This window comes from Deltaproteobacteria bacterium, from assembly GCA_016875225.1.
Classification (GTDB): Bacteria; Myxococcota_A; UBA9160; order SZUA-336; family SZUA-336; genus VGRW01.
Map to the genome: position 1 here is coordinate 1 of VGRW01000013.1, position 56,132 is coordinate 56,132.

Genomic DNA, 56,132 nt, shown 5'->3' on the forward strand with positions numbered 1-56,132 from the left:
TTTTCGAGCAGGATCTGCTGCTGCGACCCGGAAGCGGGACCTAGCGCGTGCCCGAGCGCCGCCGCAACACTCCGCTCTGGCTGCTGCTGTTCGTGCGCAGGCTGCGCAGCCCCGAGGGACGGCTCGCGCCGCTTGCGGTGATCGCGATCGCGGTCAGCGTGACTCTCGCCACGGGGCTCGAGATGAGCTCCCGGAGTGCCCAGAAGCACCTCGACACGACGGCGGAGTCGATCACGGGAGCCGCGAAGATCGAGATCGTTGCGGGTGACGTCGGCCTGGCGGAGGAGATCCTAGAGGTCGCGCGAGCCACGCCGGGTGTGCGCGCGGCATCGCCGCTCGTCTCGGTGAAGCTGCGGATCGCCGATCGCGACTTCGCGCTGAACGTGATCGGGGTGGATCTGCTCGCGGAAGAGGTCGTCCGAAAGACGGTGATCGAGAGACACGGGCTCGAGATACGAGATCCACTCAGGCTGCTGGCCGGCCCGAGCTCGGTCGTCGTGACCGAAGCGCTGCTCGATCGCCTCGATCTGGGAGACGACTATCGCGAGGGCCGAGCCGTCGAGATTCCCGTGCGCGCGAACGGCCGCGATGCAAGCCTCAGCGTGCAGGGTGTCCTTCGCCCGACCGGGATCGCGGCCGCGTTCAGCGGGCAGGTCGCGGTCATGGATGTGTACGCCGCGCAGATTCTCGGCGGCAGAGCGGGGATGCTCGACCGGATCGACATCGTTCCCGAGCCGGCGCAGGACGTCCCGGCCCTGATCTCGGCGCTCGGCGCGAAGCTGTCGGGGCGAGCGACGGTGCAGAGGTCATCCGCCCGGTCGCGTGTCGCCGAGGATCTGCTGGGCATGGTGAAGAAGGCGGCGCTGATTCTCTCGGGAGCAGCGGCGCTGGTCGCCTGCCTCCTCACCTATGCGACGACCGCGCAATGGGTGGAGCGGCAGAGGCGTCAGCTCGCGACGCTGCGCGCGGTGGGAATGGAGGCGCGGCGAGTCGAGCGGATGATCCTCGCCGAGGTCACTCTGCTCGCGGTGATCGGGACCGCGCTCGGGATCGCCGGCGGTGTCGCTGTCTCGCCGCCACTGCTCGCGACGCTCTCCGAGTTCCTCGAAGTCGTCGCGATCGAGAGGTTCGAGGGGGTATCGCTGGCGCCCACGACGCTGTGGATCGCGAGCTTCGTCGGGCTGGGCGCGGGAATCACGGGCGGCGCACTGCCCGCTCGCAGGGCCGCAAGCCGTTTCAGCCTCGATTCGCTGGATCGGGAACCCGCCCGAGGCCGTGGACGGTCCGTGCGCATCTGGGTGGCCATGCTGGCGCTCACCGCGTTCGCGCTGCTCTTCGCCTCGGGCAGCGGGATCGCCGCCGGCTCGGCGATGGTGCGCCTGGGCGCGCTGCTCTTCTCGGGCATCCTCGCGATCCTCGCGCTCGCTCCGCACGGACTCGGCTTGCTGCGCTTCGCGCTCCGGCCCCTCCAGCTCTACCGACCCGCCGTCGGGCACCTGACGACCCGCCTGTTCCGCATGCGGCCGTGGACGTTCGCGATCTCCCTCACCGCGATCGCCTCTCTGGTCGGCACCCTGCTCACCGTGTTCCTGCTCATCGCGACCGTCCGCTCGGCGTTCGAGCGCTGGGCCGAGTCCCGCTTTCCGGGCGATCCGATCCTGGTGCTTCCGTTCTCCCTGTCCGACCCGATCGGCGGCGACTTCCTCTCTTCCGAATCGATCGCGGCGATTCGGGCGACGCCCGGTGTCGTCGCGGTGAGCGAGCAGTACAAGGGTGACGCGACGATCCTGTTCCGGGGCCAGGAGGTGCCGCTGGTCGCTATGACGATGAGTGTCGTAGCCAGGCATGGACACATTCCCGGCATCGATCGCCGGTCTGCGGATCTGGCCGCGGACCTGAGCAACGGCGCGGTCGCGGTGTCCCCAGGATTCGTGAAAGCGTTCGGCCTCGGCACGGGGGACTCCATCGAGCTCGACACCTCACACGGGGTGCAACGGTTCGAGATTGCCGGGCTCTACGAAGACTTCGGGGAGACCACCGGATCCATCCTGCTGGACATCGCCGCGTTCGACCGCCATTGGAAGCGACCCGGTGCCTCGATCGCGGTCGCTTGGACCGATTCACCATCGGAGTCTGTCGTCGACGCGATCCGCCGCAGGGCAGCAGGCCTTCAGGATCTGTACTTCGCGAGCGGCCGCGACATCGTCGCGGTGAATCGCAGGTTGACGCAGGTGTTCTCCTCGACACTGCAGGCTCTCGGTGCGTTCATGGCGGCCCTCGGCGCGATCGGCGTGATGGTTCTGCTCACCGGGATCGTGAGCGAACGGCGTCGCGATCTCGCGGTTCTTCGCGCGGCTGGAGCCGAGCCGCGACAGCTCGTCGAGGTCGTCCTCGTAGACGCGTTCGCACTGGGCGCAGCCGGTGCGGGTCTCGGAGTCGCGTTGGGATTCGCCTGCGCGGAGCCGGCCGCTGACATCCTGCGCGAGTCGTTCGGCTGGATTCTCGAGCAGCGCTGGACCGCGGCCGAGCTTCCAGCACTGATTGCCGGCGCGGTCATCGCCTCGGTGCTCGGAGCGGCGCTTCCAGCGCTCTCTGCCTATCGGACGGCGTCTGACGAGGTCGTCGGTCCCGAGTGACGGCGTGCGCCGCCGGACGAACGCTCCCTCAGCTGAGAGTGGTTCGGCACGCTGCGAGCAGGAGTGCGGGCGCGGCGACGACGATGCGAAGCCACCGCTCCCCGAGCCAGCTCCTCAGCGCGGCGATCCGGTTCACGACGATCGCACTATACCTCGGCTTCGCGGAATCCGTTGACGCTCGAATCCGCTAGTCCTTCTGAACCAGGTGCTCCAATCCGTACTTGTGGATCCGGTGGCGGATGGTTCCGCGGGGCATCGTGAGCCGGCGCGAGGCCCGCGAGATGTTTCCCCCGGTCGCGCGCAGGGCCTCGGCGAGCCTGCGCGCGTCCGCGCGTTCGCTCGGCGTGAGGTCCGGCGGGGATGCAGCCGTCCGAAGCTCGGAGCCGGGCTCGGGAGCCGGCTCCAACGCGATCGGCGCCGCCAGCAGTCCCTCGAGCTCGTCCGCTTCCAGCGGCCCCGACCTGCCGCGCACGAGGATCCGCTCGACGACGTTGAAGAGCTCGCGAACGTTGCCGGGCCAATGGTGGTCGCGAAGAGGTGCCAGGAAGGAGTCGCCAATCTCCGCGGGTGCGATTCCAAGATTTTCGGAGACGCGATCGACCGCCGCTCGTGCCAGCCCCGGCAGATCGTCGAGGCGCTCGCGAAGTGGTGGCACCGGAATTTCGATCACGTTGAGGCGGAAGTAGAGATCGGGGCGGAACCTGCCCTGCGCGACAAGCCGGCCCAGGTCGTGACAGGTGGCCGCGATCACGCGCGCGGTCATCGGCAGTGACTGAGTCCCGCCGACGCGCTCGAAGACGCGGTCCTCGAGCACGCGCAGCAGCTTCGACTGCAGCGCCGCATCGAGGTCACCGATCTCGTCGAGAAAGATGGTTCCCACGCCGGCGGCCTCGAACCGACCGCGTCGCAGGTTTCCGGCTCCGGTAAACGAGTGCTTCTCGTGCCCGAAGAGCTCGCTCTCGATCAGCGTCGGGGACAGTGCCGCGCAGTCGACGTGGACGAACGGCTCGGCGCGCCGCGACGAGAGCTGGTGCACGAGCCTCGCGACGAGCCCCTTTCCAGTGCCGGTCTCTCCCTGCAGCAGGACCTTGGAGTCCACGGACGCGGCCTCGCGCACCCTCTGCCGCAGCTCCTGCATGCCCGCGCTGTCACCGATCAGCGCGGCCATGGCCGTCGGCTGCTGCGCGCGGCTCGTGTGGACGGAGAGCCTCGCGACGACGTCCAGGGCCCGCGCCGGAAGATCGATGACTTCGTAGATCCCGAGCCGGGCGAGGCGGAAGCCGAGCTCTCCGCCCATGCCCCGCGCGAGCACGACCGTGGGCACGCCGCGGTTCGCCTTCATGACCGTGCGAACGCGCTCATAGGCCGTCTCGAGATCCCCGGTCAGGCCGATCACCACGAGGCAGAGCTCGTGTCGATCCAGGACAGGCGCGGCCTCCACGCGCGATTCGACGACCGCGATCGAGCTGCGCGCGCACCACCCACCGATCGCCGCGGAGTACTCGATCTCGAGATCCAGAAGCAGCGCAATTCGCTTCGACACTCGTGCCTCCGTCGGCTCGCAGACATGACAGCCGAGTGAGCAAGCGAGTGTCAAGGAGATTTCAGTCACGGTGAGGCGCGGCCGGCGGAGGTCAGCTCGGATGCGATGGCCGGTGGCGATTCGCCGATTCTGGCGACCTTTACGCCACCGCCTCGCGACCCTGTGCCAAGTATAACCCCAGCCAGACGGCGGTCCGGAGGCTCATCGCCCCCAGGCTCTCGACGGCGACGGCCGCTCCTGCGGCGTGGAGCACGGCGATCGCGACGAGCACGAGCAGGTTCACTGCGAAGATCGCCCCCGCCGCGCGCCTGCCGAGCGCGGCGCTGCGCAGAGCGGCGACGCCCGCCGCCACGTAGGCGAAGCCCATCGCGAAGTTGAAGACGAGCAGCGGGCGGAACACGACGTAGCCGGGATCGGCGCCGGCCAGCACGCGGCCGCCCTGGACGACGGTGAGCAGGCCGAACGCGATCGCGACGAATGCGAGGATCCGGCGGCGGGTCATGGGCGGGGTTTGGGCGGATCTAGTGGCGGTGTGCGTCTGGCGGGGGAGTCACCGCCTGGAAGCGGTGTCGCGCGTACTGCGAGTGACACGAGACACAGCCGTCGGTGAGCTTGTAGGCGCGGAACGCGGCGAGCTCGCCGTTGCGGGCCCGGGCGGCGAACGCGAGCTGCTCGGCCTGGGCGTGGAACTGGCGGTCGAGCGCGAGGAACGGCTCGGGCAGCACGCGGTGCAGCTCGGCGAGCTGCTCGGGCGTGAGCTTCTGCTCCAGGATGAACGAGCCGCGGATCTCGCCTGCGATCTTCTCGAGCTGGGGCCAGTCGGCGCGGGCGAGCGCCGAGACGGCCGCCTGCAGGCCGTGGTCCAGGTGCTGCATCTCGGCGATGAAGGCCGCGCGAAGCTCCGGCGAGAGCGCCTGGGTGGGCGCGAGCGCGGGCTCGGCCGCGGTGAAGCGCGCTGCGGCCGTGACCGTGAAGACGAGCGCGAGCGCGAGAAGCGCGTTTCGGTTCATCGGCGTCCTCCTCCGTTCTGTGTCTGCGCGGCGGAAAGCCGCTCGCGGACCTCCGCGTCGGTGAGCCCCGAGACCTCGACGGTCTTTCGCGGCGACGACTGCCCCGCGACCACGCGCGCGGAGCCGCTCGGAAGCGATAGCGCTTCGTCGAGCAGCGCCTCGACCGCGGCGTTGGCCTTGCCGCGCTCGGGCGGCGCGGCGACGCGCAGCTTCAGCGTGTCGCCGAGCCAGCCCGCCAGGCAGCTCCGCGACGAGCCGGGAACGACCTTCACGGCGAGCCGCGTCTTCAGTCGGTCTTGCCCTCGGCCCAGGAGTCGAGCCGCTCCATGGTGTCGGCGTACTCCTGCGCCATCTCTTCGATCACGCGCCGCGCGGGGCGGATGTGCTTCATCTGACCCACGACCTGGCCCACGAAGTAGTTGATCAGCTGCTCGGCGCCGGGCGACTTGTGCGCGGTGCGCGCGATTCGCGCCTGCGCCTCGCGCACCAGCCGCGGCTGCAGCGGCATGGGCAGCGGCGGGGTCGGGTTCGCGGGGTCGTCCCAGGCGTCGGTCCAGGCGGTGCGGAGCTGCCGCGCGGGCTTGCCGGTGACGGAGCGCGAGCGGACCGTGTCGCGCGAGGACGCGCGCAGGAACTTCTCCTTCACGACCGGGTGCGTCTCGGCCTCTTCGGTGGTGAGCCAGACCGAGCCGGTCCAGACGCCCTGCGCGCCGAGCGCGAGCGCCGCGGTCACCTGCCGGCCGTTGGCGATGCCGCCCGCGGCGAGCACCGGCACCGGCGCGACCGCGTCGACGACCTCGGGCACCAGCACCATGGTCGAGATCTCGCCCGTGTGGCCGCCGGCCTCGTAGCCCTGCGCCACCACGATGTCGACGCCGGCCTCGACGTGCCGCGTCGCGTGCTCGACCGTGCCGGCGAGCGCCGCCACCTTCACGCCCTTGGCGCGCGCCTGCTCGATCATGTACTGCGGCGGCGGGCCGAGCGCGCTCGCGATCACACTGATGCGGCGCGAGAAGCACAGGTCGAGCACGTCGCGCTGCTTCTCGAAGCCGACGCCGAGCTCGCCGTGCACCGAATCGCCGGGCGGGAGCGGCGGCACGCCATACTTCTCGAGCAGCTGCTCCAGGAACGCGCGGTGCGCCGCGGGGATCAGCGCGTCCATGTTCTTGATGTCGAGCCCGCCCTTGTCGCTGCCGACGAACTTCACCGGCAGCAGCAGGTCGACGCCGTAGGGCTTGTCGCCGACGTGCTTCTCGATCCAGTCGAGCTCGATCGCGAGCTCGTCGATCGAGCGCCCGGCCACGCCCCCCACGCCCAGACCGCCGGCGTTGCTGACCGCCGCGACCACGTCGCGGCAGTGGGTGAAGGCAAAGATGGGGAACTCCAGTCCGAGCTCCGCGGCAAGCTTCGTTCTCATTTTCGTCTGGCTCCTTCTTGTGTCAGCGCCACGCGCGCGCTCCGGGCTTGGGGGGATCGGCGGGGCCGCCGGCGAAGCACTGCGCGATCGCCATCCAGCGCGCGGCCACGTCGCCCACCACCCCAAGCGCGGTGTCGGCGATGTTCCGGCCCTGCGTCACCACGTGGCAGAAGTCTACGGCGGTTCCGGTCACGCTGTCGCTCGCGTTCTCGGCGTTCCACTCCCAGATCGCCCCCGACGGCGCGACCAGCCGCACCCGCGGCGGCGCGCCGGGCACGGGCAGGCCGCGGTTGGCGAAGGTCCAGCCGAAGGTCTTCATGCCGATCTCGGCGATGTGCTTGATGCGGTCGTTGTACGTGCGCTGCACGTGCAGCAGGTCGTACACGTCCTGGCCGTGCGCCCAGGTCTCCATGAAGCGCGCGGTGGTGAACATGCGCACGCCCATGTCGGGGCCGAACCAGGGCAGCCGGCGCTTGGGGTCGGACTGGCCGAGCTCGCGCGCCATGGCGTGGCAGGTCTGGTGCCAGCGCGTGAGCAGCTCCTGCGGGGACAGGTCGCCCAGCGAGCGCCGCGTGTGCTCGGCGTTCGAGCCGCCGGCCTTCATCGACTCGATCAGCCGATTACGCTCCGTGGCGAACGCCTCCGGGTCGGTCAGCGCGAGCATCGAGACCTTGTCGAAGAAGTGCAGGTGCGCGACGACGTCCCACGGCGTCCAGCCCAGGAACGGCGTGGGGCGCGACCAGTCCGCTGGCGCGAGCGTACGCAGAAATGCGTGCAGCTCGTCGGCTTCGGCGATCAGGTCCAGGCTCTCTTGCAGCATCGCGGCTCCCTTCGATCCGTCGGTCTTCGGTGCAGCGGCCCAGCTCGGCGCGCGCTTCTCGCGGAACGCTTTCACACCCTCGGCGGCCTCGGCCCCGGCGAAGAGACCGGCCGAGAGCTTGGTGGCCCAGCGCATCGCCTCGGCGGCGTCGAGCTTGGGCACCTGGTAGACCAGACTTTTGGCGACGCCGATCGCTTCCGGCCCGCCGAGCCGCAGGTCTTCGAGCACCTCGCCGACGGCCGCGTCGAGCGACTCGCGCGGCACCGCGCGGTTGATCAGGCCGAGCTCCGCGGCGCGCGCGGCGGGGAAGCGGTTGCCGCGCATGAACGCCTCGAGCGCGTCGGCGCGGCGCATCTTGGGCAGGCAGACCACCGAGATGATCGCGGGGGCGACGCCGAGCCGGACCTCGGTGAAGCCGAACTTCACGTCTTCCGCCGCGATCGAGATGTCGAGCGCGGCGGCCAGGCCGTTTCCGCCGCCCATCACGTGCCCGGCGATGCGGCCGATGATCGGCCGCGGCGAGGTCTGGATCGCCGCGAGCAGATCGTCGAAGCCGCCGCCGCTCGCGCTCGCGGTGGCGCTCGCGCCGCGCTCCTTCAGGTTGGCGCCGGCGCAGAAGCTCGGGCCCTCGTTGGTGATCACGAGCGCGCGGAGCGCGGGGTCGGCGTTCACCGCGGCGATCGCGTCGAGCAGGCCGCGGATCAGCGCGCTGCCCAGCGCGTTTCGGGACTCCTGGTCGACCAGCGTCGCGGTCATGATGCCGCGATCGACCGTGATCCGAACCGGGTCCATCGACGATCCTCCTGGCGCGCCTAGCGGCCGCGGAATGTGGGCTTGCGCTTCTCGAGGAAGGCGCGCACGCCCTCCTTCGTGTCCTCGCTCACCAGGTTCACGCTCTGCGCGGCGGCCTCGGCGTCGAGCGCCTCCGAGAGCCCGATCCCGAACGAGTTCGAGAGCAGCCTCTTCGAGAGCTGCAGCGCGAGCGGCGCGCTGGCCGAGAGCCGCTCGGCCCAGTCCGCCACGAAGGCGTCGAGCTCGGCGTCGGGCACGACGCGGTTCACAAGGCCCATGCGCTCGGCCTCGCGCGCGGAGAGGATGTCGGCGAAGAACGCCAGCTCCTTCGCCTTGTGCATGCCGACCAGGCGCGGCAGGAGCCAGCTGCCGCCGAAGTCGAGCGAGAGCCCGCGGCGGGCGAAGATCTCGGAGAAGCGCGCGCTCTCGCCGGCCACGACCAGATCGCAGCCGAGCGCCAGGTTCATGCCCGCGCCGACCGCGTCGCCGTTCACCTTCGCGATCGTCGGCTTGCCGAGCTCGTGCAGCGCGATCGCGGCGGCGTTCACCGGGACCATCGCGTGAAGCGGGTGCGCCTGCGCGTTCGAAGCCGCCACCCCGCCCAGGTCCGCGCCCGCGCAGAACGCGCCGCCCGCGCCCGTGATCACCAGCACGCGATCGCTGGGGTTCGTCGAGACCTCGTGCAGCAGGCGCCGCAGCTCGTCCCACATTCCCGGCCCGAACGCGTTCTTCCGCTGCGGGCGATTCAGCGTCAGGGTGGCGACGCCGTTCGGACCGCGTTCGAGGAGGATGTCGCTCAACTGGGGGCACTCCCGCCGGCACGGGTAATTCGGATTGCCTCACGTTACCCCGCGTGTTAAGTGTTCGTCAATTCGCAACGAACCCGGAGCGACCATGCCGCTGCCCACCTTACTCGCGCCGCCCCTGCGATCGACCCTCGACCCGCGCTCGGAGTCCTACGCCGAGAACCGCGCCGCGATGCTCGCGAAGCTGGCTGAGATCGACCTCCTGCTCGACGAGGCCGAAGCCGGCGGCGGCGCGTACCACCACGAGCGTCTGGCCAAGCGCGGCAAGCTCCCGGTGCGCGAGCGCATAGCGCTTGCGCTCGATCCCGACAGCCCGTTCCTCGAGATCAGCCCGCTTGCCGCGTACAACTCCTCGTACACGATCGGCGGCGGCGCGGTGCTCGGGATCGGGATCATCGCGGGCGTGGAGTGCGTGATCTTCGCCAACGACCCGACCGTGCTCGGCGGCGCGCTCACGCCGTACGTCTCGAAGAAGTGGATGCGCGCGCTCGAGATCTCGCGCGAGAACCGCATGCCGTACGTGAGCTTCGTCGAGTCGGCCGGCGCCGACCTGCGCATGCAGAGCGCCACGCGCAGCAAGGACGACAGCGGCAGCACCGCGGCCGGCGCGCGCGTCGACCACTTCGCCGAGACCGGCCGCTTCTTCTACGAGATGATCGAGCTGTCCAAGCTCGAGATCCCGACGGTGTGCGTGGTGTTCGGATCGTCGACGGCGGGCGGCGCGTACCAGCCGGGAATGTCGGACTACAACATCGTGATCAAGGAGCAGTCGAAGATCTTCCTGGCCGGCCCGCCGCTGGTGAAGATGGCGACCGGCGAGGAGAGCGACGACGAGTCGCTGGGCGGCGCGCAGATGCACGCGGAGGTCTCCGGCCTGGCCGAGTACTTCGCCGAGGACGAGCGCGACGCGCTGCGGCTGTGTCGCGAGGTGGTGTCGCACCTGAACTGGCGCAAGCCCGGCCCGCCGCCAAGTCTTCGCGCCGACCCGCCGCTGCTCGACCCCGAGGAGCTGCTGGGCCTGGTGAGCCCGGACCTGCGAAGGCCGGTCGACGTGCGCGACCTGATCGGCCGCGTCGTCGACGGCTCGCGCTTCGAGGAGTTCAAGCCGCGCTACGGCAGCACGCTGGTCTGCGGCTGGGCGAGCGTGCACGGCTACCCGGTCGGAATCCTCGGCAACAACGGCGTGCTCGACCCGCAGTCCGCCGAGAAGGCCGCGCACTTCGTGCAGCTCTGCAATCAGATCGACACGCCGCTCTTGTTCCTGCAGAACCTGACCGGCTTCGTGGTCGGGCGCGACTTCGAGCGCGCGGGGATCATCAAGAAGGGCTCGCAGATGATCAACGCGGTCACCAACTCGACGGTGCCGCACATCACGCTGATCTTCGGCAACTCCTACGGCGCCGGCACCTACGCCATGTCGGGCCGCGCGTTCAACAACCGCTTCACGTTCATCTGGCCCAGCGCCAAGATCGCCGTGATGGGCGGCAAGCAGATCGCCGGCGTCATGTCGATCGTGCGCCGCGGCCAGGCCGCGCGCAAAGGCGAGCCCTTCGACGAAGAGGCCGACGCGAAGATCGTGGCCGCGGTCGAAGCCGCGCAGGATCGCGGCTCGGTCGCGCTCGAGGCGTCGGGCGCGATCAGCGACGACGGAATCATCGACCCGCGCGACACGCGCACGGTGCTCGGTATCTGCCTCTCGGCCGTTCGCAACGCGCCCGTCGAGGGCGCCGCCGGCTACGGAGTGTTCCGACTGTGAGCTTCACGACGCTTCTGATCGCGAATCGGGGCGAGATCGCGCGGCGCGTGATCCGCAGCGCGCACGACATGGGGATCCGCTGCGTCGCGGTGTACACCGCGGCCGACGCGGACGCGCCCTTCGTTCGAGAGGCCGACCTCGCCGTGCGGCTGCCGGGCTCGTACCTGGACGGCAAGGCGATCCTCGACGCCGCGCGCGCGAGCGGCGCGGGCGCGATCCACCCCGGCTACGGCTTCCTGTCCGAGAACGCGGGCTTCGCGGCGGACGTCGCCGCGGCGGGGCTGGTCTTCGTCGGGCCGTCGCCCGAGGCGATCCGGCGCATGGGCGACAAGCTCGCGGCGAAGGAGCTCGCCGAAGAGGTCGGCGTGCCGACGCTGCCGGGCTCGAAGGACGTGCGCGACGCCGCGCGCGTCGGCTACCCGCTGCTGGTGAAGGCGGCCGCGGGCGGCGGCGGCAAGGGCATGCGCGTGGTCGAGTCGCCGGAGAAGCTCGAGGAATCCGTCGCGGCCGCGAAGCGCGAGGCGAAGAGTGGCTTCGCCGACGACCGCGTGTTCCTCGAGCGCTACGTGCGGCGCGCGCGCCACGTCGAGATCCAGATCCTGGGTGACTCGCACGGAAACGTGGTGCACCTGGGCGAGCGCGAGTGCTCGATCCAGCGCCGGCACCAGAAGATCCTCGAGGAGTCGCCCTCGCCGCGCGTCGGCGCGGAGCTGCGCGAGCTGATGGGCCAGGCGGCGCTTCGCATCGCGGGCGCGCTGCACTACCAGTCGGCGGGCACGGTCGAGTTCCTGCTCGACGACGAGACCGGCGAGTTCTTCTTCCTGGAGGTGAACACGCGCCTGCAGGTGGAGCACCCGGTGACCGAGCTCGTGACCGGGCTCGACCTGGTGCGCGAGCAGCTGCGCATCGCGGCGGGCGAGCCGCTCGGCTACGCGCAGAGCTCGATCTCGTTCAACGGCGCCGCGATCGAGGCGCGCCTCTACGCCGAGAACCCCGCCAACGACTTCCTGCCCGAGACGGGCCGGCTTGTCGCGTTCGATCCCGCTCCGGCGCCGGTGGTGCGCTGGGACTCGGGCGTCGTGCGCGGCTCGGTGATCGGCACCGACTTCGACCCGATGCTCGCGAAGGTGATCGCGTTCGGACCGACCCGGACCGAGGCCGCAGGAAGGCTCGCGCTCGCGCTCGAACGCCTGCACATCGGCGGCGTCGTCACCAACCGCGACTTCCTGGTCGCCACGCTTCGCACGCCGGAGTTCCTGGCCGGCGACACGACCACCGACTTCATCGAGCGCGTCCGGCCCCCGCGGCGGCTCGAGCTTCCCGCCGACGAGCTCGCGCGCGCGGCGCAGTGCGCGGCGCTCTGGATCCAGGGCGAGAACCGCGCCAATGCGCCGGTGCTGGCGGGCATCCCGTCCGGCTGGCGCAACGCGCGAATGCCGCGGCAGAACGTCGTGTTCGGGAGCGGCGGCGCGGAGCTTCGCGTGGCGTACCGGTCGCTTCGCGACGGGAGCTTCGAGATCGAGGCGGGCGGCGAGCGCGGGCTCGCGCGGATCCACGCCTGGGAGCCGGATGCGATCGACGTCGAGATCGACGGCCGCCGTACACGTGCGCGTGTCACGCGCGCGGGCGAGCGGCTGGTGGTGCACGGGCCGCGCGGCGACATGGAGCTGCTGGTCGAGCCGCGCTTCGTGGTGCCGGGCCGCGCCGACGCGCAGGGCGGCTTCGCCGCGCGCATGCCCGGCCGTGTGATCGACGTGCGCGTGCGCGCGGGCGACGCGGTTCGCGCCGGCCAGACGCTGCTCGTGCTCGAGGCGATGAAGATGGAGCACCCGATGACGGCGACCGAGGACGGCGTCGTCGCCGAGGTGCGCGTCGCCGTCGGCGACCAGGTGGTGAGCGGCGCGGTGCTGCTCGTGGTCGAGCCGAATCGCGACGAACCGGGAGGCAAGTGATGGCAGAGCCGATCCGCATCGCGAACTGCTCGGGCTTCTTCGGCGACCGGCTGTCGGCCGCGCGCGAGATGGTCGAGGGCGGACCCATCCACGTGCTGACCGGCGACTGGCTCGCCGAGCTCACCATGCTGATCCTGGCGCGCACGCGCGCGAAGCGCCCCGGCGGCGGCTACGCGTACACGTTCGTGAAGCAGATGGAGCAGGTGATGGGCACCTGCCTCGACAAGGGAATCAAAGTGGTGTCGAACGCCGGCGGCCTCGATCCCGAGGGCTGCGCCGATGCGGTGGCCGAGGTCGCGAAGAAGCTGGGGCTTCACCCCAAGATCGCCTTCGTGCGCGGCGACGACCTGATGCCGCGCATCCAGGAGCTGATCGCCGCCGACCAGCTGCGCAATTTCGAGACCGGCGAGCCGATCAAGGAGGCGCGCTTCCTCACCGCCAACGCCTACTTCGGCTGCTGGGGCATCGTCGACGCGCTGCAGCGCGGCGCGGACATCGTGATCACCGGCCGCATCACCGACGCCGCGCTGGTCTGCGGGCCCGCGGCCTGGCACCACGGCTGGTCGCGCACCGACTGGGACGCGCTCGCCGGCGGCGTGGTGGCCGGCCACGTGATCGAGTGCAGCACGCAGGCGACCGGCGGCAACTACTCGTTCTTCACCGAGGTTCCGGGCCTGGAGCGCGCGGGCTTTCCCTGGGCAGAAGTGGCCGCCGACGGCTCGTCGCTGATCGGCAAGCACGACGGCACCGGCGGCGAGGTTTCGATCGGCACCGTGACCTCGCAGCTCCTGTACGAGATCGGCGGCCCGCGCTACCTGGGCCCCGACGTCACCACGCGCTTCGACACGATCCTGCTCGACCAGGTCGCGCGCGACCGCGTGCGCATCCACGGCACGAAGGGCGAGCCGCCCCCGCCGACGCTGAAGGTCTGCCTGAACCGCGCGGGCGGCTTCCGCAACGACCTGAACGTGTGTCTGGTCGGGCTCGACGTCGAGGCGAAGGCGCGGCTGGTCGAGGAGGCGTTCTGGACCGCCTGCCCGTACCGGCCGAGTGACTTCGCGCAGGTGACTACGCGCGTGGTGCGCACCGACAAGCCGGACCCGGAGACGAACGAGCAGGCCGTGGCCATGCTGCGCATCAGCGTGAAGGATCCGGACCCGAACAAAGTCGGGCGCGCGTTCTCGAACGCGCTGATGGAGACGGCGCTCGCCACCATTCCGGGATTCTTCGGCGTGGGCGGCGGGCCCGGCGAGGGCCACCCGTTCGGCGTGTACGAGCCGGCGATGATTCCCGCCGCGGCCGCGAACCAGGAAGTGGTGATTCTCGGCGGCTCGACGCACACCGTGTCGTCGGTGATCCCGGGCGCGACGGTCCGCGTCGAGGGTCGCGAAGGCCCCAAGGCGCAGATTCCCGTCGGTCGCACGGTGCGCGCTCCGCTCGGCCGCGTCTTCGGCAGCCGCTCCGGCGACAAGGGCAGCAACGCGAATCTCGGCGTGTTCGCGCGCAGCGACGCCGCGTGGACGTGGCTCGACGAGAACCTGACCACCGAGAAGCTGCGCGCGCTTCTGCCGGAAGTCGCGGAGCTTCCGGTCGAGCGCCATCGCCTGCCCGCGATCCGCTCGCTGAACTTCGTGATCCACGGGCTGCTCGAGGAGGGCGTCGCGGCGTCGACGCGGCAGGACCCGCAGGCCAAGAGCCTGGGTGAATGGCTCCGCGCGCGCGTGGTCGATCTGCCGGAGGCGCTGCTGTCTTGATGGGCGCGCGACCCGAGCGGCTGGCGCAGATCCCGCTTCCGGGTCTGCGCCCGCCCAAGCCGCTTCTCGACCCCGAGGTCGAGCGCAGACTCACGCCGCGCCAGCTCGAGCTGCTCGACGCGCTCGACGATCTGGTCGTGAGCGGCGGGCTCGCCGAGCTCACCATGGCGGAGATCGCCACGCGCACGAACTGTTCGCTGCGCACGCTGTACGGAATCGCGCAGAGCAAAGAGGAGCTCGTGCTCGCCGTCGTCGACCGGCGCCTGCACGGGATCGGCCGGCGCGCGATCGCGTCGCTCGACCCGTCGCTCCCGCCGATGGACGCGCTGCTCGCCTACATGCGCGCGGTGAGCGAGGCGATCGACCCGGAGCGCAACGCGCTCTCGCGCGAGTTCGCCGACCTGCCCGGCGGCCAGCGCATGCTCGACGCGCACGAGCGCTACGTCGCCGCCGTCCTGCAGTGCCTGCTCGACCGCGCCGTCGCCGAAGGCCAGATCGCCGCGTGCGACACCGCCTCGGTCGCGCACCTGCTCGGCGGCCTCGGCCGCGAGTTCGCACGCCGCGAAGCCGCCGGCGCGTCGCGCGCCTCCTCGCGAACGACGGTGAAGGAGCTCGCCGACATCATCCTGCGCGGGCTGGTCGTGCGCCCGAGCGCCGACGCGCGCACACCGCGGCGGAGTCGGAGCCGAGTCAGGCGGCGCTGAGCGCCACCGCGGCGGCTCGGCCCCGCGAAGCGACCCGACGGCTTGACGCGCGCGGGGGGAGCGGCTCGATCGTCCCGAGGACGCCTCGCCCCCCCCCCACACCCGCTCCCCTCCCGCCCATCCGCGTGTCGCGTCTCGACTTCGCGAGCGAGATCAGCTTGGTGTTCCCGCGCCACGCGGACGCCGAGCAGGGTCGCATCTCCATCCTCGCGCCCGTTGGAACCGCTCTGCTCGGCCTGGCGGTAGGTGCGACGATCGAATGGCCCATCCCCGACGGACGCACCCGGCGGCTGCGCGTGCTGGCGATCGAGTATCAGCCCGAAGCCGCCAGCGACACGCACCTTTAGAGCTCGGGAAAGGGCGCGCGGTACTGGCCGGTCTCGCCTGCAGTAACGCGGTAGGACGACGGTCCCGTTGCCCGGGCTGTGGTCCTCGGGCAGAGTGAATGCGTGGATCGCTTCGACGCGCCTTCGAAGGAGCAGCTCGAGATCTACCGGCGCATGACGCCGGCGCAGCGCTGGCAAGAGGCTCGCCGGCTCTACTGGACGCTCCGCCGCCACAAGGCAGCGTTCCTGCACCAGCAGCACCCCGACTGGACGGAAGCGGCGGTCGCGGCCGCCGTGCGGCGAAGCTTCCTGCATGCCCGAAGCTGATCTGATCGAGCTTTTCGCGAAGCCGCTGGCCGAGCTCGGCATCCCCTATCTCATCACCGGTAGCGTAGCGGCGACCCTCTACGGCGAGCCGCGCGCCACGCATGACATCGATCTGGTGGTGACACTTCGCAGTCAGGACGCGGGTCGGATCGAGCGCGCCTTCCCGGCCTCGCGCTTCTACGTGCCGCCTGAAGAAGTGATCGAGCTCGAGGCGCGCCGCTCGGAGCGCGGGCACTTCAACATCATCCATACCGAGAGCGGCCTGAAGGCCGATGTCTTCCTGGCCGGCAGGGACGCGCTCCACGCTTGGGCCTTCGAGAACGCCCGCAGCTACGCGATCAGCGGATTTCGTGCCTCCGTCGCGCCGCCGGAGTATGTGATCGTGCGCAAGCTCGAGTTCTACCGTGAGGGTCGCTCCGAGAAGCACTTGCGCGACATCCGCTCCATGCTCGCCGTCTCCGGCGCCGAGCTGGACCGGGAGGCACTTCTCGATTGGATCCGGCGCCGCAATCTCGGCGCCGAGTGGGCCGAGGCCGAGCGCGGAGTCGAGTGAGCACCTCGCGCTCGAGCAGCGCCCGCGCGGGTCGTCCGGGTTGGCATGAATCGCGGGTTCACAGCCAGCCGGTACGCGGGATCCTCTGCGCGACGAAGCACACGCTCTTTTCCGTCGCCCTCGCCTTCGCGCTCTCCGGCTGTCTCGAGGCCGCTCCGCCCGCACCCGCGGCTCCGCCCGGCGAGCCGCTCTCGCTGGCAGACGGCGTGACGCGCACCGATCTGCGCTTCGCCTGTGAGGACGCCGAGTGCGCGGGCTGGCTCTTCATGCCGGCGGGTGCGGAGCGCGCGCCCGCGGTGGTGATGGCGCACGGATTCGCGGGCACGCGCGACGTGGCGCTGCCGTACTTCGCCGAGCGCTTCGCGCGCGTGGGCATCGCGGCGTTCGTGTTCGACTACCGCGGCTTCGGCGCCAGCGGCGGGACGCCGCGCCAGCTCGTCGATCCCTGGCGTCAGCTCGAGGATTGGCGCGCGGCGCTCGCGTTCGCGCGCACCCGCGCCGATCTCGACGGCTCACGCGTCGCGCTCCTCGGCAGCTCGCTGGGCGCCGGTCATGCGCTGATCACCGCCGCGGACGATGGCGCGGCGGTGGCCGTCGTCGCGCAGGTGCCGCTGGTCGACACGAGCGTCGAGGGCGAAGCGACGCTCTACGGTGTCGGCTGGCTCTTGCGCCTCTTGTTCAGCGGCTGGGCCGGAATGGCGCGCGCGGGCCTGGTCCGCGTTCGAGAAGCTCGTCACGCCCGACAGCACCTACGGAAACGCCGTGGTCGCGCACTCGGTGTTCACGTTCGACGACTACGATCCCGCGCCGCGCGCGGCCGCGCTGGCCGCGGAGTTCCTGGCCGCGGAGCTCGCCGCGCGCTAGCGCCGCATGGGAAACCCGCAGCCGTCGAGGGATGCCGAGGAACCCCTCCTGTCGCGACTACCCCGGCAGAGTCTCCCCGAGTTGGCCTACGCTCCGGGAATTCGCAGCGGCGGGGTTGGCGCGGGGAGGAAGACGACAGTGCGAGAGAGTCTCGAGCTAGCGCAGGCCGAGCAGTCGATCGTTCGCATCACGCGCGGTGCCTTCGAGGCCCACGGGGAGCTCGGCTACGTCGAAGCGCTCGGCGAAGACCTGCTGCTTCTGGCGCTGATCTCCGACGACATCTGGCTCAACGGCTTCGCTCTGGTTCGGATCGCGGACATCAGCGAGCTCGAGGCCCCTCACGAGCATGCCGACTTCGTCGAGGAGGCGCTGCGCATTCGCGAGGAGTCGCCTCCGTCGGCGTCCGCGATATCACTCGAGGACATCGGCTCCGCGATTCGCACGGCGGGCCGGCTCTTCCCGCTCGTCGTGATCCACCGCGAAGAGGTCGAGCCGGAGACGTGCCGGATCGGCAGAGTTCAGAAGGTCACGAAGAACTCCCTCACGCTGCTCGAGATCGGGCCGGATGCCGAGTGGGAAGAGGAGCCTTCGAGCCTCCCGCTCGAAGAGATCACGCGCGTGGAGTTCGGCGGCGGGTACGAGGAAGCGCTCGCGCTCGTAGGCGGGCAGGGCCCCGACGTGCCGCATCTGAAGTCGGTGACGTAGCCCGCCTGCGGGGTTGACGTTCTCACATCGCTTCCGTAAAAATGGAAGCAATAATGACGGCAGTCCCGAGATTCTTCCAGGATCCGGGCGGGAGCTTCTTCCTGTTCGGACCGCGCGGCACGGGGAAGTCGACCTGGCTGCGCGGCGCGTTCGAGGCGGCTCTCTGGCTCGACCTGCTCGAGCCGGACCTCGAGCGCGAGCTTTCGTCGCGGCCCGAGAGGCTGCGGCAGATGGTGGATGCAGCGGAGCCCGGCGCCGTGGTCGTCATCGACGAGGTTCAGCGCGCGCCGGAGGTGCTCACCGTCGTCCATCAGCTGATCGAGCAGCGTCGGCCGCGGCGGCGCTTCGTGCTGACCGGCTCGAGTGCGCGCAAGCTGAAGCGTACCGGGGTGGACCTGCTCGGTGGCCGGGCGCTGCGGCGCTCGCTGCACCCATTCATGGCGGCAGAGCTCGGCTCGAAGTTCGACTTGCGGCGCGCGCTCATCGAGGGCCTCGTGCCGGGGATCTGGGCCGCCGACTCACCCGCACGCACGCTTCAGGCCTACGTGGCGCTCTACGTCCGCGAGGAGGTGAAGACGGAGGGCCTGGTCCGACAGCTCGGCGCCTTCAGTCGCTTTCTCGAAGCGCTCGCCTTCTCACATGCGAGCGCTCTGAATCTCTCGAGCGTCGCGCGCGAGTGTCAGGTGAGTCGAACTACGGCCGAGGGCTATCTCGGGGTGGTCGAGGATCTGCTGCTCGCCTACCGCGTTCCCGTTTTCACCCGACGCGCGAAGCGGATCCTGAGCCAGCATCCGAAGCTGTACTGGTTCGACACCGGAGTGTTTCGCTCGCTGCGCCCGGCCGGTCCGCTCGATCGTCCCGAAGAGATCGAGGGCGCCGCACTCGAAGGACTGGTCGCTCAGCATCTGCGCGCCTGGATCGACTACGGCGAGACGGACGTCACCCTCCATTTCTGGCGTACGAAGTCAGGCAACGAGGTCGACTTCGTGCTCTACGGAAGGGACGGCTTCTGGGCGCTCGAAGTCAAGAACACGAGCTCCGTCCGGCCCGAGGACTTGCGCGGCCTGCGCGCCTTCGCGGAGGACTACCCGGGGGCGAAGCGCGCGCTCCTCTATCGCGGCGCACGGCGACTCGAGGTCGAAGGCGTGGCGTGCATTCCCTGCGACGAGTTTCTGCGCGAGCTTCGCCCTGGAAGAGACCTGCTCACTTCCGCATGATCCGCGCGAGACGCCCGACCGTCGGCGCGGGCGGCCGCATTTCCGCTGATGAGGGACGCCTCAGGGCGCACGCCGAATCGAGTCCGGTGCAGAAGCGCTCTTCTCGGCCCGATCGCCGTCGAGGTGGCGGAGCGTGGCGGGTGCAATGCGCTCCGCACTGGCGCTAGCTTCCTTTCGAGCCGAGGCGATTCGCGGCCGCGCGCGCGAGCCGGCGCAGCGACGCTTTTGATTCGCCCGCGCGGGCGCGGATCGCCAGCGTGTGAAGCACCGCCTGGGCGAGCTTCGCGGAGATCGCCGGCTCCGCGTCTTCGGCCTGCGCGAAGCGCCGCGCCAGCGCCGCGTCGAGGTCGCGCACGACCGCGAGCAGGTCGGCGCGAACCTCGGGGTGGACCAGCGCCGCGGCGGGCGCGGTGCAGACCACCATGCAGCCGGCGGCGGGCTCGCGCGCACAGTACAGATCGAGCGCCGCGAGGTAGAAACGCTCGAGCGCGGCCGCGAGCTCGGGCTCGGCGAACGCCGCCGCCGCTCCGGCGCGCGCGCGCTCGGCGAAGCGCGCCAGCGCGAGGCGGTAGAGCGCCTGCTTGTCGCCGAACGCGTTGGCCAGGCTGGGGCGGCGCATGCCCATCGCCGCCGCGAGGTCGTCCAGCGAGGTCGCGGCCAGCCCGCGCTCCCAGAACAGCTCGAGCGCGCGCTCGAGCGCCGCGTCCTCGTCGAAGAGGCGCGGCCGGCCCGGCGGCCGAGCTTTAGCTTTTGTGCGATGTCGTACAGAACCCATGGACTCTCCGCCGATATTGTGCGATACGGAACAAAACTACCGGAGACCGAGCCATGGCGCGAGTCGATCACCCGAAGAGCCGGCTTGTGGCGAAGCTGTCCGGCCTGCACCTGTTCCACTTCGAGGGCGCACCGTGTGCGCAACGCGTGCGCTTCGCGCTGGCCGAGAAGGGCCTGGCGCGCGGCCGCGACGTGCCGTGGAGCTCGGATGCACCGGAGACGCTCGCGGCGAGGCCGGGAACCTGGACCAGCCGGCCGGTCTCGCTGATCCGGCGTGAGCACCTCTCGGACGCGTACGCCGCGATCCACCCCGACATGGTCGTGCCGGCGTTGGTGCACGACGGCGTGCTGCAGCTCGAGTCGATGGACATCGTGCGCTACGTGGACGACGCCTTCGCGGGCCCGAAGTTGATCCCGGCCGACCCTGCAGCGGCCGCGCACGCTGCGGAGCTGGTCGAGCGCGGCAAGACGCTGCACGTGTCGGTGCGCTACGTGTCGTTCCGCTGGGGTCTCGGCCGGCTCGGCAAGCTCGACGCGGGAGCGGAGGCGACGCTGCAGCGGCTCGAGCGCCAGGGCTCGCCCGAGCAGCTGGTGAGCTTCTACGCCCGCTACGACCGCGACCAGATCGACGAGGCGACCTTCCTCGCGCACCTGCGCGCGCTCGAAGCCGGCTATGCCGACGTCGAGAAACGCCTCGCGGACGGCAGGCCCTTCCTGGTGGGCGACGCGTTCTCGGTCGCCGACATCATCTGGTCGCTCACGGTCCTGCGGATTCGCGAGTGCGGCTACCCGTTCGACCGCTTCCCGGCACTCTCGCGCTGGTACGCGCGGATCGAGCGGCGTCCCGGATTCCAAGACGGCGTGATGGCGCGACACCGTACGCTGTCACGTGTGTTCAGGGCCAAGGCCGCGCTCGAGAACCTGCTCGGCCTGGGGCTGCGCGCGGCGAGCTCGAAGCCCTGAGGGGCGTCACGCGTCGCATGCCGTCGAAAATCCTCGCCAGAAGCACTCGCGTCTGTCCTATCCTGCGGCCGGGAGGCACCTCGTGACCGAGCACGGCATGATCGCACCGGTCCTGGCCCTGGTGGCGTGGACGTTCGTGATGTGGTTCTGGATGTACGCGACGCGGATTCCCGCCATGCAGAGGGCGAAGATCGACGTCGGCGAGCTCTCGCGCACCGGCGCGAAACTCGAGCTGCCGCCCGAGGTCGCGCGCGTCGCCGACAACTACAACCACCTGCACGAGCAGCCCACGATCTTCTACGCGCTCGCCCTCGCCGCGCAGCTCGGCGGCGCGAACGACGTGCTGAACGTCGGCCTCGCCTGGGCCTACGTCGCCGCGCGCGTCGCGCACTCGCTGATTCAGGCCACGGGAAACGTGATCCCGATCCGCTTCTCGGTGTTCGCGCTCGCCTCGCTCGTTCTGCTCGCGCTTCTGGTGCGAACCGCGCTCCAGCTCGCCTGAGGCCTCGTCGCGGGGCGTCCGTCTCAGGGATCGACGGGCACGAGATAGCCGCTGAGCGATACGTCGACGATGGCGTTCGCGTTCGCGTACACGCGTCTGTTGACCATGATCTGGACGACGACTTCCGAGCCCGGATCCGCGTAGAGGCGAACCTAGTCGCTCGCGACGTAGTGGACGGGAAGAGGCCCGATCGGCTGGTCGATGTTGCCGGTCGGCCAGAGCTGCACGCCCTGGAATTCGAACGGGATGCGGTAGTCCGCCGTAACGCCGGCCACCGTCGTCTGCACCATCAGGCCGCCCACGGGCTCGTGCCGCGCGATCGCATTCGACTTCTTGTGGGCCTCTTTCAGTTGAAGGTCTCTGGGAAACTCCCCGTGGCCCGAGACGAACTCGATGACCAATCGCATTCCGTCGGGCACGACGAAGGCTTTCGAGTCGTAGTAGGAGACATCGGAGGCCGGCGGGTTTGGGGCGGTGAGTCGCCAGCTCCACTGAAACGGATTCAGGTCGCCCTCGCGCCGCGTGACGGTCGGGCACGCGGGGTCGGCGCAAAGCTTGGTATCGGGCGGAATCAGGACCGGGACGGGATTCAGGGCGCTGTTCTCGACCGTCACCGGCTGCGCTTCGCGGACCTGCGCGAAGGCCGGGAGCGGCGCCGCGAGAGCGAAGACCAGGGCCGTGGCCGAAAGCGCTGCAGCGAATCCGATTCTGCGATCACTCATCGTTCACCTCACCCTGCCGTCCGGGCAGCAACAATACTGTGTCGATCCTGCCACCGCGGGTGTCGCATCCCGGCCGAGATGGACGAGCTGCCGGCAAGCTGCCCTCGGGTGTTTGCTCCGATGGGATATAGTCGCGGGTGATGGCCTGCTGCGCCTTCGCGCTCTTCATCCTCGGGCAGATCGCCGCGGGATTCGTGGCGCTGCGGCGCGCCGTGCCGTTCGGCCTGCTCGGCCGGCCCTCGCTCGAGCCGACGGTGAACGCGGCGACGGTCTGGCAGCTCGGCGCGCAACTCGACCCCGTTGCGCCGGGCGCGGGCGCCGCGCGCTGGCGCTCCGCGGGCCGTGCCGTGGCCGCCGCCGCGCTGCTCGAGCTCGCTCTGGTCGGCGCCGCAGCGGCCTGGGGACTGCACGGCGCGCACGCCTCGGCGCACGCCGCGGAGATGCTCGACACCGACACGTTCTGGTGTGGAAGGATGCTCCCATGACGACGATGGACCACGTCTTCCCGCGCAGTGTCGCAACGCAGGGCAAGGGCCCCGTCACCGCCGCGCGTCAGCGGCGCACCGCGCTGATCTACGCCGCGCTCTGCGCGCTCGGATTCCTGCCTGTCCTTGCGGGGGCGCCCGCGAGCTGGCAGGCGGCGGGGCTCGGCCTGTGGCTGCCGGGCGCGGGCTTCCTGGCCGTGGGCGGATTCGCCGTGTTGCTCTTCCCGCTCACCGTCGCGCTCTTCGGCGCGTCGCTGATCGCCTGGTTCTGGTCGGGAATGGTGCTGGCGCCGCTGATCGTCTGGCTGGGCGCGGCCGCGCTCGCGGGCGCAGCGGCGGACGAATCGATCTGGGCAGGCGCGACGTTCCTGGTGCCGGTGTTCTCGCTCGCGACGCTCTCGTACTTCCGCAGCCGCGGCACGCGCAGGCGCGCCGCGAAGCGCGAGAAGCAGCAGGCGCGCGCGGCGTTCGTGCCGGCGTCGTGGGCCGAGGTCCAGAAGCGCGCGGCGGCGCGCCCGAGCCCCGCGGCGCGCGAGCTCTCGGTCGATCAGATCGAATCCGTGCGCTACGCGCTCGATCGCGCGCTGCAGCCGGCCGACCGCTGGGACGGCTTCGACATCATCGACCAGTTCCAGCCGGCGGCGCTGCGCTACCAGCTCAACCATCTCGGCTTCGCGCTCGCGCTGTACCAGTGTCACTACGCGCCGAGCTTCGGCGGCCATCTGGGTCTGGCGCAGCGCAACCTGATCGAGCGCTACCTGCAGCGGAGGGTCTGGGGCTACTGGGTCTACGAGTCGTGCTGGGGCCACCTGAACTTCACGAATTTCGATCCGGTCGCGCGCGACAACATCATGCTCACCGGCTGGTTCGGCATGCACGTCGGCCAGTACATGGTCTCGTCGGGCGATCGGCGCTACGGCGAGCCGGGCAGCCTGACGTTCCGCCTGAACGAGCGCACGGCGTACGTGCACGACATCCACACGATCGCCGAATCGGTGGCGAAGGGCTTCGACCGCTCCGACTTCTGCCTGTTCCCGTGCGAGCCGAACTGGATCTACCCGATCTGCAACCACTACGGCATGACCTGTCTGGCGGCGCACGACGCGGCCTTCGGCACCACCTACGTCTCCGACCACCTGCCGCGCTGGCAGGAGATGCTCGATCGCGAGTTCACCGACGAGAGCGGCAGCTACATCGGCCTTCGCTCGCAGCACACCGGGATCGAGGCGCCCTTCCCCGCTGGCGAGGCGGGCTTCGCATGGTTTGCGAACTGCTTCGCGCCGGACCGCGCCCGGCGGCTCTGGGCGGTCGCGCGCGAAGAGCTCCGACCGGCGCTCGTGAACGATGCGAGCGGCGTCGCGCGGCTCGTGCTTCCCGGCCGCGGCCTCGACCCCGGCCACTACCGCTTCGGACACACCATGGACTACGCGACGATCCTGCTCTGCGCGCGCGAGTTCGGCGAGGACGAGATCGCGGAAGGCGCGCAGCGCGCGCTCGACCTGGAGTGCGGGCTTGCGACGAACGGCGGCGTGCGGCGCTACGCGCACAGCTCGAACCTGGCCAACGCGCTCGCGATCCAGGGGCGACTCGCGCGCACCGGCGACTTCCGCGCCTCGGTGGTCGAGGGCCCGCCCGCGTCGGTCCTCTCGGGCCCGCGGCTCGCCGACGCGCGCTACCCCGACGTGCTCGTCGCGAAGGCGTGGAGCGAAGGCGACGCGCTCGATCTCGTCCTGCACCCCGGAGCGAAGCCCGGCCGGCAGACGCTGGGCATCGAGCGCCTGCGTCCGCTGGCCCGCTACGCGGTGACCGGCGCGCGGGCGAGCGAGCTGGTCGCCGACGCGCGCGGCGGGGCCACGCTCGAGGTCGATCTCGACGGACGCACGGAGCTGCGCGTCGCGCCGCGCGCCTGAACCGCCGACACGCCCGCGCGCTATGTTCCCGTTCGTGCGCGAGGCGAGTGCGTCGGAGCCGCGTCGGCCGCGGGTCGTGATCATCGGGGCGGGCTTCGGCGGCTTGCGCGCGGTGCGCCTGATCTCTGCCGACCAGGTGCGCGAGCGCGGCGAGGGGTGACGCCACCCGCCCGCGATGCGGTAGCATGAGCTCGCTGGTCGCCAGTTCAAACCCCGCAGAAGGAGAGTCTCGAAATGTTCAGCCACATCATGATCGGCGCCAACGACATCGCGGCGTCGAAGCGGTTCTACGACGCCGTGCTCGGAGCGCTCGGCATCGGCCCGGGCATGCAGGACGACAAGGGCCGCGTCTTCTACATCACGCCGACGGGCATCTTCGCGATCACCAAGCCGATCGACGGTGGCAAGGCCACGGCGGCAAACGGCGCGACCATCGGGTTCGCGGCCGACTCACCCGAGAAGGCCAAGGCCTGGCACGCGGCCGGCGTGGCGAACGGCGGAACCAGCATCGAGGACCCGCCGGGCGTGCGCACCGGCGGAATGGGTTCGATGTTCCTGGCCTACCTGCGCGATCCGGCCGGCAACAAGATCTGCGCGCTGCACCGCATGGCGCGCTGAGCGGCGCGAGGCGAGCGGGGATGGGCCGGACCAGCGACGCGCGCGAACGCCTGATCGAGGAAGCGAGCCGGCTCTTCCACCAGCGCAGCTACGAGGGCGTGGGCGTACAGGAGCTCTGCGACGCGGCCGAGATCAACAAGGGCAGCTTCTACCACTTCTTCAAGTCCAAGGACGAGCTCGCGGCGGCGGTGATCGACGCGTACTGGGTCGCGATCCGGGACGAGCTCCTGACGCCCGCCCTGGCCCGCGACCTGACGCCGCTCGCCCGCATCGAGCGCTTCTTCGACCAGCTGACGCGCGAGCAGCGCGCGGGTCGTCGGGACCTGGGTGCGACCCCCGGCTGCCCGCTCGCGAACCTGGCCGGCGAGCTCTGCAACCACGAGCCCAAGCTGCGCAGGAAGCTCGCGAAGATCTTCGACGGCATGCGCGATGCGCTCGAGGCGACCCTGCGCGACGCGATCGCCGCCGGCGAGCTGCCGCGCGGCACCGACGCTGCGCGCGGTGCCGAGGCGCTGGTGGCGCTCGCCGAGGGGGCCTGTCTGCTGTCGGCCACGCACGACGACCCGGCCCTGGTCGGCCGTGTCGGGCGGATGGCGCTCGCGCTGATCGGCTCGCGAACCGACTGAAACCGACCGGTCAACTATGGGCATCCCAGGGGCGAAGGAGAAGCCCATGGAGTCCAAGTCGAGGTATCTCGGTTCCGCCGTCGCGGCCGCACTGCTGTGGTTCACCCCCGCCAACATGGCGCGCGCGGACGCCTGGGTCTACGAGGTGCTGACGCTCTGGCCGGAAGCGCCGCCCTACCAGGCGCAGGCCTACGTCGGCGCGCTCGGTCTGATTGCGCGGCGCCACGGCGGCTTGCGCGTCGACGGCGCGCTACAGCCTGCAGCGGTGGACGGCTCCGCGGGCGCGCGCGTGATCGGCCTGTGGCGGTTCAACGACGTCGACGGGCTCGATGCATTGCTCGCCGATCCAGCGTACCGCTCGCTCGGCGACCTGCAGGAGCGCACGTTCGATCCGGCGACGAGCCGCGATCTGGAGCGCGTTCGGGCGCTGTCGCGAGCCGCCGAGTGATCCGAGGGCTGCCGCGCGGCGGTGGAGCCGACACGGCACTTCCCGCCGCGGGCGGCTCGCGCCGCTCGCAAGGGACCCGGCGCTCCGATCGCAGGGGGCGCTAGCCCTCTCCGCCCAGATCGCGCAGGAGCTCGGCCTCTTCGAGGGAATACTCCTCGCCGCGGCGCGGGCGCGAGAAGGGTCGCTCCTTCTCGGGCACCAGCACCATCACATGCGCGCCCTCTTCCAGCGGCGCGCCTTCGACGACCACCTTCCCCGAGACCACCGTGCCTCGCAGGACGTGCATACGGAAATCATACGCCCGGGCAGCGCATCCGTGGAGAGGATTCTCGAGCACGAAACGGAGATCCTCATGGCCGCGACCTCCGACCCGCAGGGCCTGACCCTCGACAGCCTCGACGTGATCTCGCCAGAGCACTACGAGCGGAACGGCTACCCGCACGCGGAGTGGGCGTACCTGCGCAAACACGCGCCGGTGTACTGGTTCGACCGAGGGAATTGCGACCCGTTCTGGGCCATCACCAAGCACGCCGACATCGTCGAGATCGGCAAGAACCCGGCGGATTTCATCATCGCGCCGCGGCTTGCGGTCTTCACGCGAGACATGCCCGAGGACGTGGCGCCGCTCCGACACCTGCTCTCGATGGACCCGCCGGAGCACCGCGACTACCGGGCCGTGACTGCGAAACAGTTCACTCCGCGCATGACGCAGCAGTGGGAGGCGAAGGTCCGGCGAATCACCCGCGAGGTGCTCGACGATGCCGCCGAGAAGGGAGACTGCGACTTCGTGCAGGACGTCGCGGCGCCGATCACGATCGCGGTGATCGCCGAGATGCTCGGCGTGCCCGGCGACGACTGGCGGCTGCTGTTCCGCTGGACCAACGAGACGATCGCGCCCGAGGACCCCGAGTTCCAGCGCGGCCGCACGACCGACGAGACGCTCCAGTCGGCGCGAACCGAGCTGTTCCAGTACTTCCACGCTCTCTCCGAGGAGCGCCGAAAGCGGCCGCGTCAGGACATCGTCTCCGTCGTGGGGGCGGCCCGCGTGAACGGTCAGCCGATGGGCACGTTCGAGCTGCTCTCCTACTACCTGCTGCTTGTGGTGGCGGGAAACGAGACCACGCGGAACGCGATGACCGGTGGCATGCTCGCCTTCGACGAGAACCCGGATCAGTGGCGCGCGCTGGTCGCGAATGCCGCGCTTCTCGACCCCGCGGTCGAGGAGATCGTGCGCTGGGTGACGCCGGTGATCCAGTTCACGCGCCAGGCCACCCGCGACTGCACGATTCGCGGCACGAAGATCGCGAAGGGCGACTCCGTCTGCCTGTTCTACCCGTCGGGAAATCGCGACGAGGAGATCTTCGCGGACCCGTTCCGGTTCCGGATCGACCGCTCGCCGAACGATCACGTCGGCTTCGGCCGCGGCGAGCACGTCTGCCTGGGCGCGCATCTGGCGCGGCTGGAGCTGCGCACGGTCTTCGAGCAGCTCCGCGAGCGGCTCGACTCGTTCGAGCGAACCGGCCCCGCGGAGCGCGTGCGCTCCTCGTTCGTCGGCGGCATCAAGCGCGCGCCGATCCGCTGGACGCTGCGAAACGCTGCGGACTGAGCGCGACGCCGCCTTTCGACTACCATGGCCCGCATTCCGGCCGATCGGAACGGGCGGGCCGTGCGTTGCTGAATCAGCTCAAGTACTGGGTCGAGCGACTGCTGCTTCGCGGCATGCGCTACCGGCTGCTGCTGGTGGCGCTGGTGATCGCGTCGCTCTCGATCGTCGCGGGCGCCCTGGTCTGGCTGGTCGACCCATCGATCGGCAACCCGGCCGAGGCGATCTGGTGGGCGTTCCTGCGCCTCACCGATACGGGCTACCTGGGCGACGACGTGGGCAACCTACGCCGGACGGTGTCGGCGGTGCTCACGGTGCTCGGCGCCGTGATCTTCTTCGGCGCCTTGATCGCGATCATGGTCCAGGGGCTGAACCAGGGCATCGCGCGGCTGGAGTCGGGCACGACGCCGATCGTCGCGCGCGATCACATCGCGATCCTCGGCTGGACCAACCGCACTCCGCAGCTGATCTCCGAGCTGATCCAGTCCGAAGGACGGGTGGAGCGGTTCCTGCAGCGTCGCGGCGCGCGAAGGCTGCGGATCGTCGTGCTGGCGGAAGAGGTCACGCTGGCGCTGCACCACCAGCTTCGCGAGCGGCTCGGCGCCAGCTTCAGCGAGCGCATGATCACGTTCCGCTCCGGCTCGCCGCTGAAGTACGAGCACCTGCGGCGCGTCGACGTCGGGCACGCCGCGGCGATCCTGATCCCGGGCTCGGACTACGATCCGGCCGGGCCCGAGGGGACCGACGCGAACACGGTCAAGATCCTGCTCTCGATCTCGCGCCACGGTGGCGACGATCCGCAATCGCTTCCGCTCGCCGTCGCCGAGATCTCCGACCCGCTTCGCGCCTCGCTCGCGCGCGACGCGTACCGCGGCCCGCTCGAGGTGATCGCCGGCGACGCGATCGTCGCGCGCATCGTCGCGCAGTGCGTGCGCCACCCGGGGCTCTCCGACGTCTACTCGCAGATCCTCACCCACTCGATCGGGAGCGAAGTCCACCTGCGCGCGTTCCCGCAGCTTTCCGGTCGGCGCCTGCGCGGGCTGTACGACGCGTTCCCCGCGGCGATCCCACTCGGCACCGTGCGCACGGGCGGAAAGCACCTGCGCCTGAATCCGCCCGAGGACTTCACGATCGCCAGCGGAGACCGCGTCGTCTTCCTCGCGACCAGCCACGAAGGCTGCGAGCCGAACAGGTCCCTGCCGCACGAGTCTTCCCCTCCGTCCGTCGCTCCCGAACCTCGCGCACTTCCCCGCATGCCGGACCGGCGGCGCGTGCTCGTGCTCGGCTGGAGCCCGCGCGTCTCCGCCCTGATCGCGGAGTTCGGCCGCTACGACGCGGAGTCCTTCGACGTGGACGTGGCGTCGATCATCGAGACCCGCATGCGCGATCACCACCTGTCGCACTTCGACGTGCCGGCCGGCCGGGTGAACGTGAAGCAGATCGAGAGCGACTACACGGTTCCCGCGGAGATGCGCAAGCTCGACCCCGCGCGCTACGACAGCATCGTGCTGGTCTCGAGTCACTGGACCGGCGGCGAGGAGCAGGCCGACGCGCGCACGATCCTGGCGTATCTGCTGCTGCAGGAGATCCTGCCCGAGAACGACGCGCGACCCGCGATCCTGGCCGAGATCATGGACGAGGAGAACGTGGCGCTCTTCCCGCGCGCGAGCTGCGAGACACTGCAGCCGACCGTGATCCTCTCGCACATGCTCTCGCAGGTCGTGCTGCGACGGGAGCTCGGCGCGGTCTTCGACGAGCTCTTCGGCCCCGGCGGCGCAGAGATCATCTACCGCAGCGCCGGTGAGTACGGCCTCGTCGGCCGGAGCATCCGCTTCGCGGACGCGCAGAGCGCGGCAGCAAGGAGCGGCGAGATCGCGCTGGGCTTCCACTTCGAGACCGCGGCCACGCCCGAGGCCGGCGCGCTGCTGAATCCGCCGCGCGACGCGGTCTACCGGCTCGTCTCCGGCGACAGCATCGTGGTGCTGACCACCTACGCGTCGCTGCCCTGCTTGTGAGAAACTGCGAGAAACTCGGAGGGAGCACGATGGACGAGGCTGCGAAGAAGACGGCGCTCAGGATGATCCCGTACGGAATCTACGTGCTCACCGCGCGCGGCGGCGACGGCTCGGTCGCGGCCGCGACGGTGAACTGGGTGACGCAGACCTCCTTCAAGCCGCCGCTGGTCGCGGTGGCGGTGAAGGCCGACTCGGGCGCTCACGGGATCGTGAAGTCGAGCCGGGCCTTCGCGCTGAACGTGCTGGGCAAGGGCCAGCAGAAGCTCGCGTTCGCCTTCTTCAAGCCGGCCAGCGTCGAGGGCGACACGATCTCGGGCGAGAAGTTCCGGGCCGGCTCGACCGGCGCGCCGCTGCTCGACAGCGCCGCGGCCTTCGTCGAGTGTCGCGTGGTGAACGCGGTCGAGGGCGGCGACCACACGGTCTTCGTCGCCGAGGTGGTCGAGGCCGGCGTCGCCAAGGCGCCGAGCGGCCGCGCCGACGACGCGACGCTCTGGATGAAGGAGCTCGGCGACACCGTCTTCTACGGCGGCTGAGCGGTAAGACGGGGGTCACCGGCCCGTCCGTGACCCGTAGCGGGCAAGTCACTCGCGGGCTCCTCAACCGGAGCTGGATCTGGGATACTCCGCCCATGCGAGCATCGGGTGGTACTCTCTTGCGCTGGGCCGCTCTCGTATCGGCGGCGTGGCTCGCGCTGTACGCGCCGCTGGCCGACGCAGGGCCTTGCGATCTGTACGGCGGCGACGGCGACGGCGACGGCATCTGCGACGACGGCAGCGCATCCGGAGCGGTCGGCGACCTGCCCTGCGCGTGCGCGCCCGGCAGCCCCGCCAGCTGCCTCGAGGGCTGCGACGACAACTGCCCGTGGTCCTTCAATTCGCACCAGCTCGACACGGGCCGGGTGGGGGCGCCCGATCTGCCCGATGGAATCGGGGACGGCTGCCAGTGCTTCGACGTGTCCGGCGACGGCCGCGGCAACGTGGGCGACTCGAGCCGCATGCAGCGGGCCCTGCTGAGCCTTCCGCCCGCCCTGCCCGCGCCGGAGAAGTGCCCGGGCTCCGGCCCGTCGGCCTGCGATTCCGGCGACGTGAAGCTGCTGAGGCACATCCTGGCCGGCGATTCGGCCGCCCCCGCCAACATGTGCATGGCCGCGGGCGCCTGCGAGGCGAGCGCGGACTGCCCGGTCGGCACCGGCTGTGACACCAGCACGCACCAGTGCGGCAAGTACGAGGGCCAGGCCTGCGTGCAGGCGAGTCAGTGTCTGACCGCGCCTGCTGCTCGCTCGCGTGCCGGGATCTCGCGAGCGACGAGTCGAACTGCGGCGCGTGCGGGTCGGTCTGCAGCAACCCGCACGGCACGACGGCCTGCGGCGCAGGGGAGTGCTACCCGACCTCGTGCAGCGCGGGCTGGGGCGACTGCGACCTGAACGGCCCGAACGGCTGCGAGCGCAGCCTGACCACGCTCACGGACTGCGGCGGCTGCGGCGTGGCGTGCAACCTCGCCAACGCCAGCGAGTCCTGCTCGACCGGCACGTGCCTGCTCACGAGCTGCAATTTCGGCTACTCGAACTGCGACGGAAACCAGTCGAACGGCTGCGAGCTGGGCCACGGCTCGGCTCCCAACACCTGCGCCAGCGCCACGAACCTGGGCTCGTTCGGAGGAGACGCGGCGTGCGGCTTCCTCTGCACCGACTCCCCGGGCTGGACCACATTCGCCACCACCAATGGGAATCGCTCCGCCTGGTACAGCGGGCGAGCGATCGAGACCAGTGCCTGCTTCGGCATGATCGAGCATCGGGTCACGCTCACCGTGCCGGCCGGTGTGAACTACGACTTGTACGCGTATAGCGCGTGCGGCACGCTGCTCGCATCGTCGACGGCCGGGGCTGGCATCACGGAGCAGCTCTTCGTGAGCCGGAGCAAGACGGCCCTCGACGACAGCTTCAACTACTGGATCGAGGTTCGGTACGTCTCGGGCGCGTCGTGCTCGACGTGGGGGCTGACGCTCGCCGGGCACAACTGCTAGCGCAACTGGCCGCACGCGGAGCGGATCGCACTAGCCGATGCCCGCCGCCTGCTTCGCCTTGCGCCGCGCGCGCTCGAGGTCGTAGGTGCGGTTCATCATGATTCGCTGCGCGACCAGGCCGCCGCCGGCCTGAAGCGTCGTCACCAGGTTCCAGCCGCCGAACGCGTCCGCCGTCATGTCGCGGATCAGGTTGTAGACGCGCATGCGCTCCTCGACGTCGACGTCGGGCGTGGTGTGCAGGTACTTGCGCAGGTACTTGCCCGATTCGGGGTTGCGCAGATCCGCCTCGGTCGGGAGCGTGAGCACGAGTCCGCCGCCCAGGTCGTGCAGCTTCTGGATCATCTGGTGGTAGTTCGCGGCGTAGTAGTACTTGCCCGCGTTCACGCCGAGCACGTTGGGGTGGATCATGCCCGAGGCCGTGCGCTCGAAGTTGCGGCACGACCAGTCGAGGCTCATGCGGATCATCTGCGCGTAGCAGACCAGCTCGGCGACCGCGTTCTCGACGGTGGGCGTGCCGCCCTTGCCCTGCTGCTCGCTGACCAGCAGGGCAAGGCCGATGATCTGCTCGGCGCGCTCGGCCGCCTCGAGCAGGCCGAGCGTGCGCTCCCAGAGGCCGAGCGAGCGCGCGAACACGCCCGCCATGCGGTGCTCGCCGGCGAGGAAGACGCGCTCCCAGGGCACGAAGACGTCGTCGAAGATCACGAACCCCTCGGGCATGCTGTGGTGGGCGCTGGCGGGGTAGTCGAACTCGTTCAGCTTCGCGGGCGCAAAGCTGCGGTTGATGATCTTCACACCCGGCGCGTTCGCCGGGCACGAGAACGAGACCGCGTAGTCGGCCTCGGCCTCGCGCATCGACTTGGTCGGCATGACCACGAGCTCGTGCACGAGCGCCGCCGCCGAGATGTGCAGCTTCGCGCCGCGCACGGTGATGCCCTTCGCGCTCCGGTCGACGATGCGCAGGTACAGGTCGGGGTCGTCCTGCTGGTTCGCCTTGCGCGAGCGGTCGCCCTTAGCGTCGGTGATCACCTCGGCCGCGCGCAGGTCGTTCGCGCGCGCGTAGCGCCAGATGTTCTCGATGTTCTCGGCGTACTGCGGGTTCACCGCCGCGATCTCGTCCTTCACCGCCTGCAGCGCCATGAACACGCCCGTGACCCCGCCGACCATGCTCATGGTGGTGGCGAGCTCCAGGCGCTTGCGCAGATCCTCTTCCGTGCGCGGGATCTGGTACACGCGGTGTGCGAGCTCGCCCTCTTCGGTGCGGTAGGTCATCAGCTCGCGGCGCTGCGGGTCGTCGTACTCGTAGTCGCGCGAGGCCACCGCGAGCGGCACGCGGAAGCGCTCGCTCTTCGCCACGTCGTCGATCCGCTCGCCATCCCAGTACAGGACGCGTCCGTCGCGCAGGCTCTCGACGTACTCGGCCGGGGTCTTGAGGGGCATGGGGACCTCCGCGGGCGAGTCTACTACGGCGCCTCGCGCTCAATCGAATTCGGGGCCATAGCGCACTGCGCCGGAGACGCCGGCGAGCGCGCCCGGCACGAGCTCCATGGCCATGAACGCGTCGCGCGGTGGCATGTCGGCGTAGCTGAGCCCGAAGCGCGAAGCCGGAACGAAGCCGAAGCGCGGGTAGTAGGTGGTGTGCCCGAGCACGACCAGGAACGGCGCGCCGCGGGCGCGGCAGGCGTCGATCCCCGCGCGGCACAGGGCGATGCCGGTGCCGCCGCGCTGCAGCGTCGGCAGGACGCCGACCGGGCCCAGCCCCATCGGCGGGTTCGCGAAGCCGTGCCCGCCGACGGTGACGGGGCTGAACAGCACGTGGCCGACCAGCGCGTCGCCCTCGAAGGCGGCGAGCGACACGCATTCCGCGCCACGCGAGTGGAGCCGGCGCGCGATCTCCGCCTCGGCATCGCGGCCGAAGGCCTCGCGATGCACACGCACGACCGCGGCCTCGTCGCCCGGACCCGCGACACGGATCTGGATCAACCCGGCACCGCCGAGCACACGATCGTGGACCGCGTGAGCTTCTGGCGGCGCTGGAACTCCTCGCGGCCGACGTCGGCTCGCGACGCCTCCCAGACGGCCAGGCTCGCGTAGCGCGTGAGCAGCAGCACGCGCGCGTCTGGCGGCTGCACGTCCAGGCTGCGGAAGAAGCCGCAGATGCGCGCGTCGTAGCTGCCCTCGAAGCCGGGCCAGGCGCGAGCCGAGAGGTCTGCGAACTCGGGCCAGTCGCGGTCGAGGATGTCGAAGAAGCGGAACGCGTAGACGCCCGATCGCGGTGGCGGCGTCGGGTGCGGGGGCCGCAGCGTCGCCACCAGCCGCTCGGCGCGGGACTCGAGCGCCCCGCCGAACACTGCGTGGAGCGCGGCGGCGCCACGCGCCAGCGCCTCTTCGTCGGGCCACGCGGAGAGCGCGATGCCCTCGTTCGCCTCCAGGCCGATCTGCCCGCGCCATACACCGAAGAGCGACCCTCCGTTCTCGCGCGCGAGCGCCGCGCCTTCGGCGCGCAGCCTTCCGGCCACCCGCTCCCAGTCACCGGGGGCGACCTTGAAGCGCCGGTACTCGTAGGTCTCGTTCATCTGGCGTCGGCCTCGCCCATGTTGCGAATCGCGTCGATCACGCGCGTGGGGTCGACGCGGACGCGGTAGTTCTCGGTCAGATCGCGCCAGCGGATCGTCGAGCCAGAGATCACGTAGCTGGCGGGGCGCGCGATGTCTCCGGTCGCGGGCGGCTCGGCCAGCGGATAGCCGCCGCGGTGGCGAAGCCCGAAGGCGTCGATCGCGACGAGCTCGGGATCCGACAGCACCGGGAAGCCGAGCCCGAGCCTCTCGACCACGCCTCGGTTCAGCTCGACCGAATCGACCGAGATCGCCACGACCTTCGCGCCCGCGCTCTCGAGATCCGAAGCCCTAAGCTGCAGCCCGCGCAGCTCCGACATACAGAAGGGTCACCAGTGGCCGCGGAAGAACACCAGCACGAGCTTGCCGCGCGCGAGCGGCTCGAGGTCGACCGCCTGGCCGCGCTCGTCGAGAAGCGAGACCGCGGGCACGGCCGCGCCGACGTCGAGCGCGAGCTCTGCGCCGGGAAGCCGGCTGGAGAAGACGTAGCAGTACCAGACGAAGATCCAGCCGAAAAAGAGCGTCAGCACCAGCCCGATCGCGGCCAGCGCGCGGCGGCGCGAGCGCGCCAGCCCAGCGATCGACAGCCCGAGCGCGATCGCGAGCCCGGTCAGGTTCACCCACGGCACGTCGCGGGTCACCGGCCAGGTCGCGAAGATCTCGAAGTACGAGAGCACCGAGATCAGCGCCAGGATCGGGCCGAGCCAGACCATCGGCGCCAGCATACACCGCGCTTTGCACTCGGCTAGCGCGGCCTGCCAGAATCGCCGGACCGCCCGGTGCGGAAGGAGACCCCGATGGCGTCGATCGCACAGACCCGGTCCGGAAAGATCGAAGGCGAGGAGCGATCGGGCGTCCACGTGTTCCGAGGCGTTCCGTACGCGGCTCCACCGGTCGGCAAGCTTCGCTGGCGCGCGCCCGAACGCGAGGCCGCCTGGTCGGGCGTGCGGTCGGCTGCGAGCTTCGGCAACGCGTCGCCGCAGAATGCGCTTCCGCTCGATCTGCTCGCGGCCTTCAAGATCGAGGAGCCCAGGAGCGAAGATTGCCTGTACCTGAACGTCTGGACGCCGGGACTCGACGGCGCGCGGCGGCCCGTGATGGTCTGGATCCACGGCGGCGCGTTCACGATCGGCTCGGGCGCGCAGTCGCTCTACGACGGCGGGCAGCTCGCGAAGCGCGGTGACGTCGTGGTGGTGACGATCAACTACCGGCTGGGCGCGCTCGGCTTCCTGCGTCTGGCCGAGCTCACGAACGGGCAGATTCCGTCTACGGGGAACGAGGGGATCCTCGACCAGGTCGCGGCGCTCGAGTGGGTGCGCGAGAACATCGCGGCGTTCGGCGGCGATCCCGAGAACGTGACGATCTTCGGCGAGTCCGCGGGCGCGATGAGCGTCGGCACGCTGCTCGGCATGCCGAAGGCGCGCGGGCTGTTCCAGAAGGCGATCCCGCAGAGCGGCGCGAGCCACACGGCAAGCGCGCTCGAGCGACACGTTCGGGTGGCGCAGAAGTTCGCCGAGATCACCGGCGCGTGGGACGCCGAGGGGCTGCTCGCGCTGCCCACCGATTCGCTGCTCGCGGCCGCCGCGCGGATCGCGCCGGTTCCCGGTCAGGAGGCGGATCCGCAGATCGGCGGCATGCCGCTGCAGCCGGTGATCGACGGCAGCGTGGTTCCGCGTCTCTCGATCGAGTCGGTCGCGCGCGGCTCGGCCGCGGGTGTCGGGCTTCTGGTCGGCTCGACGCTGGACGAGTGGAAGCTCTTCGCGGCGATGGACCCGAGCGTGACGTCGCTCTCCGACGAGCCGCTGGTCGCACGCGTAGAGAAGCGCCTGGGCGCCGCAGGCCGGCCGCTGGTCGAGACCTATCGAAAGGCGAGGACGGAGCGCGGCGCCGGCGCGAGCGCGCCCGAGCTCTTCATGGCGATCGAGACCGACCGGATCTTCCGCATGCCCGGCCTGGCGCTGATCGAGGCGCAGCGGGAGCACGACGCGCGCGTCTACAGCTACCTGTTCACCTGGCCATCGCCGATGTTCGGCGGGATGTTCGGGGCGTGTCACGCGGTCGAGCTCGGCTTCGTGTTCGGAACCCACGATCGCCCGGGCGTTTCGGAGTTCTCGGGCGCGGGTGCGGCCGCCGACGCGCTCGCCGCGTCGACGATGGACGCCTGGATCGCGTTCGCGCGAAGCGGCGATCCGAGCTCGCAGTCGCTCGGGCGCTGGCCGGCCTACACCGCATCGGATCGCGCGACCATGCTTCTCGGCGAGCGCAGCCGGATGGAGCACGCGCCGCTCGAAGAGGAGCGCCGCGCCTGGGACGCGGTTCCGAAACAAGTGCTGGGCGCGGTCTGAGCCATGGGTGACTGGAAGAACATCCGCTACCAGGTGGAGCACGGCCGCGCGCGGATCACGCTCGATCGCCCGGAGAAACGCAACGCGCTCTCGCTCGCGCTGCTCGAGGAGCTCTCGCTCGCGCTCTGGGACGCGGACGCGGACCGCGAGGTGCACGCCGTGATCATCCGCGGCGCCGGCTCCTGCTTCAGCGCCGGCTACGACCTCACCGAGCCGCCGAAGTCCGCGGGCCTGCGCGAGGGCGCGCGCTACCGCGGCGGCCGCAGCGTAGACGACGACATCTGGCAGCTCGAGCGCGCGCAGCGCCTGCGCATGGCGATCTTCGACATGCACAAGCCGGTGATCGCGCAGGTCCACGGCCACTGCCTGGCTGGCGGAACCGACATCGCCCTGCTCTGCGACATGGTGATCGCCGCCGACGACGCGCGCTTCGGCTTTCCGCCCGCGCGCGACCTTGGCGCTCTGCCCAACAACATGTGGCTGTACAACGTGGGCCCGCAGTGGGCCAAGCGCCTGACGCTCACGGGCGACACGATCACGGGCGCCGAGGCGGCGCAGATCGGCCTGGTGATGAAGTCCGTGCCGCCCGATCTGCTCGAGGCCGAGGTCGAGGGCCTGGCGGATCGGCTGGCGCTGGTGGACGCGGATCTGCTCGCGGCGAACAAGCGGATCATCAATCTCGGGCTCGAGCTGATGGGCGCGCGCACGCTGCAGCGGCTGGCCTGCGAGAACGACGCTCGGGGTCACCTCGCCGCGAGCGCCCGCGGGTTCGTCGCGACCGCCGCCGAGAAGGGGCTCAAGGCGGCGCTGCAGGAGCGCGACGCGAAGTTCGGCGACGGCCGCGCGCGCGTGAACGGACCCGAGCTGCGCGATTCGCGCGGACACCTGAAGGAAGAGCGCTGATGGCCGCGATCGTCGAGACCCGTCTCGGAAAAGTGTCGGGGGAGGAGCTGGCCGATCACACGCGCTTCCGCGGCATTCCGTACGCGGCTCCGCCGGTCGGGGAGCTGCGCTTCCGCGCGCCGCGACCCGCGGCGCCGTGGGCGGGCGTGCGCGAGGCGCGCGCGTTCGGTCACGCGGCGCCGCAGAACCCGAGCTTCCTGCCCGGGATGGAGTCGGGCGACCAGAGCGAGGACTGCCTGTACCTGAACGTGTACACGCCGCGCGCCGACGCGGCGCGAAGGCCCGTGCTGTTCTGGATCCACGGCGGCGGATTCACCGGCGGCTCGGGCGGACAGGCGCTCTACGACGGCGGTCGGCTCGCCGCGCGCGGCGACGTGGTGGTGGTGACGATCAACTACCGGCTCGGGGCGCTCGGCTACACGAACCTGGAGAGGCTCGACGCGAACCTGGGCCAGCAGGACCAGATCGCGGCGCTGCGCTTCGTGCGCGAGAACATCGCCGCCTTCGGCGGAGACCCGGACCGGATCACGATCTTCGGCGAGAGCGCGGGTGGAATGGCGGTCTCGACGCTTCTCGCCATGCCGGCCGCGCGCGGCCTGTTCCGCGGCGCGATCGCGCAGAGCGGCGCCGCCCACCACGTGCACTCGCGCGAGAGCGCGGCGCGGGTCGCGATCGCGCTTCTGGCCGAGCTAGGGCTCGGCCCGAACGACGTCGGCAGGCTTCGCGACGTGCCGGTGCCGGCGCTGCTCGCGGCGCAGGCGAAGCTGCTCGTCGAGACCGCGCGCGGCGGGGCGCTGCTCGCCTTCGCGCCCGCGCTCGACGCCGACACGCTTCCGCGTCACCCGCTGGAGGCGGTGCGCGACGGAACGGCGCGCGACGTCGCGCTCCTGGTCGGCGCGAACCGGGACGAGATCAAGCTGTTCCGCATGGGCGTTGCGGCCAGCGCCGAGCTCGACGCAGCGGGTCTGGCCAAGCGAGTGCGCGGCGGTCTGCGCGCGCACGGCGCGGACGAGTCGCACGCGGAGCGACTGATCGAGACCTACCGCACGGCGCGCGCAGGCCGCGCGTCGACCGAACCCGGAGAGCTTCTCGACGCGCTCGACTCCGACCGCACCTTCCGCGTGCCCGCGATCCGCCTCGCCGAGGCGCAGGCGCCGCACCAGCCGCGCACCTACGAGTACTTCTTCACCTGGAGCTCGCCCGCGCGGCGCGGAACGCTCGGTGCCTGTCACGCGCTCGAGCTGCCGTTCGTCTTCGGAACGCTCGACGCACCGACGATGGACAAATTCGCCGGCAAGGGCCCCGAGGCCGAGGCGCTCTCGGCGCGGATGATGGACGCCTGGATCGCCTTCGCGCGAAGCGGCGAGCCGGGCCACGCGGCGCTGCCCGCCTGGCCGGGCTACGACACGGCGGAGCGCGCGACGCTGATCTTCGATCGCCAGTGCGAGCTCGCAAACGCCCCGCTCGACGCCGAGCGCGCGGCCTGGGAAGGCGTGATCTAGGACCGCGACCCGGAGCGCGCGCGGCCGCCGAGCGGGATGCGCGCGTGCACCACGCCGTCCGGGTTCTCGACGATCGCGACGCTCTCGAGCCGCGTCTGGATCGGCAGTGGAACCTCCGCGCAGACGCGCAGCGCCGGCGCGACCTGCTCGGGGGCGAGCGCCGTGGTGAGCGTGCAGTGCGGCACCCAGCGGCCCGGCCGGTAGTACTCCCACGGATCCCGGGCGACGCCGCGGAAGAGCGCGTCGAAGCGCTCGTGCAGCTCGATCAGCTCGCGCGTCGCGATCACGCCCAGGAAGACCACGCCCTGGCGGTTCGAGAACGTCCCCAGCGAGACCAGCGTCGCGTGCGGCGCGGGCTCGCGCGCGGCGAATTCGCCGAGCTTGCGCTCGAAGTCGATCGGATCGAGCCCGGCGCAGACGCCGAGCGAGACGTGCGGCGTGTTCCCGAGCTCGAGCAGGCGCGACGGAAGCCCGGCCGCCGCGATCCTCTCCCAGATCTCGCGGACCCGCGCGTCGCCGGCTTCGTCCAGGAACAGCTCGATCGCGAAATTCACCCAGCGATGATGCCACGCCCGCGGCGTGTATGATCGGCGCATGGCAGATCTGCTCGGGCTCGCGGCCCGCTACATCGACGAGGGCGTGTACGAGGGACCGGGCTCGGTGAACCGGACCAACACGGAGCTCTCCGAAATCGCCGACGGGGTCGCGCTGGTCGAGGCGTTCTCGCACGTGGTGGTGCTGCGCACGGACGAAGGTCTGGTGGTCTTCGACACCAGCCTCGAGGCGTTCGCGGCGCCGATCCTGGCCAGCCTGCGCCGCTGGTCGGACGCGCGCGTACACACGATCGCGTACACCCACGGGCACGTGGACCACGTGGGCGGATCGCAGGCGTTCGTGGACGAGGCGCGCTCGCGGGGCGTCGAGCCGCCGCGCTTCGTCGGGCACGAGAACGTCTCGCCGCGCTTCGCGCGCTACGAGCGCACGAACGGCTGGAACGTCGCGATCAACACGCGCCAGTTCGGGCGCTCGGGCCTGCTCGGCGGGCCGGATGCGCGCTTCGGCCCGAAGACCTGGGTGCGGCCCGACACGAGCTTCCGCGAGCGGATGCGGCTCTCGGTCGGCGGCCAGACGCTCGAGCTCCGGCACGCGCGCGGCGAGACCGACGACCACCTCTGGGCGTGGCTGCCCGAGCGCAAGGCGCTCGCGGTCGGCGACTTCGTCACCTGGGTGTTCCCGAACGCCGGAAATCCGCAGAAGGTCCAGCGCTACCCGCTCGAGTGGGCGCAGGCGCTTCGCGAGATGAGCGCGCTCGGCGCGGAGCTGCTGCTCCCCGCGCACGGCCTGCCGATCGCGGGCGCCGCGCGCATCGCTCGCGTGCTCGACGACGTCGCGAGCGCCCTCGAGCACGTGGTGAACGAGACGCTCTCGCGCATGAACGCGGGCGAGACGCTCGACGCGATCGTGCAGGGCGTGCGCGTGCCCGCGCACCTGCTCGAGCGGCCGTACCTGCGGCCGGTCTACGACGAGCCGGAGTTCGTGGTGCGGAACGTCTGGCGGCAGTACGGCGGCTGGTACGACGGGAACCCCGCGCACCTGAAGCCCGCCCCCGCGTCGCAGCTCGCGCGCGAGCTCGCGGCGCTCGCGGGCGGCGCGTCGCAGCTCGCCGCTCGCGCGAAGGAGCTCGCCGCTGCAAACGAGCTCCGCCTCGCCTGCGAGCTGGTCGAGCTCGCCGTGCAGGCGGATCCCGAGAGCCGCGCGGCGCACGGCGCGCGCGCCGAGATCTACGCCGCGCGCAGGAAATCCGAGCTCTCGCTGATGGCGCGCGGGATCTTCGGCGCGGCCGCCGAGGAATCCGCGGCGAAGCTCGGCCCGACGCGCTAGAGCGGAGCGCAGGCGCGTGCTCTCCCCGCTCGAGTTCGCGCTGTCGAGCGGGGCGCTCCTGTTCGCGGCTACGCTCGTCGCGCTGTTGCGCCCGGCCTGGATCGTGGACCACCCGCGCGTGGTGCTGGGCGGGCTTGCGCTGGTCACGCTCGCAATGACCGCGGCGCTGGTCCGCCCCGAGCCGCTCGGATTCCGCATCGGCGTGGACGCGTCTAGCGAGCCGATGCTCCCCGCGAACGACCCCGGCGAGCCGATCTACCAGCGCGCGGTGCTCGACTTCGGCGACGACGACGTCTTCGTGATCGCGATGGAGGCCGACGACGTCTTCGCGCGGGCGAACCTCGAGACCCTGCGCGCCGTGAGCGACGAGATCCTGAAGCTGCCGGGGGTTCGCGGCACCGAGAGCCTGGTCGACGTCTACGCGTACCACTGGAACGCGCGCGACGAGCTGGTGGAGCTGGGCCGTTTCATCGACGAGATCCCGTCCGACCCGGCAGAGCTCGCCGACCTGCGCGCTCGCGCGCTCGGCGACCCGCTCTACACGAAGACGATCGTCGCGCGCGACGGCCGGGCGGCCGCGATCAACGTCACGTTCGCGCCGATGAGCGACGACGACTTCGTCGAGCTCGCCCTGGACGAGCGGATCGCGGCGATCCTCGCGACCGCCGCGCGAGAGGGCGTGGAGTTCCACGTCACCGGTCGGCCGCACGTGCGCTCGCGCGCGCACCACCTGCTGATCCACGACATGCTGAACCTGATCCCGATCGCCGTGCTGGTGGCGGTGATCGCGCTCTGGCTCATGACCGGATCCGTGCGCGGAACCCTGGTGCCGCTGGCCGCGAACCTGACCGCGACGTTCTGGGTCTACGGCGCGATGGCGCTGGTCGGCTCGGATCTGAACCTGATCACGCTCGTGCTCGGGCCGGTGATGATCACGGTCGGTGGCGTGTACGGCGTGCACGTCTTCGCGCGCTACGAGGTCGTCGCCGCCGGCTCCGCCGACGCGCGTTCGGCCGCGCTCGCGAGCCTGCGCGACACGAGCGCTCCGGTGCTGATCTCGGGCTTCACCACAATGGTCGGCTTCGCGGCGCTGCTCATGAACGAGATCCCGGCGACGAGCCAGCTCGGAGCGTTCTGCGTCTTCGGCGTGGCATCGATCACGGTGATCACGCTCACCGGCGTGCCGGCCGCGCTCTCGCTCCTGCGCTTGCGCAAGACCGACGGCAGCGATGCGGCGCTGTACGAAGCGCAGACGCGGCTGGCTCGCGCGGCTCGAAGGTCGATGGAGTCCGCGCTCGGCTCGCTCGGCCGCTTCCAGGTGCGACACGCGCGCGCAGTGCTCGCGTTCTGGGGCGTGATCGCGATCGCCGCGGTCTCGTTCGTTCCGCGCATCGTCGTCGACACCGACTTCATCACGTACTTCCTGAAGGAGTCGGACGTGCGCCGCGACTTCGAGGCCGTGAACCGGCTGCTCACGGGCGCGGTCCCGATCTACGTCGTGCTGCAGGGCGACCAGGAGGGCACGTTCCGCGAGCCCGACTCGCTTCGCGCCGTCGAGCGGGTGCAGCGCCGGCTCGAGGCGTTGCCCGGCGTGACCAGCGTGGTCTCCGTGGTCGACCTGGTGAAGCTCGCGCGGCAGGCGCTCGAGCAGGGCGATCCGGCGGCCTCGCGAATCCCCGACACGCGCAACGAGGCTGCGGAGCTGGTGTTCCTGATCCCGAAGGAGAAGCTGCGCTCGTTTGCGACCTCGAACCACTCCAGCGCCAATCTCGTGCTGCGGACCGACCAGCTCGGCTCCGCCGCGCTGCGCGGGCTCGAAGACGCCATCCGCGCCGAGCTCGCGGCCGAGGCGCTCCCGTCCGGCATACACGCAGACGTGACGGGAAGTGCGATCCGCATCAACCGCGGCGCGGACGGAATCGCCGGCAATCAGATCGGGCAGCTCGCCATCACGATCGTGTTCATCCTCGTGATCGTCTGGCGGGTCTTCGGGCAGCTCGGGCTCGGCCTGCTCGCTCTGCCCACGAACGTGATGCCCGTGATCAACTTCTTCGGCCTGCTCGGCGCCGGAGTCACGACCCTCTCCGTCCCGACCAGCCTGATCGGCTGCGTCGCGCTCGGCATCGCGGTCGACGACACCTGCCACTTCCTGCAGGTGTTCCGGAAGGAGCGCGCGCGCGGCGTCTCCGCCGAGGACGCCGCGCTGCACTGCATCGTCGAGGTCGGCCGGCCGATGGTGGTGACCTCGATCATGCTCGTCGCGGGCTTCCTGGTGATGCTCTTCTCGAGCTTCGCCACGCTGCGCGAGTTCGGCTACCTGACCGCGATCACGATGGGGCTCTGCCTGGCCACCGACGTCGGCATGCTGCCCGCGCTCCTGGTCGCGCTCGCGCGCCTGTCCGAGCCGCGTGGCGTAGACTCGGCGGCGTGAGCTCCGACGCCGAAATCCGCCGCGCCTACGACGGCTCGAGCACCGCCTTCCGCGCGCTCGAGGGCGGCGGCTGGGGCGAGCTCGTGAACCTGGGCTTCTACCCCTGGTACGCGCTCCCCGGCGTGCTCTTCGGGCTCGGGCCGTTCCAGCGCGGGCTCGCGCGCCGCTCGATCGCGCTGGTCGAGCCGCGCCCCGGAATGCGCGTGCTCGACGCCGGCTGCGGGCGCGGCTACACCACCGCGCGTCTGGCGGCCGCGGGCTGCGAGGCGATCGGCATCGATCTGCTCGCGGAGAACACCGCGGCCGCAATCGCGCGCCATTCGGAAACGACCGGCGCGCGCTTCGCCACCGCCGACGTGACGCGGCTTCCGGCATCCGCTTCGGGAATCGAGCTCTCGAGCTCGTCGTTCGATGCGGTGCACTGCCTGGAGGTCGCGTTCCACTTCGGCGCGAAGGGACGCCGCGACTTCCTGGCCGAGAGCTTCCGCCTGCTGCGCCCGGGCGGGCGGCTCGTGCTGGTCGACTTCGTCTGGCGCGATGCGCACCCGGAGCGGATCGAGAGCCTCGACCCGCGCCGACTGGTGCGCGACACCTGGCGCTTCGCGGAGTTCGAGCCGCTCGAGCGCTACCGATCGAGCGCAGCCGCGCTCGGCTTCCGCGAGCGCGCGATCCACGACTGGACCGTGCCGGTGATCGACACCTTCCAGCGCATCGCGCAGACGAACGCGCGGCTCGGCACCTGGCGACTCGGGCGCTCGATCCTGCGCACATTCCGCCCCGGCTACGCGCGAATGACCGCCGAGGACTGGAGGTTCCTGGTCGAGCTGATGCGCGCGCACGATGCGGTGCGCCGCGCGAGCCGCTACGTCGCGCTGGTGTGGGAGAAGCCGATTGCGGGCTAGCTGCCGCGCAGCTGCGGCGATCGCGACGGTGCTGCTGTCGACGGGAGCCGCGCGCGCCGAGGGCGAGTGGCGGCCGGTCGTCGCGAAGGAAGGCGTGCGCGTCGAGCAGCGGCTCGCGCCGGACCGGATTCTTCCGGAGCTGCGCGCCACGGTCGAGATCGACGCGGGGATCTTCGAGGTGCTCGCGGTGATCCGCGACGTGCCGCGCCAGACCGAGTGGATGGCCGACTGCGTGGAGAGCCGGCGGCTGCGCGAGGAAGGCTCCGCGGTCTCGGTCCTGTACAACCGCACCGGCGCGCCGTGGCCGGTCAGCGACCGCGACGTGGTCCTGCGCGCGGAGACGATCCTGCTCGAGCACGAGGCGATTGCGCGGGTGCGCTTCGCGAACGTCGCCGACCCGGCCGCGCCGCCCATCGACGGCTTCGTGCGCATGCCGCGGCTGGTCGGGGAATACGAGCTGGCCGCGCTCGCCCCGGATCGAACGCGCGTCGTGTATCGGCTCGACATCGATCCGGGGGGCTCTCTTCCCGCCTGGGCCGTGACTCGCACGACGCGCGACACGCCGCTCTACACGCTGCTGGGTCTGCGCCGGCAGGTGAGTGCGACGCGCGGCGACTATGCGGACTCCATCTCGACCTGGAGGCTTCTCCGCTAGCGGCCGCGGATGGTATGCTGCGCGCGCGTCTCGTGCCCGGAGGCGCTGCCAGACTCTTGGGAGGCCCCGCCGATGTTCCATGGCCGATGGCTGTCGCTCGCGCTCTGCGTCACCGCATTGCACGCGTCGGGCTGCGGCGACGACAAGACCGCGAGCTCCCCGGTCCCGAACGTCGTGGTCGCGGCGGTCGAGCAGAAGTCCGTCGAGATCAACTCGGAATGGGTCGGTACCACGACCGGCGTCGTGAACGCGCAGATCTATCCAAAGGTTCAGGGTTATCTGCTGAAGTAGCGCTACCGCAACGGCGGCTCCGTGAAGGAAGGCGAGCTGCTGTTCGAGATCGACCCGCGCCAGTACCAGGCGGCCTACGACGAGGCGCGCGGACAGGTCGACCGCGCGCAGGCGATCCTGGTCAAGGCGCAGCAGGACGTGAAGCGCTACACGCCGCTGGCCGCGGAGGGCGCGGTGAGCCAGATGGAGCTCGACACGGCGGTCCAGGCGCGATCGGCGGGCGCGGCGCAGCTCGAGTCCGCGCGCGCCGCGCTCGAGAACGCGCGGCTCGAGCTGGAGTGGACCAAGGTCAGGTCGCCGATCGACGGGATTGCGGAAATTGCACATGCCCAGGTCGGAAACCTGGTGAGCACGCAGACGCTCCTCACCGAAGTGTCCCAGCTGGACCCGATCAAGGTCAGCGTGCAGGTGAGCGAGCTCGACTACCTGCGCTTCGCCAAGCGCCAGCAGGAGGCGCAGGCCAGCGGCCAGCCGCGCGAGCCGGCGGCGCTCTCGCTGGTGCTCGCGGACGGCTCCACCTACTCCGAGCCGGGCCGCTTCGACGTGGCCGGGCTCGGCGTGGCGGCGACCACCGGAACGATCGAGCTGCAGGCGCTGTTCCCGAATCCCGGCAGCCTGCTGCGGCCGGGCCAGTTCGCGAAGGTCCGCGCCGCGACCGACCGGCTCGAAAACGCGCTCGTGATCCCGCAGCGCGCGGTCACGGACCTGCAGGGCCTGAGCCAGGTCGCGGTGGTCGGGCCCGACGACAAGGTCGCGATCAAGCGCGTGAAGCTCGGCCCTCGCTCCGGAAGCGATTACGTGATCCTCGAAGGGCTCGAGCCCGGCGAGCGCGTCGTGGTCGAGGGCCTGCAGAAGGTCCGCAACGGAATGACCGTGAAAGTCGAGCCGGCGACGGGAACGGCCGGAAAGTAGATGGCGCGCTTCTTCATCGACCGCCCGATCGTCGCGATCGTGATCGCGATCGTGACCGTGATCGCCGGCGTGGTCATGATCGGACGCCTGCCGATCGCGCAGTACCCCGACATCGTGCCGCCGATCATCCAGGTGAAGACCACCTACACCGGAGCGGACGCGCTCGCGGTCGAGGAGTCCGTCGCCACGCCGATCGAGCAGCAGGTCAACGGCGTGCAGAACATGATCTACATGAAGTCGATCAACGGCAGCGACGGCACGATGACGCTGCAGGTCAGCTTCGAAGTCGGCACGGATGTGAACCTGGACCAGGTCTTCACGCAGAACCGACTGGCGCAGGCGAACTCGCAGCTGCCGAGCTCCGTGAACGAGTTCGGCACCACCGTGCAGCAGACGGTCGGGCTGCCGCTTCTGGTCATTCCGATCTACTCGCCCGACGGCAGCTACGACGCCGAGTTCCTGGGCAACTACACCACGATCAACGTGAACCCGCAGCTGGCGCGCGTGCGCGGCGTCGGCCAGGTGACGCTGTTCGGCGCCGCGGACTATGCGATGCGCATCTGGGTGCGGCCCGACACGCTGTCCAAGCTGCAGCTCACGGTCAGCGAAGTCGTGAACGCGGTGAAGTCGCAGAACGTGGTGAACCCCGCCGGCCAGATCGGCGCCGAGCCGGCGCCGCCGGGGCAGGAGTTCACCTACACGGTCACGGCCCGGGGTCGGCGCGTGTTGGCCGAGCAGTTCGGCGAGATCATCGTGCGCGCCAATCCCGACGGCTCGTTCGTGCGCCTGCGCGACGTGGCGCGCATCGAGCTGGGCTCGCAGACCTACATGCAGATCGGGCGCTTCCAGGGCAAGCCGGCCGCGGTCGTCGCGGTGTACCAGTCGCCCGGTTCCAACGCGCTCGAGACGGCCGCAGCGCTGAAGTCGCAGATGGAGGGAATGGCCGCGCGCTTCCCCGCCGACATGAGCTACGCGATCGCGCTCGACACCACGCTGCCCGTCAGCGAGGGGATCACCGAGATCATGCACACGCTGGTCGAGGCGATGGTGCTCGTGATCGTGGTGGTGTTCCTGTTCCTGCAGGGCTGGCGCGCCACGCTGATCCCGCTGATCGCAGTGCCGGTCTCGCTGATCGGCGCGTTCATCTTCTTCCCCATGCTCGGCTTCTCGATCAACACGCTCTCGCTGCTCGGGCTCGTGCTCGCGATCGGGCTGGTGGTCGACGACGCGATCGTCGTGGTCGAGGCGGTCGAGGTCGGCATCGAGCACGGGCTCTCGCCGCGCGAGGCGACCATCAAGGCGATGGACGAGGTCACCGCGCCAGTGATCGGCATCGCGCTGATCCTGGCGGCCGTCTTCATCCCGGCCGGCTTCATGACCGGCATCACCGGGAGTCTCTACCAGCAGTTTGCGATCACGATCGCGATCTCCGTGCTGATCTCCGCGTTCAACGCGCTCTCGCTCTCGCCGGCGCTCTGCGCGCTGCTGCTGCGGCACAAGCAGCCGGCCCGGGGACCGATCGGCCGCTTCTTCGCGGCGTTCAACCGCTTCTTCGACCGCGCCACCGAGGGCTACGTCAGCGTCTCGTCGGGCGCGATCAAGCGCACATTCCGCAGCATGATCCTGCTGGTCGGCCTTTCCGTGATCGCCGTCGGCATCGGCCGGATCCTGCCCACGTCCTTCGTTCCGAGCGAGGACCAGGGCTACTTCTTCATGCAGCTGCAGCTCCCGGACGCCGCCTCTCTGCAGCGCACCGACGTGGTCGCGCGACAGGTCGAGCAGGTGCTGGGCGAGACCGAGGGCGTGCAGAGCTACACGTCGATCGTCGGCTTCAGCCTGCTCTCGAACATCTCGCAGACCTACGCCGGCTTCTATTTCGTGCAGCTCGACCCCTGGGAGGAGCGCGGCGAGCGAACCGCCGGCGTGATCCTCGGCGAGCTGAACGCGAAGCTGCGCGAGCTGCCGAGCGGGCTTGCGTTCGGCTTCCCGCCGCCGTCGATCCCGGGCGTCGGCAACGCGGGCGGCTTCACCGTGATGCTGCAGGATCGCGGCGGTCACGACGTGTCGTGGCTGGCGGAGAACGCGCAGCGCTTCATCGCGGCCGCGAACCAGCGCCCGGAGCTCGCCGGCGTGGCCACGGTGTTCCGGCCCGACGTTCCGCAGCTCTTCGCGGCGGTGGACTCGGACAAGGTCTACAAGCTCGGCGTCTCGGACCGCGACGTGTACGACACGCTGCAGGCGCTGCTCGGCTCCAGCTACGTGAACCAGTTCAACCGCTTCGGGCGGGTCTGGAAGGTCTTCGTGCAGGCCGAGCCCGAGTTCCGCGTCGACGCCGACGACATCGGAGGCTTCTACGTCCGCAACGAAGAGCAGCAGATGGTTCCGCTCTCGACGCTGGTGAGCGCGCGGCCGTCGTTCGGTCCCGCGTTCACCAACCGCTACAACCTGTTCCGCGCCGTCGAGGTGATCGGAAATCCTGCGCCCGGCTACAGCTCGGGCCAGGCCATGGCGGCAATCGAGGCGCTGGCCGCCGAGACCCTGCCCGCGGACATGAGCTTCGAGTGGACCAACATGTCGTACCAGGAGGCGACCGCGGGCGGCTCGGCGGGAACGTTCGCGCTCTCGATCCTGGGGGTGTTCCTGATCCTCGCCGCGCTGTACGAGAGCTGGTCCCTGCCCTGGAGCGTCCTGCTCACCACGCCGATCGCGGTGTTCGGCGCCTACCTCGGCATCTGGGCGCGCGGGCTCGAGAACGACGTGTTCGCGCAGATCGGCCTGATCATGCTGATCGGCCTGGTGGCCAAGAACGCGATCCTGATCGTCGAGTTCGCGGTCATGGAGCAGAAGTCGGGCAAGACCGTGGTAGATGCGGCGCTGGCCGGCGCGAAGAGCCGCCTGCGCCCGATCCTGATGACGAGCTTCGCGTTCATCCTGGGCTGCGTGCCGCTCTGGACCGCGTCGGGCTCGGGCGCGGTCGCGCGCCAGAGCATCGGCACGACGGTGATCACCGGCATGCTCGCGGCCACCGTGATCGCGATCTTCTTCGTGCCGGTCCTGTACGTGCTCGTCGAGAAGATCGCAAAGCGAGGCGCGCCGCAGCCATGAAGAAGCTCGTCGCCACGCTCGGCGCTCTCGCCCTCGCGGGCTGCGCGATCGGTCCCGACTACCGCCGGCCCGCGGTCGTCGAGGCGCCTGCGTACCGCGCCGAGACCGCGGCGGGCGAGGCGGAATCGCTGGCCGACCTGCCCTGGTGGGAGGTCTTCCAGGACGAGGCGCTTCGCGCGCTGATCGGCGAATCGCTGGCGAACAACCACGACCTGCGCATCGCCGCGCAGCGCGTCGAGGAGTTCCGCGCGCGCGCCGGGATCGCGCGCTCGGAGTTCTTCCCGCAGATCGGCGGGGAATTCGACGCCGCGCGAGGCACGAACTCCGTGCTCGGCTCGCCCGCGCCCGGCGCGGATCGCGACGACTCGTTCCTGCTCGCGGCCGGGATGGCGTGGGAGATCGACGTCTGGGGCCGGATCCGGCGCTCGACCGAGGCCGCGCGCGCGGAGCTGTTCGCGAGCGAGGCGTTCCGCCGCGGAGTGCTTCTGACACTGACCAGTGACGTCGCCTCGAGCTACTTCGAGCTGATCGGCCTGGACCTGGAGCTCGAGATCGCGCGAAGCAACGTCGCCGCGTTCACGAAGATGCGTGACCTGTTCGAGCGCAAGTTCAGCGGCGGCGTCGACTCGAAGCTCGGCATGCTCCGCGCGCAGGCGTCCCTCTCGAGCGCGGCCGCGGCGATCCCCGAGATCGAGCGCCGCATCGTCGCGGTCGAGAACCGGCTCTCGGCGCTGCTCGGCCGGGCGCCGGGGCCGATTCCGCGCGGTGCCGATCTGCTCCAGCAGACCCGCCCGCCGCGCGTTCCCGCCGGCGTCCCCGCGCAGCTTCTCTCGCGCCGCCCGGACGTGCTCGAGGCGGAACAGGTCGTCGTCGCGGCGAACGCGCTGGTCGGCGTGTCGATCTCGGAGTTCCTGCCGCGGATCGGGCTCACCGGGCTGCTCGGCGGGGTCTCGACGGATCTCGACGACGTGCTGCAGCAGCGCAACGCGCTCTGGTCGATCGCGGGCGTGGCGACCACACCGATCTTCCAGGGCGGCGCGATCTACTACGGCTGGGAAGAGGCCAAGGCGCGCTGGGAGCAGGCGGCGATCGCCTACGAGTCGACGGTGATCCAGGCGCTCCGCGACGTCTCCGACTCGCTCACCGCGCGCGAGAAGCTCGAGGCGATCCGAAAGGAGCAGGCTCTCGCCGTCGAGGCGCTGGAGGAATCGGTGCGGATCTCGAACATCCGCTACGTCGACGGACGCGCCAGCTACCTCGAAGTCCTGGACGCGCAGAAGGATCTGTTCCCGGCCCAGACGCTCCTCGCGCAGACCGACCGCGCGCGTCTGATCGCGATCGTGCAGATCTACCGCGCGCTCGGGGGCGGCTGGTCGCAGTACACCTCGCCGCAACCCGCACCCGCGGCGCCCTGAGATCAGGCCGAGAGCCGCTCGCAGAGATCCCAGAGCCGCGCCGCGGCGGCGACGTCGCAGGCCGCGTCTCGGGGCGCAAGGCGCATGCGGCCGTGGACGTTGTGCCAGTAGCCGCCGCTCTCCATGTCGGGCTGAGTGGCGCAGACGAGAGGCATCTGCGCGCCGCGCTCCGCCGAGAGGAAGAAGCGCCGCTTGAACGCGCGCTCGAGCGCGCTTCCGGCGCCGCCGAGGCCGGTCGCGACCACGCCGGGGTGGACCGCGCGCACCTCGAGCGCTGACGCGCGCAGGCTCAGCTCCGACGCGATCCACAGGTTGCCGAGCTTGCTGCGGCAGTAGGCCCGCATTCCACCGAAGGCGCCGCCGTACGCGAAATCCGGCGTGCAGTCCGACTCGAGCACGTAGATGTCCCCGGTCACCACGACGACGCGCGCCGCCGGAAGCAGCCCACGCCGTTCGAGATCGCGGCGCAGCGCGAAGTGCGCGAGCACGTTCACGCCGAAGGCGATCTCGTGGCCCTGGCGCGTGCGCGCGAGCTCGCGCGGCCAGACGCCCGCGTTCTCGACCAGCAGGTCCACGGGACGTCCCGCAAGCAAGGCCGCGATCGCCGCGGCGCCGGATCGAACCGACTCGAGATCCTCGAGGTCCATCGCGACCTGATCCACTCGCGCCTCGCCCTGCGCCGCCGCGCGGAGCTCGCCCGCCACGCGCGCACCCTTCTCGGGATTCCGGCAGGGAAGGATCAGAGCCGCGCCACGTTGCGCGAGGCCGCGGGCGATCTCGAGCCCGATGCCGCCGGTCGCGCCGGTGACGATCGCGGTCCGCCCGTCGAGGCGCGGCGTCATGGGACACATCGGCGTGTGCCGCTCCTGGCTGCGCAGACCACCGAGCATGCGACGCCAGGCGCTCGGGGGCGCGCGGTGATCCGGGATCTGCATCGCATCGATTCTCGGGCCCGGACCCTGTGCTCACAACCCGATCGTCCGAACGTCTCAAGACTTGCCGAGGCAGGCGGGGGCAGCGATGGTGCACTCTCGAATCCAGGAGGCCGGCCGTGGCAGAGAAGGTGCCCAAGGCAGCGCGCGAGTTCTCGCGTCCCTACCGCGTGTCGAGCGGAAAGAAGTTCCGGCTGAAGGACGTCGATCCGGACGACACCGCTCACCTCGAGACGAACGAGAACGCGGCGGAGTACCTGGCGCGCGGCGTCGAGATCCTCGCCGACCTGCAGGAGCGGCTCTACGCGCAGGATCGCTGGGGCGTGCTGCTGATCTTCCAGGCGATGGATGCGGCGGGCAAGGACGGCACGATCAAGCACGTGATGTCGGGAGTGAATCCGCAGGGCGTGCAGGTGTACTCGTTCAAGGCGCCGTCCAGCGAGGAGCTCGACCACGACTACCTGTGGCGCGCGAAGAAGGCGCTGCCGGAGCGCGGCCGGATCGGGATCTTCAACCGCTCCTACTACGAGGACGTGCTGGTGGTGCGCGTGCACCCGGAGCTGTTGCAGAAGAGCAATCTTCCCCCCGGGCTGATCACGAAGGACATCTGGGAGCAGCGCTTCGAGGACATCGTCGCGTTCGAGCGCTACCTGGCGCGAAACGGCTACCTGATCCTGAAGTTCTTCCTGCACGTGTCGCGCGCGGAGCAGAAGCGGCGCTTCCTGGACCGGCTGGAGCAGCCGGCGAAGAACTGGAAATTCTCCACGGCCGACGCAGAGGAGCGCAAGCACTGGGACGACTACATGTCGGCCTACGAGGACATGATCCAGCACACCGCGACCGAGCACGCGCCCTGGTACGTGGTGCCCGCCGACCACAAGTGGTTCACGCGGCTGGTCGTGGCGTCGGCGGTGATCGACGCGCTCGAGGCGATCGACCTGCGCTTCCCGGAGGTCGACGCCGCCAAGCGCCGTGAGCTCGCGGTGGTGAAGGCCGCGCTCGAACGCGAGAAGGGCTGATACGATCGCGAGATGCACCCGGGACCGGCGCTGCTCGGCATCGTGGCGGTCGCGCTGGTGGTCTCGGGAATCGGGCCCACGGACCGCGCGACCTGGTGGCTCGAGGTCTCGCCGGTGCTGATCGGCGCGCCGCTGCTCATCGCGACGTGGCGGCGCGCCCCGCCCTCGCGCCTGCTCGCCTGGCTGCTCGGCGCGCATGCGTTGATCCTGATCCTCGGCGGCCACTACACCTACGCGATGGTGCCGCCCGGGTTCTGGGTGCAGGACGCGCTCGGGCTCGCGCGCAATCACTACGACCGGCTCGGCCACCTCGCGCAGGGCTTCGTGCCGGCGATCCTCGCGCGCGAGGTCCTGCTGCGCTGCTCGGTGCTGGAGCGCGGCGGCTGGCAGTTCTTCCTGGTCACCTGCGTGGTGCTCGCGTTCAGCGCCTTCTACGAGCTGCTCGAGTGGTGGACGGCGCTCGTGGCGGGAAGCGCGGCGACGGCGTTTCTCGGCACGCAGGGCGACGTCTGGGACACGCAGTGGGACATGTTCCTGGCCCTGGTCGGCGCGCTCGCCGCGCAGCTACTGCTCGCGCGCGCTCACGACCGCTCGCTCCGAGAGGTGTTTCGATGACGAGAATTCCGCACGCGCAGTTCCGACCGCACCCGTGGCACGGGCTCGCGGTCGGTGAGGATCCGCCGCGGATCGTCTCCGCGTACGTCGAGATCACGCCCTTCGACCTGGTGAAGTACGAGGTCGATAAAACGACCGGCTACCTGCGCGTCGATCGCCCGCAGCGCACGTCGTCGTCGCCGCCCACGCTGTACGGCTTCATCCCGCGGACCTACTGCGGAGCGCGAATCTCCGCTCTCTCGCCCGGATCGAAGCGCGGCGACGGCGACCCGCTCGACATCTGCGTGGTGAGCGAGCGGCCGATCGCGAAGTCCGAAGTCATTGTCTCCGCGCGCGTGGTCGGCGGATTTCGCATGGTCGATGCCGGCGACGCCGACGACAAGATCATCGCCGTGCTTTGCAGCGACTCGTTCTGGGGCGAAGTGACCACGATCTCGCAGCTTCCGGCGGCGCTGATCGAGCGGCTCCGGCACTACTTCCTGACCTACAAGCTCGTACCCGGGGAGCCGGCGCGGGTCGCGATCGACGAGACCTACGACTCGAGCCACGCGCAAGCCGTCGTGCGAGCCGCGATCGAAGATTACTCGACCGAGTTCGGATCGGCTGTGCCAGAATCGCGCTGATCTACAGCAGAGGGGGTCCTGCCATGGGAATGGTTTCCGAGTTCCAGGCCTTCATCAAACGCGGCAACGTGATGGATCTGGCGGTCGGCGTGATCATCGGCGGCGCGTTCGGGAAGATCGTCACGTCCGTCGTCGGCGACCTGCTGATGCCCGTGATCGGGCTCGTGCTCGGCGGCATCGATTTCACCGGGCTCGCGTTCGCGATCGGCGGAACCGACGAGGCTCCGGTGCTGCTCAAGTACGGCGCGTTCATCCAGGCGCTGATCGACTTCCTGATCATCGCGTTCTGCGTGTTCCTGCTCGTGAAGGGCGTGAACTCGCTGCAGAAGCCCGCGCCCGCGGCGGCTCCTCCGCCGCCTCCGGCCGACGTGGGGCTGCTCACGGAGATCCGCGACCTGCTCCGCTCGCGCTAGCCGCCCGTAGCTCTGCCTGCTCGCGGACGAGGTAGGACTGGATCGCCGCGGCATCCGCCTCGCTGACGACGTCGGCGAAGCTCGCCATGCCAGCGCTCGAAAGCGACCCGCCGCGCACGATCGAGTCGAAGGCTGCGTGTGTCTGCGCGGGCAGTCCGAACAGATCGGGATAGGACGAGAGCCGCGACTCACCGCGGCCTCCGTGACACCTCGCGCAGTGTCGGACGAAGAGTCTCTCGCCGCGAGCGGCCCCTGCGGCGGAGAGATTCGGCAGCACCGGCGGCTCCGGAATCGCGCGGATCTCGCGCGGCCTCGGAAGCGGCGTCGGCCCGCCGCCGAGCTTCCAGGCGAGGATCCGCCCGTAGTTCTCGTACCGCCACGCCGCGCTCTCGCGCGGGTGGACCGACGCGACCGCTCCGCCCAGACCGGCGATCACCGCCACGTACTGCTCGCCGTCGATCTGGTAGCTCACCGGCGCGGCCATGATCGCGGTGCCGACCTCGATCTCGGCGAGTCGCGTGCCGGTGTCGGCGCGGTACAGCGCGAGCCGGCCCGCGGACGTCCCCTGCACGACCAGATTTCCGGCGGTCGCGAGCACGCCTCCGCCCGCGTACTGCTCGCTCCCGACCGGGACGCGGAACCGCTCCCGCTGCGCGACGGGATCCCAGGCGATCAGGAGCTCGCGCGTCTCCAGCCTCGTGCGCTCGGGCTCCGGGAGCCGCTCCGCGCTCGCGCCGTAGATCGCGACCGAGCCCAGATTCAGCTCGCCCGGCGCGAAGCGCCAGAAGGGCTCGTTCGCCATCACCATGCCCTGCTCGCGCGCCGGAATGTAGACGAGCCCCGTCACCGGACTGAACGCCATCGGCTGCCAGTTGTGCGCTCCCGCCTGGGTCGGAAACACGATCGCCGGCGCGTTGCGGTACGAGGCGGTCGCGCTGGCGACCGGACGTCCGCTCGCGTCGATCCCGCTCGCCCAGCTCACGGGCACGAACGGCCGCGCCGAGATCAGCTCCCCGGTCTCGCGGTCGAGCACGTAGAAGAAGCCGTTCTTCGGCGCCTGCAGGATCACCTTTCGCGCGACGCCGCCGATCGGAAGCTCCGCGAGGATCAGGTTCTGCGTCGCGGTGTAGTCCCAGCTCTCGCCCGGCGTGGTCTGGTAGTGCCAGATCAAGCGCCCGTCGTCGGGATCGAGCGCGAGGATCGAGGCGAGATACAGGTTGTCACCGCCCGACGGGCTGCGCAGCCAGACCGGATAGGGCGTGCCGTTTCCGGTGCCGACGTAGAGCCGGTCGAGCTCGGGGTCGTAGACCATCTCGCCCCAGACCGTTCCGCCGAGGCCCGACTCCCAGCTCGAGTCGCGGTCCCAGGTCTCGAGCGCGGCCGCGATCTCGGGGTGCTCGGGCTCGCCGAGCGCCGGATCGCCCGGAACCGTGAAGAAGCGCCAGGCCTGCGCGCCGGATTCCAGGTCGTAGGCGGTCACGTAGCCGCGCACGCCGAACTCGGCTCCGCTGTTCCCGATCACCACCACGTTCTTCGCGACCTGCGGCGGACCCGTGATCGTGTACGCGCGCGCGCCGCGCTCGATCAGCGTGTCGGTCCTCCACAGCTCCCGGCCGGTGCTCGCGTCGAGCGCGACCAGGAAGCCGTCGAGCGTGCCGACGTACACGCGTCCGCGCCAGACCGCGACGCCGCGGTTCACCACGTCG

The 56,132-nt window shown here is 70.6% G+C and carries 55 protein-coding genes (1 of these 55 running past the window's edge); 37 read left to right on the plus strand and 18 right to left on the minus strand.

The features are described from left to right. Nucleotides 1-47: 47 nt before the first annotated feature. Nucleotides 48-2,636 (plus strand): FtsX-like permease family protein, encoded by a 2,589-nt coding sequence (locus tag FJ108_05255; protein ID MBM4335310.1) that lies wholly within the window; start codon nt 48-50, stop codon nt 2,634-2,636. Nucleotides 2,637-2,823: 187 nt separating this feature from the next. Here the strand turns inward: FJ108_05255 and FJ108_05260 are convergent, their stop codons facing one another. The 7 genes from FJ108_05260 to FJ108_05290 all read right to left on the minus strand — a co-directional run bounded on the left by FJ108_05260 (nt 2,824) and on the right by FJ108_05290 (nt 9,018). After that, complete coding sequence (locus tag FJ108_05260) at nt 2,824-4,179, minus strand: sigma-54-dependent Fis family transcriptional regulator (GenBank protein ID MBM4335311.1); 1,356 nt, start codon at nt 4,177-4,179, stop codon at nt 2,824-2,826. 139 nt (nt 4,180-4,318) lie between these two features. Further along, on the minus strand, nt 4,319-4,681 hold the full coding sequence (locus FJ108_05265; protein MBM4335312.1) for a hypothetical protein: 363 nt from the start codon (nt 4,679-4,681) through the stop codon (nt 4,319-4,321). Nucleotides 4,682-4,700: 19 nt separating this feature from the next. Beyond that, nucleotides 4,701-5,189 (minus strand): hypothetical protein, encoded by a 489-nt coding sequence (locus FJ108_05270; protein ID MBM4335313.1) that lies wholly within the window; start codon nt 5,187-5,189, stop codon nt 4,701-4,703. Continuing rightward, complete coding sequence (locus FJ108_05275) at nt 5,186-5,479, minus strand: DUF167 domain-containing protein (protein ID MBM4335314.1); 294 nt, start codon at nt 5,477-5,479, stop codon at nt 5,186-5,188. The genes FJ108_05270 and FJ108_05275 overlap by 4 nt, the downstream gene beginning before the upstream one ends. Then, nucleotides 5,476-6,606, minus strand: a complete 1,131-nt coding sequence (locus FJ108_05280; GenBank protein MBM4335315.1) for a nitronate monooxygenase — start codon at nt 6,604-6,606, stop codon at nt 5,476-5,478. The genes FJ108_05275 and FJ108_05280 overlap by 4 nt, the downstream gene beginning before the upstream one ends. Nucleotides 6,607-6,628: 22 nt before the next feature. After that, nucleotides 6,629-8,218: a TIGR03084 family protein gene (locus tag FJ108_05285; GenBank protein ID MBM4335316.1), complete on the minus strand. Its 1,590-nt coding sequence runs from the start codon at nt 8,216-8,218 to the stop codon at nt 6,629-6,631. 20 nt (nt 8,219-8,238) lie between these two features. Then, a complete protein-coding gene (locus FJ108_05290; GenBank protein ID MBM4335317.1) occupies nt 8,239-9,018 on the minus strand; it encodes an enoyl-CoA hydratase in 780 nt (259 codons plus the stop codon). A gap of 94 nt (nt 9,019-9,112) precedes the next feature. On the opposite strand from FJ108_05290, the gene FJ108_05295 reads away from it, so the two are divergent. The 7 genes from FJ108_05295 to FJ108_05325 all read left to right on the plus strand — a co-directional run bounded on the left by FJ108_05295 (nt 9,113) and on the right by FJ108_05325 (nt 16,396). Continuing rightward, entirely contained in the window at nt 9,113-10,780 is a 1,668-nt protein-coding gene (locus FJ108_05295; GenBank protein ID MBM4335318.1) for an acyl-CoA carboxylase subunit beta, read from the plus strand. Beyond that, complete coding sequence (locus FJ108_05300) at nt 10,777-12,732, plus strand: ATP-grasp domain-containing protein (GenBank protein ID MBM4335319.1); 1,956 nt, start codon at nt 10,777-10,779, stop codon at nt 12,730-12,732. Before FJ108_05295 ends, FJ108_05300 begins: the two co-directional genes overlap by 4 nt. Next, complete coding sequence (locus FJ108_05305; protein ID MBM4335320.1) at nt 12,732-14,486, plus strand: DUF1446 domain-containing protein; 1,755 nt, start codon at nt 12,732-12,734, stop codon at nt 14,484-14,486. The genes FJ108_05300 and FJ108_05305 overlap by 1 nt, the downstream gene beginning before the upstream one ends. Continuing rightward, nucleotides 14,438-15,190 carry a TetR/AcrR family transcriptional regulator gene (locus FJ108_05310; protein MBM4335321.1) on the plus strand — a complete coding sequence of 251 codons (753 nt, stop codon included), beginning with the start codon at nt 14,438-14,440 and terminating at the stop codon, nt 15,188-15,190. The genes FJ108_05305 and FJ108_05310 overlap by 49 nt, the downstream gene beginning before the upstream one ends. Beyond that, entirely contained in the window at nt 15,187-15,537 is a 351-nt protein-coding gene (locus FJ108_05315) for a nucleoside diphosphate kinase regulator (GenBank protein ID MBM4335322.1), read from the plus strand. Before FJ108_05310 ends, FJ108_05315 begins: the two co-directional genes overlap by 4 nt. A gap of 102 nt (nt 15,538-15,639) precedes the next feature. Next, on the plus strand, nt 15,640-15,843 hold the full coding sequence (locus tag FJ108_05320; protein MBM4335323.1) for a hypothetical protein: 204 nt from the start codon (nt 15,640-15,642) through the stop codon (nt 15,841-15,843). Continuing rightward, nucleotides 15,830-16,396 (plus strand): nucleotidyltransferase family protein, encoded by a 567-nt coding sequence (locus tag FJ108_05325; GenBank protein ID MBM4335324.1) that lies wholly within the window; start codon nt 15,830-15,832, stop codon nt 16,394-16,396. Before FJ108_05320 ends, FJ108_05325 begins: the two co-directional genes overlap by 14 nt. 58 nt (nt 16,397-16,454) lie before the next feature. On the opposite strand, the gene FJ108_05330 is transcribed toward FJ108_05325, so the two are convergent. Next, nucleotides 16,455-16,772: a hypothetical protein gene (locus tag FJ108_05330; protein MBM4335325.1), complete on the minus strand. Its 318-nt coding sequence runs from the start codon at nt 16,770-16,772 to the stop codon at nt 16,455-16,457. On the opposite strand from FJ108_05330, the gene FJ108_05335 reads away from it, so the two are divergent. Beyond that, nucleotides 16,663-17,982 carry an alpha/beta fold hydrolase gene (locus FJ108_05335; GenBank protein ID MBM4335326.1) on the plus strand — a complete coding sequence of 440 codons (1,320 nt, stop codon included), beginning with the start codon at nt 16,663-16,665 and terminating at the stop codon, nt 17,980-17,982. The genes FJ108_05330 and FJ108_05335 overlap by 110 nt on opposite strands. A 36-nt stretch (nt 17,983-18,018) precedes the next feature. After that, nucleotides 18,019-19,182 (plus strand): ATP-binding protein, encoded by a 1,164-nt coding sequence (locus FJ108_05340; protein ID MBM4335327.1) that lies wholly within the window; start codon nt 18,019-18,021, stop codon nt 19,180-19,182. A 163-nt stretch (nt 19,183-19,345) separates the two neighbouring features. Here FJ108_05340 and FJ108_05345 read toward each other — a convergent pair whose 3' ends face one another. Then, the gene (locus FJ108_05345) at nt 19,346-19,957 is read right to left on the minus strand and encodes a TetR/AcrR family transcriptional regulator (GenBank protein MBM4335328.1); all 612 of its coding nucleotides are present in this window, start codon (nt 19,955-19,957) and stop codon (nt 19,346-19,348) included. A gap of 53 nt (nt 19,958-20,010) precedes the next feature. Between FJ108_05345 and FJ108_05350 the strand changes: the two genes are divergently transcribed. Together FJ108_05350 and FJ108_05355 are read left to right on the plus strand one after the other, a co-directional pair. Continuing rightward, a complete protein-coding gene (locus tag FJ108_05350; GenBank protein MBM4335329.1) occupies nt 20,011-20,919 on the plus strand; it encodes a glutathione S-transferase family protein in 909 nt (302 codons plus the stop codon). A gap of 97 nt (nt 20,920-21,016) precedes the next feature. Continuing rightward, nucleotides 21,017-21,421 carry an MAPEG family protein gene (locus FJ108_05355; GenBank protein ID MBM4335330.1) on the plus strand — a complete coding sequence of 135 codons (405 nt, stop codon included), beginning with the start codon at nt 21,017-21,019 and terminating at the stop codon, nt 21,419-21,421. Nucleotides 21,422-21,573: 152 nt separating this feature from the next. Here FJ108_05355 and FJ108_05360 read toward each other — a convergent pair whose 3' ends face one another. Further along, complete coding sequence (locus tag FJ108_05360; protein MBM4335331.1) at nt 21,574-22,143, minus strand: hypothetical protein; 570 nt, start codon at nt 22,141-22,143, stop codon at nt 21,574-21,576. A gap of 140 nt (nt 22,144-22,283) precedes the next feature. On the opposite strand from FJ108_05360, the gene FJ108_05365 reads away from it, so the two are divergent. The 5 genes from FJ108_05365 to FJ108_05385 all read left to right on the plus strand — a co-directional run bounded on the left by FJ108_05365 (nt 22,284) and on the right by FJ108_05385 (nt 26,230). Continuing rightward, nucleotides 22,284-22,628, plus strand: a complete 345-nt coding sequence (locus tag FJ108_05365) for a hypothetical protein (protein MBM4335332.1) — start codon at nt 22,284-22,286, stop codon at nt 22,626-22,628. Further along, a complete protein-coding gene (locus tag FJ108_05370) occupies nt 22,625-24,538 on the plus strand; it encodes a hypothetical protein (protein MBM4335333.1) in 1,914 nt (637 codons plus the stop codon). Before FJ108_05365 ends, FJ108_05370 begins: the two co-directional genes overlap by 4 nt. A 234-nt stretch (nt 24,539-24,772) precedes the next feature. After that, entirely contained in the window at nt 24,773-25,156 is a 384-nt protein-coding gene (locus FJ108_05375; GenBank protein MBM4335334.1) for a VOC family protein, read from the plus strand. A gap of 20 nt (nt 25,157-25,176) precedes the next feature. Beyond that, a complete protein-coding gene (locus tag FJ108_05380) occupies nt 25,177-25,782 on the plus strand; it encodes a TetR/AcrR family transcriptional regulator (protein ID MBM4335335.1) in 606 nt (201 codons plus the stop codon). 46 nt (nt 25,783-25,828) lie between these two features. Next, on the plus strand, nt 25,829-26,230 hold the full coding sequence (locus FJ108_05385) for a hypothetical protein (GenBank protein MBM4335336.1): 402 nt from the start codon (nt 25,829-25,831) through the stop codon (nt 26,228-26,230). Nucleotides 26,231-26,330: 100 nt separating this feature from the next. Here FJ108_05385 and FJ108_05390 read toward each other — a convergent pair whose 3' ends face one another. Then, nucleotides 26,331-26,516, minus strand: coding sequence for a hypothetical protein (locus FJ108_05390; protein MBM4335337.1), 186 nt, complete (start codon nt 26,514-26,516; stop codon nt 26,331-26,333). Nucleotides 26,517-26,582: 66 nt separating this feature from the next. Here FJ108_05390 and FJ108_05395 point away from each other — a divergent pair, with 66 nt between their 5' ends. The 5 genes from FJ108_05395 (at nt 26,583) to FJ108_05415 (ending at nt 31,870) form a co-directional block, all read left to right on the plus strand. Continuing rightward, nucleotides 26,583-27,836 (plus strand): cytochrome P450, encoded by a 1,254-nt coding sequence (locus tag FJ108_05395; protein ID MBM4335338.1) that lies wholly within the window; start codon nt 26,583-26,585, stop codon nt 27,834-27,836. Between the two features lie 65 nt (nt 27,837-27,901). Then, a complete protein-coding gene (locus FJ108_05400) occupies nt 27,902-29,848 on the plus strand; it encodes an ion channel DMI1 (protein ID MBM4335339.1) in 1,947 nt (648 codons plus the stop codon). Nucleotides 29,849-29,877: 29 nt separating this feature from the next. Further along, nucleotides 29,878-30,381, plus strand: a complete 504-nt coding sequence (locus FJ108_05405; GenBank protein ID MBM4335340.1) for a flavin reductase family protein — start codon at nt 29,878-29,880, stop codon at nt 30,379-30,381. Between the two features lie 95 nt (nt 30,382-30,476). After that, nucleotides 30,477-31,271, plus strand: a complete 795-nt coding sequence (locus FJ108_05410) for a hypothetical protein (protein ID MBM4335341.1) — start codon at nt 30,477-30,479, stop codon at nt 31,269-31,271. Between the two features lie 59 nt (nt 31,272-31,330). Next, nucleotides 31,331-31,870 (plus strand): hypothetical protein, encoded by a 540-nt coding sequence (locus FJ108_05415; protein MBM4335342.1) that lies wholly within the window; start codon nt 31,331-31,333, stop codon nt 31,868-31,870. 30 nt (nt 31,871-31,900) lie between these two features. Here the strand turns inward: FJ108_05415 and FJ108_05420 are convergent, their stop codons facing one another. The 4 genes from FJ108_05420 to FJ108_05435 form a co-directional block, all read right to left on the minus strand. After that, complete coding sequence (locus FJ108_05420) at nt 31,901-33,307, minus strand: 4-hydroxyphenylacetate 3-hydroxylase (GenBank protein ID MBM4335343.1); 1,407 nt, start codon at nt 33,305-33,307, stop codon at nt 31,901-31,903. A 39-nt stretch (nt 33,308-33,346) separates the two neighbouring features. After that, a complete protein-coding gene (locus FJ108_05425; GenBank protein ID MBM4335344.1) occupies nt 33,347-34,318 on the minus strand; it encodes an N-acetyltransferase in 972 nt (323 codons plus the stop codon). A gap of 121 nt (nt 34,319-34,439) precedes the next feature. Then, nucleotides 34,440-34,802 carry a redoxin domain-containing protein gene (locus FJ108_05430; GenBank protein MBM4335345.1) on the minus strand — a complete coding sequence of 121 codons (363 nt, stop codon included), beginning with the start codon at nt 34,800-34,802 and terminating at the stop codon, nt 34,440-34,442. Nucleotides 34,803-34,811: 9 nt separating this feature from the next. Continuing rightward, nucleotides 34,812-35,195: a hypothetical protein gene (locus FJ108_05435; protein MBM4335346.1), complete on the minus strand. Its 384-nt coding sequence runs from the start codon at nt 35,193-35,195 to the stop codon at nt 34,812-34,814. A gap of 84 nt (nt 35,196-35,279) precedes the next feature. Between FJ108_05435 and FJ108_05440 the strand changes: the two genes are divergently transcribed. From FJ108_05440 to FJ108_05450, 3 genes are read left to right on the plus strand one after another with little or no spacing between them, the layout of a single operon-like run. Continuing rightward, nucleotides 35,280-36,827 (plus strand): carboxylesterase/lipase family protein, encoded by a 1,548-nt coding sequence (locus FJ108_05440; protein ID MBM4335347.1) that lies wholly within the window; start codon nt 35,280-35,282, stop codon nt 36,825-36,827. 3 nt (nt 36,828-36,830) lie between these two features. Further along, complete coding sequence (locus FJ108_05445) at nt 36,831-37,730, plus strand: crotonase/enoyl-CoA hydratase family protein (protein MBM4335348.1); 900 nt, start codon at nt 36,831-36,833, stop codon at nt 37,728-37,730. Continuing rightward, nucleotides 37,730-39,232, plus strand: a complete 1,503-nt coding sequence (locus FJ108_05450) for a carboxylesterase/lipase family protein (GenBank protein ID MBM4335349.1) — start codon at nt 37,730-37,732, stop codon at nt 39,230-39,232. The genes FJ108_05445 and FJ108_05450 overlap by 1 nt, the downstream gene beginning before the upstream one ends. Here the strand turns inward: FJ108_05450 and FJ108_05455 are convergent. Beyond that, nucleotides 39,229-39,828 carry a 2'-5' RNA ligase family protein gene (locus FJ108_05455; GenBank protein MBM4335350.1) on the minus strand — a complete coding sequence of 200 codons (600 nt, stop codon included), beginning with the start codon at nt 39,826-39,828 and terminating at the stop codon, nt 39,229-39,231. The two genes, FJ108_05450 and FJ108_05455, sit on opposite strands and share 4 nt — an antisense overlap. Here FJ108_05455 and FJ108_05460 point away from each other — a divergent pair. The 8 genes from FJ108_05460 to FJ108_05495 all read left to right on the plus strand — a co-directional run bounded on the left by FJ108_05460 (nt 39,827) and on the right by FJ108_05495 (nt 50,824). Next, nucleotides 39,827-41,113: an MBL fold metallo-hydrolase gene (locus tag FJ108_05460; GenBank protein ID MBM4335351.1), complete on the plus strand. Its 1,287-nt coding sequence runs from the start codon at nt 39,827-39,829 to the stop codon at nt 41,111-41,113. The genes FJ108_05455 and FJ108_05460 overlap by 2 nt on opposite strands. A 16-nt stretch (nt 41,114-41,129) precedes the next feature. Then, nucleotides 41,130-43,544: a hypothetical protein gene (locus tag FJ108_05465; protein MBM4335352.1), complete on the plus strand. Its 2,415-nt coding sequence runs from the start codon at nt 41,130-41,132 to the stop codon at nt 43,542-43,544. A gap of 14 nt (nt 43,545-43,558) precedes the next feature. Beyond that, nucleotides 43,559-44,446 (plus strand): methyltransferase domain-containing protein, encoded by an 888-nt coding sequence (locus tag FJ108_05470; protein MBM4335353.1) that lies wholly within the window; start codon nt 43,559-43,561, stop codon nt 44,444-44,446. Continuing rightward, the gene (locus FJ108_05475; GenBank protein ID MBM4335354.1) at nt 44,385-45,101 is read left to right on the plus strand and encodes a hypothetical protein; all 717 of its coding nucleotides are present in this window, start codon (nt 44,385-44,387) and stop codon (nt 45,099-45,101) included. The genes FJ108_05470 and FJ108_05475 overlap by 62 nt, the downstream gene beginning before the upstream one ends. A 72-nt stretch (nt 45,102-45,173) precedes the next feature. Beyond that, entirely contained in the window at nt 45,174-45,392 is a 219-nt protein-coding gene (locus FJ108_05480; GenBank protein ID MBM4335355.1) for a hypothetical protein, read from the plus strand. Nucleotides 45,393-45,413: 21 nt separating this feature from the next. Further along, nucleotides 45,414-46,304 carry an efflux RND transporter periplasmic adaptor subunit gene (locus FJ108_05485; GenBank protein ID MBM4335356.1) on the plus strand — a complete coding sequence of 297 codons (891 nt, stop codon included), beginning with the start codon at nt 45,414-45,416 and terminating at the stop codon, nt 46,302-46,304. Next, nucleotides 46,305-49,409: a multidrug efflux RND transporter permease subunit gene (locus tag FJ108_05490; GenBank protein MBM4335357.1), complete on the plus strand. Its 3,105-nt coding sequence runs from the start codon at nt 46,305-46,307 to the stop codon at nt 49,407-49,409. Next, a complete protein-coding gene (locus FJ108_05495) occupies nt 49,406-50,824 on the plus strand; it encodes an efflux transporter outer membrane subunit (GenBank protein ID MBM4335358.1) in 1,419 nt (472 codons plus the stop codon). Before FJ108_05490 ends, FJ108_05495 begins: the two co-directional genes overlap by 4 nt. A gap of 2 nt (nt 50,825-50,826) precedes the next feature. Here FJ108_05495 and FJ108_05500 read toward each other — a convergent pair whose 3' ends face one another. Beyond that, entirely contained in the window at nt 50,827-51,759 is a 933-nt protein-coding gene (locus FJ108_05500; protein ID MBM4335359.1) for an SDR family NAD(P)-dependent oxidoreductase, read from the minus strand. A gap of 116 nt (nt 51,760-51,875) precedes the next feature. Here FJ108_05500 and FJ108_05505 point away from each other — a divergent pair, with 116 nt between their 5' ends. From FJ108_05505 to mscL, 4 genes are read left to right on the plus strand one after another with little or no spacing between them, the layout of a single operon-like run. Then, on the plus strand, nt 51,876-52,775 hold the full coding sequence (locus tag FJ108_05505; protein MBM4335360.1) for a polyphosphate kinase 2 family protein: 900 nt from the start codon (nt 51,876-51,878) through the stop codon (nt 52,773-52,775). Between the two features lie 12 nt (nt 52,776-52,787). Further along, on the plus strand, nt 52,788-53,390 hold the full coding sequence (locus FJ108_05510; protein ID MBM4335361.1) for a DUF2238 domain-containing protein: 603 nt from the start codon (nt 52,788-52,790) through the stop codon (nt 53,388-53,390). Further along, nucleotides 53,387-54,013, plus strand: a complete 627-nt coding sequence (locus FJ108_05515; GenBank protein MBM4335362.1) for an inorganic pyrophosphatase — start codon at nt 53,387-53,389, stop codon at nt 54,011-54,013. Before FJ108_05510 ends, FJ108_05515 begins: the two co-directional genes overlap by 4 nt. A 23-nt stretch (nt 54,014-54,036) precedes the next feature. After that, the gene (mscL, locus tag FJ108_05520) at nt 54,037-54,426 is read left to right on the plus strand and encodes a large-conductance mechanosensitive channel protein MscL (protein MBM4335363.1); all 390 of its coding nucleotides are present in this window, start codon (nt 54,037-54,039) and stop codon (nt 54,424-54,426) included. Here the strand turns inward: mscL and FJ108_05525 are convergent. Next, nucleotides 54,392-56,132, minus strand: the 3' portion of a protein-coding gene (locus tag FJ108_05525; protein MBM4335364.1) for a PQQ-dependent dehydrogenase, methanol/ethanol family. 413 nt of this gene lie beyond the right edge of the window; only the last 1,741 of its 2,154 coding nucleotides appear in the window; its start codon lies off the right edge, out of view; the stop codon is at nt 54,392-54,394. The two genes, mscL and FJ108_05525, sit on opposite strands and share 35 nt — an antisense overlap.

Coding starts and splice junctions, on each gene's coding strand:
- FJ108_05265 (MBM4335312.1), bottom strand. CDS start 4,681: ATGACCCGCCGCCGGATCCTCGCATTCGTCGCGATCGCGTTCGGCCTG.
- FJ108_05270 (MBM4335313.1), bottom strand. CDS start 5,189: ATGAACCGAAACGCGCTTCTCGCGCTCGCGCTCGTCTTCACGGTCACG.
- FJ108_05280 (MBM4335315.1), bottom strand. CDS start 6,606: ATGAGAACGAAGCTTGCCGCGGAGCTCGGACTGGAGTTCCCCATCTTT.
- FJ108_05285 (MBM4335316.1), bottom strand. CDS start 8,218: ATGGACCCGGTTCGGATCACGGTCGATCGCGGCATCATGACCGCGACG.
- FJ108_05295 (MBM4335318.1), top strand. CDS start 9,113: ATGCCGCTGCCCACCTTACTCGCGCCGCCCCTGCGATCGACCCTCGAC.
- FJ108_05305 (MBM4335320.1), top strand. CDS start 12,732: ATGGCAGAGCCGATCCGCATCGCGAACTGCTCGGGCTTCTTCGGCGAC.
- FJ108_05310 (MBM4335321.1), top strand. CDS start 14,438: ATGGCTCCGCGCGCGCGTGGTCGATCTGCCGGAGGCGCTGCTGTCTTG.
- FJ108_05325 (MBM4335324.1), top strand. CDS start 15,830: ATGCCCGAAGCTGATCTGATCGAGCTTTTCGCGAAGCCGCTGGCCGAG.
- FJ108_05335 (MBM4335326.1), top strand. CDS start 16,663: ATGCCGGCGGGTGCGGAGCGCGCGCCCGCGGTGGTGATGGCGCACGGA.
- FJ108_05330 (MBM4335325.1), bottom strand. CDS start 16,772: ATGCCCACGCGCGCGAAGCGCTCGGCGAAGTACGGCAGCGCCACGTCG.
- FJ108_05340 (MBM4335327.1), top strand. CDS start 18,019: ATGACGGCAGTCCCGAGATTCTTCCAGGATCCGGGCGGGAGCTTCTTC.
- FJ108_05345 (MBM4335328.1), bottom strand. CDS start 19,957: ATGGGTTCTGTACGACATCGCACAAAAGCTAAAGCTCGGCCGCCGGGC.
- FJ108_05350 (MBM4335329.1), top strand. CDS start 20,011: ATGGCGCGAGTCGATCACCCGAAGAGCCGGCTTGTGGCGAAGCTGTCC.
- FJ108_05355 (MBM4335330.1), top strand. CDS start 21,017: ATGATCGCACCGGTCCTGGCCCTGGTGGCGTGGACGTTCGTGATGTGG.
- FJ108_05360 (MBM4335331.1), bottom strand. CDS start 22,143: ATGAGTGATCGCAGAATCGGATTCGCTGCAGCGCTTTCGGCCACGGCC.
- FJ108_05365 (MBM4335332.1), top strand. CDS start 22,284: ATGGCCTGCTGCGCCTTCGCGCTCTTCATCCTCGGGCAGATCGCCGCG.
- FJ108_05370 (MBM4335333.1), top strand. CDS start 22,625: ATGACGACGATGGACCACGTCTTCCCGCGCAGTGTCGCAACGCAGGGC.
- FJ108_05375 (MBM4335334.1), top strand. CDS start 24,773: ATGTTCAGCCACATCATGATCGGCGCCAACGACATCGCGGCGTCGAAG.
- FJ108_05380 (MBM4335335.1), top strand. CDS start 25,177: ATGGGCCGGACCAGCGACGCGCGCGAACGCCTGATCGAGGAAGCGAGC.
- FJ108_05385 (MBM4335336.1), top strand. CDS start 25,829: ATGGAGTCCAAGTCGAGGTATCTCGGTTCCGCCGTCGCGGCCGCACTG.
- FJ108_05390 (MBM4335337.1), bottom strand. CDS start 26,516: ATGCACGTCCTGCGAGGCACGGTGGTCTCGGGGAAGGTGGTCGTCGAA.
- FJ108_05395 (MBM4335338.1), top strand. CDS start 26,583: ATGGCCGCGACCTCCGACCCGCAGGGCCTGACCCTCGACAGCCTCGAC.
- FJ108_05405 (MBM4335340.1), top strand. CDS start 29,878: ATGGACGAGGCTGCGAAGAAGACGGCGCTCAGGATGATCCCGTACGGA.
- FJ108_05410 (MBM4335341.1), top strand. CDS start 30,477: ATGCGAGCATCGGGTGGTACTCTCTTGCGCTGGGCCGCTCTCGTATCG.
- FJ108_05420 (MBM4335343.1), bottom strand. CDS start 33,307: ATGCCCCTCAAGACCCCGGCCGAGTACGTCGAGAGCCTGCGCGACGGA.
- FJ108_05425 (MBM4335344.1), bottom strand. CDS start 34,318: ATGGCGCGGGCAGATCGGCCTGGAGGCGAACGAGGGCATCGCGCTCTC.
- FJ108_05430 (MBM4335345.1), bottom strand. CDS start 34,802: ATGTCGGAGCTGCGCGGGCTGCAGCTTAGGGCTTCGGATCTCGAGAGC.
- FJ108_05435 (MBM4335346.1), bottom strand. CDS start 35,195: ATGGTCTGGCTCGGCCCGATCCTGGCGCTGATCTCGGTGCTCTCGTAC.
- FJ108_05440 (MBM4335347.1), top strand. CDS start 35,280: ATGGCGTCGATCGCACAGACCCGGTCCGGAAAGATCGAAGGCGAGGAG.
- FJ108_05445 (MBM4335348.1), top strand. CDS start 36,831: ATGGGTGACTGGAAGAACATCCGCTACCAGGTGGAGCACGGCCGCGCG.
- FJ108_05450 (MBM4335349.1), top strand. CDS start 37,730: ATGGCCGCGATCGTCGAGACCCGTCTCGGAAAAGTGTCGGGGGAGGAG.
- FJ108_05460 (MBM4335351.1), top strand. CDS start 39,827: ATGGCAGATCTGCTCGGGCTCGCGGCCCGCTACATCGACGAGGGCGTG.
- FJ108_05455 (MBM4335350.1), bottom strand. CDS start 39,828: ATGCGCCGATCATACACGCCGCGGGCGTGGCATCATCGCTGGGTGAAT.
- FJ108_05475 (MBM4335354.1), top strand. CDS start 44,385: ATGCGGTGCGCCGCGCGAGCCGCTACGTCGCGCTGGTGTGGGAGAAGC.
- FJ108_05480 (MBM4335355.1), top strand. CDS start 45,174: ATGTTCCATGGCCGATGGCTGTCGCTCGCGCTCTGCGTCACCGCATTG.
- FJ108_05490 (MBM4335357.1), top strand. CDS start 46,305: ATGGCGCGCTTCTTCATCGACCGCCCGATCGTCGCGATCGTGATCGCG.
- FJ108_05495 (MBM4335358.1), top strand. CDS start 49,406: ATGAAGAAGCTCGTCGCCACGCTCGGCGCTCTCGCCCTCGCGGGCTGC.
- FJ108_05500 (MBM4335359.1), bottom strand. CDS start 51,759: ATGCAGATCCCGGATCACCGCGCGCCCCCGAGCGCCTGGCGTCGCATG.
- FJ108_05510 (MBM4335361.1), top strand. CDS start 52,788: ATGCACCCGGGACCGGCGCTGCTCGGCATCGTGGCGGTCGCGCTGGTG.
- FJ108_05515 (MBM4335362.1), top strand. CDS start 53,387: ATGACGAGAATTCCGCACGCGCAGTTCCGACCGCACCCGTGGCACGGG.
- mscL (MBM4335363.1), top strand. CDS start 54,037: ATGGGAATGGTTTCCGAGTTCCAGGCCTTCATCAAACGCGGCAACGTG.